This window comes from Liquorilactobacillus aquaticus DSM 21051 (genome assembly GCF_001436755.1).
GTDB classification, from domain to species: Bacteria; Bacillota; Bacilli; order Lactobacillales; family Lactobacillaceae; genus Liquorilactobacillus; species Liquorilactobacillus aquaticus.
This window is the reverse complement of sequence record NZ_AYZD01000025.1, coordinates 57,672-100,796: the sequence shown is the minus strand read 5'-3', so window position 1 is coordinate 100,796 and position 43,125 is coordinate 57,672. Positions and strand designations below refer to the sequence as shown.

The following is a 43,125-nucleotide window of genomic DNA, read 5'->3' as shown; positions in this document are numbered from 1 at the left end:
AGCAAGCCCTTATAGGGCTGAAAAAAAGCCACCAGCTATGCTGGTGGATGGTTACTGAAGAAAATTTTTGATTGGGAATTTTTAAAAATCGATTATTGCTGAATATAGGTTGTTTGTGAGCAAATTCAGACTATTTATATTTAATTTGTTTAAATAAAGAAAAAATGTGCAAAAAAGCGCGACTTTAAGCATATTTTTTTTGTATAGTAAATATGAATGAAATAATTTATTTAGTTAAGAATAAAAATGCAAGAAACAGCATTTTACCGTATAGATATATGGTAAAATCGATTTTACAGTATTTTCAATTGATAATTAAGCATATGTGGGTTTTTATAATTGGAAAGGGTCAAATTATGTTCAAAATAAATATTATTGGTTATAATATTTTTTCACCAGGTGGAACAACACGCAGCAATTTGAATTTGATTGCAGAATTTAATGCTCAGAATTATGTAGTTGTTTATTACAATTACACTGATTTTGATAGATTTGATTTGCGCAGGCTACATAAGCATGAAAAAGCTACTGCTAATGTCCAAATAAAGAAGATAGGGGAGTTGTATAGGCAAACTACTGAAAAAAATGTTGAGAAGGAATATTTTTTCATTACACGGGAGGATCTTTTTCCGTTGGCCGCGGTGATACGAAAATATAATTTGAAAGCGCTAATTATCGGTGAGGTGCATACTCCTTTGGGACTTTTGAACGAGCATTTTGCTAGTGTCGACCTGAGCCCGTTCACTTGTCTTCGTGTAGCAACACCGGCTATCAAAAAAAGTTTTGTTCAAAAATATCATTTTAATCGTATTTATATACAGACAGTGAGTTTAGCTCACCTGCAGTTATGTGATCCTGCTCAAGTACAGCGGAACAAAACCAGCAATTTATTAGTTTACGCGCGGTTTGATGAAAGTGCTAAGGATATAACTTATGCAATCAAGCTGACAGCATATATCATTAATAAGTTAAAGAAGGGTAATATCAGGTTGTACATAAACGGTTATGGACCGGATAAAGCTCGATACGAGAGAATGATTGCACATAATCATCTTAAAAATGCAGTCTTTATCAATAAAAAAATACCTAGTGATTATATTGCATTATCGACTTCGCATGTTGAGACATTAGGATATGCGATCGCCGAGTCTTTGGCACAAGGCCATCGTGTAATAGCTTATGTTGGAGATGACCATGTTACGTACGAGAATTTCAGCGAGGTTCCACTTATCAATTGGTTGTATAAAAAAGATGTAGCTGCTGATGCACAGCAGGTTTTAAAAGCTATTTCTGAGAGTATGGATAAAGAAGAACTTGTCAAGAGTATGAATATATTGAAAGAAATGAAGTTCGGATATGTCCAGAAAATGTTTAAAAATGTTTCATTGTTCGCGGGCAACGGAAGCTTAGCTGATGAAAAGCTTGAAAACATTGAAAGTGAAACAAAACAGCAGATTGAAAAGGTGTTAGGAGCTTCACATGCACCGTGGTACCTTAAAATGTATCGTCATTCAAGGCGTGTTCCAGGCTTGAGAAAGCTATTACAGCAACCTAAGCTATGTGAATGGCTGAAGTCATTGAGAAAAAGCAAAAAAATAGAATGAAGGACTTGAAAGTCATATCCTACTTTCTCATTAATGAACTCAGCTGTTTAAATTATCATGAAAAAATCCGATAGTAGTAACTATGTGGTTTTAGAAACGGTTAACGCTAGTTGAGTGGTTATTTTATAAATATAATCTGCTATGATTGATTAGAAAAAAATGGTACTATTTAATTTAAAGAGTTTCCAAACTTCTAAACAATTTGATAAAATGAAATTGCCATAGTTAAAAAAATTTTCATGCATTAAATTAACTATTTTCTTTAGGATTGCTGAATTAGTGGCTCCAACCAGAAAAAAAGTGAAGTGATTGGCGTAAGAACTAATTCCAGAAAAAGTTGAAACGACATTATTACTGCGCTTTTTGATGTACTGTTATTTATTGGACATGTGTTTAATTAATTAAAAAGGAGTTTATGGGATGAAAACTGGGGAATTAATAAAGGATATTCGAACAGCGAAGGGGATAAAAGCAAAGACTGTTTATGACAATTTACTGTCACGATCAATGTACTATAAATATGAAAGCGGACTCGTTGAAACAACCGCCGATACTTTTTTACATATATTGGACAGATTGAACGTTGAGTCTGATGAATTCGCGGTTTTATTTAAGAAGATCATGCAAAGACAGGTGCACTATCATTACGGTGAATATCGCGACGATTTGCTAAGATCGTTTCGAGATGGGAACTTTACTGAAATACGAGCTTTGGAGAAAAAACTTGAACGCGGGTATGAAGAAACACATTTGCTGCGTTTCTATAACCTTCAGCTGATCGCAAGGGCTATGAAGAAAAAGTTAGGTCGAGCAAATGAAAGTACTTTAGCTGAGCGCAAAGAAATTGCGCATTACCTTTTACGGAGTAAACATTGGGGACACTATGAATATAAGCTCTTGTCTGATGCAATGTTTATGTTTGACAGTTCCTCGGCTGAAAAACTTTTGCAGAACCACGAATGGTTAGAAGAAGATGATGAACAGGATCTGTGTTTAGAAAATCTGAAGATCAAAACTTTGTGTGGAACTATTTTGCTATTCATGAAATCTGATAAGAAAGAGCATACAGCATACTATTATAATTTGTTATCTAAGATAAATGTAGATTCCAACAATATCTATGCCCAGAGCAATAAACGATTTTTTAATGGACTTAAAACAATATATGATGGAGATTATGAGCAGGGAATTAGGCTTATTTCTGAAATATTTTCTCTATATCAAAAGGTTGGTTTGGATGATCTATATCGGGAACATGTTGCCATCTTACAGGAATTGTTGAGTACACAGCTGCAAAAGAAGGGAACACGCCGTCGGCGAAAAGCTTAACCAGCAGATTATTCTATGTTTATTAAACTTGAAAAATTTTTGGTTACAGTATAGAATAAAAAGATATGTGGATGACGAAAGGAGGAGCAGTGATGTCACAAAATACTCATGTTGGGGTTGCCAATGATCGTCGCCCTGTAAATCAAAAAAATATTAAGAAACGTCGTGCTCAACATCAAGCTGTTTTAGCTTTCTTGAAGAGTCGTGAAGAATTAGAAAAAGCAGCTAAATAATTGGTGCAGCCGTTTTGGATGCATTGGCCGGCATGAAACGTCCCCAGCGTTTTGTGGTGGTCTTTTTTAATGGAATATATGTTTGTAAGAAATTGAAAAATATTTATAAGAGAAATTTTTTTAGGCGGGATATGATATAATCAGTCAATAAGAGGATGGGGAAAAAATGAGCATTTTAGAAGTTGATGGTATTTCGCATACATTTGCAGACAAGCAATTGTATCAAGATGCCAGTTTTAGACTAAATAAAGAAGATCATATGGGTATTATTGGTCAAAATGGTGCGGGTAAAAGTACGTTGATCAAAATTATTACTGGTCAGCAGTTGCCAGATGAAGGAAATATTAAGTGGCAAAATGGATGCAGAATCGGTTATTTAGATCAATATGCACAGGGCGCACATGACTTAACAGTTTTTGAGTTTTTAAAAACGGCGTTTGCAAATTTATACCGGATTAGCAAAGAACAAACAAAATGTTATGAACAGTATGCGGAAACAATGGATGAAAAATTAATGGAAAAAGCTGGGCGCTATCAAGAACAGTTGGAAGCCAATGACTTTTATGAAATCCAAACACATATTGAGCAGGTTATGGCAGGTTTGGGGATTGATGCGATTGGCAAAGATCATAAAGTCAGCGAATGCAGCGGAGGCCAACGCTCGAAAATAATCTTAGCGAAGCTTCTTTTGGAAAAACCGGATGTCTTGTTGCTAGACGAACCAACAAACTATCTGGACACTGACCATATTGAATGGCTCATTAACTATCTGAATAGTTTTACCGGGTGTTTTATGGTGGTGTCACATGATTTCGACTTTTTGGAGAGGGTCACGAATACAATAATTGATATTGCTTTCGGCAAGATCACCAAATACACTGGTAGTTTTAAATCTGCAATTAAGCAAAAGGAAGTAAAAAAAGAAGTTCAGCTGAAAGCATACGAAAAACAGCGTCAGCAAATTGAAAAAGATGAAGCATACATTCGAAAAAACAAGGCTGGGACTCGTTCAACGATGGCAAAATCAAGGCAAAAAAGGCTAGATAAAATGGAACGGATTGATCCGCCTAGTGATGCACTCCAAGCACATTTTAACTTTCCGTATGAAGAATTACTATCAGCAGCAACATTAACTGTTGATAATCTTTCTGTTGGATATGAGGCACCTTTGTTAGAGCCCGTAACATTTTCTTTGAGCCACGGCGAAAAGGTTGTTTTGAAGGGCTTTAATGGTGTGGGAAAATCGACCTTAATCAAGTCAATTTTGGGCTTGATCCCAACCTTTGGAGGAACAGCTAAATTTGTCGATGCAGTGAAGGTTAATTATTTTACACAGGATTTGGAATGGGAAGGTAATATGAAAACACCTTTGCAAATTGTGCAGGATATTTATCCAAGACTTGAACCCAAAACAATTCGGCAACGGCTGGCACGCGCTGGGCTTAATGCAGCTAATGCTATGAAACCAATCAAGTTATTGAGTGGTGGCGAACAAACGAAGGTCAAGATTTGTATTCTTGAACTTAAGCCTAGCAATTTCTTGATTATGGATGAACCTACTAATCATTTAGACGATGAAACGAAAGAGGCTTTAAAAGAAGCTTTGATTGCTTTCCCGGGGAATGTGCTATTAGTTACGCATGAGGCATCTTTTTATGATGGCTGGATCGATAAGATCTTCGATGTTGAGAGTGTCAGATTAAGTAAGGGTTAGAGAGGTATACTGATGAATAAGAAAAAAATTTTGGCTTGGCTGGTTGCAATTATACTTGTTTGTTTTGCAGGCTGGAGTATTGTTCATGTTAAACAAGCTGAAAAAAAGAATAGCATCAAGTTAGAAAAGGCTGCTAAGAAAAAAGCGGAATTAAAGAAAAAAGGAATCAAAAATTTAAATCTGCGCAGACCCATCAGTTGGCGCAAATCATCTGAAAAAGTTGATTATCCAAATTTGGATTTAGTGGAAAATTTTTGGATTGAGGTTTCAACCAAAAAGCAAAGAGTATATTTAAAATCTGATAAAAAAACGATTTATACAATGTACGCATCAATAAGTTTACCGCGAAAAAGTTCTAAAGATATTAAAGCTTTGCCTAAGGGGACTTTTTACATTCAAGATCAACGGGGAAAGTTTTTCTATAATCCAGTGAGTGGTGAAGGTGCGAAGTACTGGGTTTCTTGGAAGGGCAAGGGGGCACACATGTTCCATTCAGTTCCAACAGATGAAAATAAGAATTATCGGCGTGATGAGGCCGAGAAGCTTGGTAAAACGGGACAAGATGTTAATACACATGGTAACATCCGTTTATCAGTGGCGGATGCAAAATGGATGTCGGAGCAAGTGCCAAAAGGAACAAAGGTGATTATTAGGTAGAAAAAGTATTTTTGATTAAGTAAATATGACAGGTGAGTAATCAAGAAATAATAAACACGAATTATTTGTATTATGATCTGCATTGTTGGGCAACTAACTAAGTTCTGCGGGTGATAATCAAGAATTCGTGTTTTTTACTATAGCTAAATAAAAAATGCGGTTTTCTGATGTAAACAAGTAGTTTTTTTTGAGCAGATGATTATCGTACACAACCTTTTTTGCGCTATCCTTGAATTAGAAGCTCCTTTCTTAAGAAGCTATTTTCTAGAGGAAGTGTTGTAGATGTCAAAAATTAAGGGTTCCGATTTGTTAGTTGATGTGTTGGCTGATTGGGGAGTTAAGAATGTCTACGGGTTACCTGGAGATTCAATTGACACAACGGTCGATGCTTTGAGAAGACAGCAAGACAGGATCAAGTTTATCCAGGTCAGACATGAAGAGGTCGCTGCGTTGGCAGCAGCTGCAGAAGCTAAATATACTGATAAAATAGGGGTATGCTTGTCGATTGGTGGTCCAGGAGCGATCCATCTTTTGAATGGTTTGTATGACGCTAAAATGGATCATGTCCCTGTTCTAGCTTTGTTAGGCCAAGTAACTTCCAAGTCGTTGAATGAAGGCTATTTTCAAGAAGTTAATACATCCAAGCTGTTTGATGATGTGGCTGTTTTTAATAGAAATATTTCATCTGTAGATAACTTGCCAGATATTGTCGACCAAGCAATTAGAAGTGCGTATGAAAACAAGGGCGTTGCTGTTTTGACTATTCCGGATGATATTCCTGAACAACAACTAAAAGAGGCATATAAATCATCGGCTCGTGCTTTTTCCCTAAGTACCCCAGAAGTTGATAAAATGCAAGTCAAACGTGCGGCAAACCTTATTAGTGGAGCTAAAAAGCCAATTGTGCTTCTTGGAATGGGCGCTAAGAAGGCGGGCGCGGATATCAAACAATTTGTTGAAGAAAATCAGATTCCTTTTGTTGCAACTTTGCCAGCGAAGGGCATTATTAATGATGCACACCCTAATTCACTAGGGAACGTGGGCAAATTAGGGACTAAGCCAGCTTATGAAGCAATGCGAAACACGGATCTGTTGATTCTGTTGGGAACCAACTATCCGTACCGTCCTTATCTGCCCAAGAAAGGACAAGCTAAATGTATACAGGTTGATTTAAAGGCTGAGAATCTCGGAAAACGATATGGTGTTGATGTCGCTATTCAAGGCGATACAGCAAAAATTGTGAAGGAACTAAATAGACGAGGAAGAATTCGTCAAGATGCAGCTTTTTTAAATGCTTGCCAGAAGAATATGAAAAATTGGAATAATTGGATGCAATCTAAACGACAATTAGACACTGCACCACTAGCCCCAGAAGCAATGGCAGCATATATTGATGAAACTGCACCAAATGATTTGGTGTATTCGATCGATGTGGGGACATCGACTTCATGGGCTGCCCGATTTCTGCATGTTAGGGAGTCACAAAAATTTGCGATTTCTGCTTGGTTAGGAACAATGGGGTGTGGATTGCCAGGCGCAATTGCAGCTCAAGTTGCATATCCAAAATGCAGAGTCTTGACAATAAATGGTGACGGTGCTTTTTCAATGGTTATGCAGGACTTTGTGACGGCTGTGAAATATAAACTGCCACTTATCTGCGTGGTTATCAATAACCAAAAGCTTGCCTTTATTGAATACGAGCAGCAATCAGCAGGACAATTGAATTATCAGATTGATTTGGCTGATATGGATTTCGCGAAATTTGCGGAGGCATGTGGCGGTATTGGCATAACAGTTAAGAGTAACACAGAGTTTAAAAAAGCTCTTGATCGCGCTTATAAGGTTAAGGATAAACCAATTCTTATCAATGCTTACGTTGCTGATAATGCTCCTCTTCCTGGAAAGATCGTAATGGATGAAGCAAAAGGATACCTGAAGTTTGGGCAGGCATATTTGGAAAATTACTGGAAAATACCTGAATTACCGCCATTAAAAGATATTATGCGTCAATTTTTTTAGTTAAGTCAGCGGTTGGATTATGTCAAAGGTTTAAAAAGGTGGCAGGAATGCTACCTTTTTTTGTATATTTTACGGATTCACGGATAAGTTTTTTATTGATATAGATTATTGAAAATGACAAAAATAGAGGTGAGCAATTTGAAAGTAGTGGTCATAGGAGGATCAGGTTTTGTTGGACAAGGCATTTTAAAGTATTTGGCAAACGATTCTGACTTCAACTTAACCAGTATTTCACGCTCGGGACAACCACGGGTAAACCAAGCCTGGATTCATGAAGTTAAATGGATTTGCTCAGATGTGAATGAGGATAAAAACTGGAAAGAAGTAGTTGAAAACGCTGATTGGGTGATAGATCTGATCGGTGTTCTATTTGAAAAAAATTACCATGAGTATCAGCAAAAAAGTGTGAAACCAGCAAAAAGATTGATCAAGCACCTACATTATAAAGCTAAAAGCACCAGATTTTTGTTTGTTTCAGCCAAAAAAGCTCCCTTTTTTCTTAAAAATTATATGCGGGCAAAAAAAGAAGTCGAAAGGGAAATAATGCAGAAATTATCTGGCAGAGGGTATATAGTATATCCAGGGATGATTTATGCGAAGGAACGCAAAATGGTTTGCTTGACGGCTAATTTGCTTAACTGCGCAATGAGGATGCCTGTTCTAAAAAGAATGCTGGCTGTGTACAAGCCAATCAAACGGATAAATTTCAGTTATGAGATCAAGCGGATTCTGCTGGGGTATAACAGTTATTTGCTTTGAAGATCTAACGTAAATGCGCAGACAGTGATAAGCTATTAATTACTTGAGGTGAGAGGAAAATGGAAAAAGCATGCACAACAATTCTGGTCGGTAAAAAGGCGAGTGTCGATGGTTCAACGATGATTGCGAGAAATGATGATACATTTTTGCCGCTCACTCCTCAGCGCTTTATTATGCGCCCAGCTGGAGGAAAAAGTGGAGAGAAATTGATTTCTAATCAAAACGGATTTACCGCAGAATTACCGCCAAAAAGTCTTCGTTATACAGCAACACCCAACGCAGATGCCGGACATGAAGGTGTTTTTGATGAAAGCTCGATCAATGAAAAAAATGTTGCAATGTCGGCAACAGAAAGTGTATATGGAAATGAAAGAGCGTTAGCTTATGATCCATGGGTACCAAACGGCCTAGCTGAAGATTCACTTCAGACAATGGTGGCTCCTTATATTGAATCTGCGCGTGATGGAGTACAGTATCTAGGAAAATTGATTGCACAGTATGGGTCACCTGAAGGAAACGGTGTCCTCTTCTCTGATAAGAACGAAGTCTGGTATATGGAAATTGTTACGGGGCATCATTGGGCAGCAACGCGTATCCCAGATGATGCATACGCAGTTGCTGCTAACCAAGTTGCACAGCAACAAATAGATTTTAATGATCAAGATAACTACTTATGGTCGGAAGGGATTCAAGCGTTTGTCAGTCAGCACCGCCTTAATCCTGATAAGAAGGGATGGAATTTCAGGCATATCTTTGGGACTGATACTGAGAAAGATCGGCATTACAATACACCACGGGTTTGGTTTGGACAACGTTATTTAAACCCAAGTACCGAGCAGGATCCAATGTCCAGTGATCTGCCTTTTATTTGTCGTGCAGAACGGCTAATCGCAGTCAAAGATCTGGAATATATTTTAAGCTCGCACTATAATGAGACGAAGTACGACCCATTAGGACACGGGAGTGAAGCTGATAAATTAAAGTTTAGACCAATTTCGCTTAACAGAACACAAAACTCGCATGTTTTGCAGATCAGAAACAATGTTTCCTCGGAACATGCGGCTTTAATGTGGATTTGTTTTGGGATACCGTCTTTTACACCATATGTGCCTTTTTACACGAATGCTAATGATACTGATCCTAGCTGGAGTGAGACCTCGCTTGAATATAATATTCAAAATGCATATTGGATGTATCGAACATTGTCAATGCTGGTGGAATCTCATCATGCAGAGTTCATCCAAGACGATTTGGACTACCTCAAGGAATGTCGCGAGTTACAGTTGCGGTTGCTTGAGAAGATAGATACTGCTGCTTCAAATAAAAAAGGCCGAGCCCTGACAGAGTTTTTAACTCAGCAAAACTATCAAATCTCAGCAGCAATGCGTACAAAAACTATGAAAATGATCGGTCGTTTTGTCACAAAGGGTTTGACATTGTCTAAACTAACTTTTAATATGGACAAGAATCTTTGATATGGTAAAAACAATTTAATTTTGGAGTTGGTGTGATGAAGATTAAGGTTGAGGCTTTTGTAAACAAAATTGAGAATGATGATTTTCAATCAGCAGCTTTTGAAGCTTTACCAGTAAAAAAGAATGTTGACATGGAAAGACTTGAGCACCTTTTTGAGCAGTTTCGCAGTTTCCTGGAGCAGGAGAAGCTGACAAGAGTCAGTCAGCCGCTGCTTTTTGAAGATGAATCCGTTACAGTCTCATTAGAGAGTGGGATCATTAATCTTCCATTTGCGAACAGCAACAGGGTTGATAATTTTTTTGAGAAAAGTGAAGATGTCGATGTAATTGTCAATTTAATCGTGGAAGCTGCAGATGTTAATGCTTCGGGATTAAGGATTGATTCTTTTGGGACTGTGAAGGATTATCTTACAGATTATCAAAAGGTTAATCAAGCATTGACTGCTGGAGTTAATGAACAGTTAGGGCTGCTTGCAAAAAACAAAAACGCTGAAAATGAAAAAGAGAGCTGAGTTTGGTGTAAGCATGATTTCTTTGCAACAAAGTTGCTTTGCTTAAAAAATAACTGTTTTGCAGGGCTTCAGCTTTTCTTTGGTAAGTAAATAAATTTATTTGCTTAATATAACAAAGATAATTTGTTGACAAATAATGAAAATAAAATTAAAATTAACGAGAACTTAATAATTAAAGATAATTTGATGAACGTTGAAGAGAAGAGTAGCTTTTCTGAGTATATTTAAGAGAACCCCGTTAGGTGAGAAGGGGGATAAAAAGGAAAAGCGAAGATGAGCTTGGAGTTTGATTGATGGTCGCAAGGCTGTTGATCCGTTGGTTACGGTACAACCATCGGCTTTTAAAAATAGCTGTTGAGATCGTTAGCGTGAGCTAACGATAAAACAAGGTGGTACCGCGAGACTCTCGTCCTTAATTAAATTAATGGATGAGAGTTTTTTTTATTTAAAAAATAAGGTGGGGATCATGTGATCGAATTTAAAAATGTTTCAAAGATATATCAGACGAAGTCGGGAACAGTCCCGGCAGTTCAAAATGTTTCTTTGAAGATCAATACAGATGAAGTTTTTGGAATTATTGGTTTCTCCGGGGCTGGGAAAAGCACATTGGTTAGAATGATGAACGGCTTAGAGACGCCAACTAGTGGCGAGCTCAGTATTAATGGCAAACGGAACGATAATTTGTCAAAGAAGCAATTACGTGAACAGCGCCGGAAAATAGGTATGATTTTTCAGCACTTTAATCTATTATGGTCGCGGACCGTTTTAGAGAATATTATGTTCCCTCTAGAGTTGACTGGCATGAGTAAGAGTGAACGGGTGAAAAAGGCCACGCATTTAGCGGAACTTGTTGGTTTAGGAGAACGAATCAATGCCTATCCTTCACAATTATCCGGCGGCCAGAAACAACGAGTAGGAATAGCACGTGCTTTGGCAAATGACCCAGCAATATTAATTTCTGACGAAGCAACAAGCGCCCTGGATCCACAAACGACGGATGAAGTGCTGGATTTGCTGGCACGAATAAAAAGCAAACTTAAACTAACAATTGTCATTATAACGCATGAGATGCATGTTATCCGGAGGCTAGCGGACAGAGTTGCAGTAATGGAGAATGGGCATGTGATTGAAGAGGGAACGGTGGCCAAGGTCTTTACACGGCCGGAACAGGAATTGACACGCAAATTTGTGAACACTGAGACAGATACAGGTCCAGACGAGGACGTTAAACCTGTTATTAGTGAACTTCTGCAGAAATATCCAGAAGGACAGCTGCTGCAATTAAAGTTTCATGGAGATCAAGTTAAAATGCCGATTGTTTCAGAAATGCTTCACCAATTCCCTGACTTGCAGCTAAGTATTTTGCAGGGATCAGTTCGACAGTTACAGGATGGTTCCGGTTCGATCGGCAGTCTCTTTGTCCAACTCGTAGGTAATGAAAAAGACATCAAGGGTGCGCTCGAATTTCTTAGAACTATGAGAGTTGAAACGGAGGTGTATAAGCATGAATAATCAGGGGTTAAGCACTTATTTCAAGTTCAGCAGTGTTAATTGGAACAATATGTGGGGAGCAACCTGGGAAACTCTGTGGATGACGGTGGTTTCAGTTGTTTTAGTTGCTATTTTTGGTATTTTGCTAGGACTGCTTTTGTATGAAACAACTGGAAGCAATAATATTGTTATCCGAGGTTTAAATACGCTTGTGGCATTGTTTGTGAATGTCTTTCGCTCAATTCCATTTATCATTTTGATAGTACTTTTACTTCCAGTAACTCAGACATTAGTGGGAACGCAGATCGGTCCCAAGGCGGCATTACCATCGCTCATATTCTCTGCAGCACCTTTCTATGCGCGGTTAGTTGAACTGGCTTTTCATGAAGTTGATGGCGGAGTCGTTGAAGCGGCAGAGTCAATGGGTGCGAATAAGTGGCAGCTTATTTACAAAGTGTTGATTCCTGAGAGTATGCCAGCGTTGACTTCTGGAATTACTGTGACAGCAATCTCATTGATTGGCTACACCGCAATGGCTGGAGCGATTGGGGCTGGCGGACTGGGGCAGTTAGCTTATACTGATGGTTTCCAAGCTTATAACAATGCTATTACCTTTACTGCGACAATTATTATTGTTGTGATCGTTTTTATTTTCCAATTTTTAGGGGACTTTGCAGTTCGTCATTTAGATAAACGCTGAGTAAAAAATCGATAAAAAATATAGGAGTGATTTTAGATGAAAAAGAAATTAGCAGGTTTGCTTGCAGTAGCTGCATCAGCTTTATTGCTAGTTGGATGCGGCAAAGCATCTTCGTCGGAGAAGAATACAACGATTACAGTTGGGGCTTCCTCGGTTCCACACGCCGAAATTTTGAAACATGTCCAGCCACAACTGAAAAAAGAAGGTGTTAATCTTAAAATAAAGGTTTTCCAAGATTATATTATGCCTAATAAAGCGTTGGCAAACAAAGAACTGGATGCTAACTATTTCCAGCATATTCCCTTCTTAGATAATTGGAATAATAAAAATAATGGCAGCTTGGTTTCAGCTGGGGCAGTTCATTTGGAACCGATCGGAGTTTATTCAAAAAAAGTTAAGAATTTGAAGGATTTAAAAGATGGAGCAACTGTGTTAGTTAGCAGTAATGTGGCTGACTATGGCCGTGTTTTGACGATTTTTAAAGATGCAGGTTTGATTACCTTGAAGAAGGGTACTAAAATTACGTCGGCAACTTTTGATGATATCAAAACTAATAAAAAACATTTGAATTTCAAACATACTTATGAGGCTAAACTCATGACACAGTTTTATAAAAATGGTGAAGGTGATGCGGTTGTTATCAATGCTAATTACGCTGTTCAAGCCGGCTTAAATCCATCTAAGGATGCGATTGAACTTGAAAAATCTTCATCGCCATATGCAAATATTATAGCTGTTAGAAAAGGTGATAAGAACAAGCCTGCTATTAAGAAGTTAATGAAAGCCTTGCAGTCCAAGTCAACTCAGAAATGGATCAAGGACAAATATAAGGGTGGAGTACTGCCAGTTAAACAAACAGATTAATATTTGTAATACTATCCGAAATAGATAGTATCAAAGTTAGCTTGTGGGACTGATTGAAATCAGTTCTGCAAGCTGCTTTTTTTCCTTTTTAGATTCTTTAGCAGCTATTTGGTTATCTTATTATAGAAGAATATTGGTTTAATATGTATTTTTCGGTGCTCCGGGCAAATGGCTTATTATGGGGATGAACAAGCAGGAGACAGCTTTTCAGTTTCGAAATTAATGCGGTAAAAACAATAAAAATCTTTACCAATATCGATTAACATTTAGAAAGGAAAAAATGATATGATGTATTCATAGAGTAGACGATAAAGAGAAATGGGGAATGGTTTTTGACAAATGATCAGTTAGCAATCAATTTGGTCATAATGTTAATTGTTTTTTATTTTGCGGCTTTTTTTGTAGCTGCAGAGTTTGCATTGGTTCAAACACGTAAAAGTGCCCTGGAGAGTGCACTTGATTCTGATCAAGGGAACAAGCGAAAATTACGGACCGCGCTTAAAATGGTTCAGGAACTGAACGAATACTTGTCAACTACACAAGTTGGTGTGACTCTTTCAGGTATTATTTTGGGTTGGATCGGGGAAGGGACAATTGAACTGCTGATTGTTGATGTTTTAAAATTCACGCCAATCAGGACAAGTGCCCTACACGCAGTTGGAGCTGTCTTAGGTGTTCTGCTGCTGACATATTTAGAGGTTGTTTTGACTGAGATCGTTCCCAAAAATTTGAGTATTGATATGCCGATGAAGATGTTAATGCTGGTAGTCACTCCACTGCATTATTGTCATATCCTCTTCTTCCCTTTTGTAAGGTTACTGAATATTTCGGCTATGGGGATTATTCGGCTTTTCGGGCTGCCGCCGGCGGATGAGAGTAACGATGTCTTGACCCAAGCTGAGATTCTACGTTTGTCGCGAAATGCAGTTACAGGCGGCAATCTAGACAAGAATGATCTTCTTTACATGCAGCGGGCATTTGATTTCAACGATAAAGTTGCCAAAGATATTATGGTCGATCGAACAAGTCTTGAGGTTGTTGACATAACGGATTCAGTGAAGACGGTTATTAATTACTATCTTAGAGAAGGTTTCAGCCGTTTTCCTGTGGTAGCGAATAACGATAAAGACAAGATTTTGGGATATGTCTATATTTATGATTTGATTCGGCAAGCACGTGTTGATGATACGATCCTAGTCAGTAAATTGTTAAGAACGATCATTACGGTTCCAGAGGTAACGCCGATTCAAGGACTGCTGCAGCAGATGATCAAGAAGCAGACACCAATAGTTGTTATTTTGGACGAGTATGGCGGTACGAGTGGAATTGTTACCGATAAGGATATCTACGAAGAATTGTTCGGAGTTGTAAAAGATGAGATAGACGATGTTTCTAGTGAGTATATCGTTAAAACAGGTACCAATGCATACCGAGTATCAGGAAAAACAACATTATATGATTTTGAACGATTCTTTAGGGTCAAAAAAAGAAGCTTTGATGAATCAGAGAGTGTCACAATAGCCGGGTATTTATTGGAAAATTACAAAGTTAAACGTGGAGATGTCATTACGATTGGTCAGTTTGACTTAAAGATTGCTGAATTCAATCGCAATTATATCGAGTGGCTTGAGGTAACACGACACAGTGAAAAAGATCAGGATGAACAAAATGAAGTGCAAAGCGAACAATAAAATGTTTTAAGGTATACAGGCTAAGTAATGTACTGTATGATGAATGGCATTAATATAAAAATTGTCGATAATGGAGGAAACGAAGAATGGTTGAGAAACGACACCTCAAATCAGCGAGGATCGTTGTCAAAGTTGGGACAAGTACACTCACACACGCAAATGGTAAATTGAATTTAAAAGCAATTGACCAGTTATGCTACACCTTAAGCGGGCTGGTTAATGAAGGAAAACAAGTAGTACTTGTGTCTTCAGGAGCAATCGGTGTGGGGCTGGGGTTGTTAGGGATAGATGAGCGGCCGAGTTCAATTCCTCAGCAGCAAGCGATTGCAGCTGTAGGGCAAACACAACTGATGACAGTGTATCAGCAGCGCTTCGCTATCTATGGTCAAAAGATTGGACAGATCTTGTTGACACATGATGTAGTTGATTATCCGATAAGTCATCAAAATGTCTTGAACACCTTTGAGAACTTGCTGCAGCTTAATGTTATACCTATTGTCAACGAGAATGATACCGTTGCGGTTGACGAATTGGACCATCATACGAAATTCGGTGATAATGATCAATTGTCCGCTATTGTAGCAACTACGATAGATGCGGACTTGCTGATTATGTTGTCAGATATTGACGGGTTCTTTGATAAAAATCCGCGTAAATATGCTGACGCAGTTTTGCTACCTAGAATTGGTCACATTGATGAACAGACCTTCGAAGGTGCCGGCGGACAGGGAACTAAGTTAGGAACTGGCGGAATGACGACTAAGCTGAAAGCTGCACAAAAAATGTTGAACGCTGATAAATCAATGATTTTGGCGAATGGCGAAAATCCTTCAATCATCTTCAAATTACTTCAAGGAGAGCCAATAGGGACTTTATTCCAAGCGTAAAAATAAATTTCTCAAAGGGGCGGAAACTATGATAACTGATATAGTTGAATTAGGCAAACGGGCTCGAAAAGCGGCTTACCAGATAGGTCAATTGGAGACAGAGCGAAAAAATGGCATACTAAAAGCGATGGCTGAAGCGATTGTTCAAAACTCCTCTGAAATTTTGAAAGCCAATCAGAAAGATTTACAGGGTGCGGAAGGGCTAATGAGTAATTTCGTTGATAGGTTAACCTTGACAGAAGAACGGATTAAAGCGATGGCTGAAGGCTTGAAGCAAGTTGCACAGTTGCAGGATCCAATAGGGAATGTTGATAAGGCTTGGGTCAATGCGGCTGGGTTGAGAATAGCGAAAAGGCGTGTGCCTTTGGGCGTTATCGGGATCATTTATGAAGCGCGTCCTAATGTGACTGTTGATGCAGCAGCCTTGTGTTTTAAATCAGGGAATGCTGTTATTTTACGCGGTGGCAAAGAGGCTTTACGATCTAATTTAAAACTGGCTGAAATTCTGCGTGGTGTTTTGAAAAAAAACAAGGTTGATTTGAACGCGATTCAAATTATTGAAGATACGTCACACGAAGTAGCTGCACATTTCATGGAATTGACAGATTATTTAGATGTATTGATTCCAAGAGGAAGTGCACGGCTTATTAAGGCGGTTGTCAACAGTGCTAAAGTTCCTGTGATTGAGACAGGTGCAGGAAATTGTCATGTATATGTCGATGCCGACAGTGACAAGAAAATGGCTGCAGATATTGTGGTCAATGCTAAATGTCAGCGACCAGCTGTCTGCAATTCAATGGAAAAATTACTGCTTCATAAAGAGATAGCTGCTGAATATCTGCCATATATTGCTGAAAAGCTTAAAGCGTATCATGTGGAGTTAAGGGGGGACGATAAGGCACGGCAGATACTGGGAGCTGAGGTAAAGCTGGCAACTGAGGAAGATTGGTATACTGAATACAATGATTATATTCTTGCAATTAAAGTTGTTGATTCAATTGATGAGGCAATAGCACATATCAATAAATATAATACAAAACATTCTGAAACAATCATAACAAATAATTATCAAAGAAGTCAGCAATTCCTTGATCAAATTGATGCAGCGGCTGTTTATGTTAATGCTTCGACACGTTTCACTGATGGTTTTGAATATGGATTTGGAGCTGAGATAGGTATTTCAACACAGAAATTGCATGCGCGTGGACCGATGGGGCTTGAAGAATTGACTACTACAAAGTATGTCGTTCGTGGTCAGGGACAAATTAGAAAGTAGGAGTTCTCACTATACTTTTTAAAAATTACAGAAACCGCAAAGATAATGAATAAAGTAATAGTATTCCGGAAAAGAGTTTATTATAATGGTTAGGAAGACATTCTAAATTGGAGGCAGTTATGAGCGAAAAACAAGCAGAAGAATCCTTGAAATTGTTTGCGTTGAATTCTAATCAAGAATTGGCAGGAAAAGTTGCACAAGAACTTGGGGTACCTTTGAGTAAAGCATCAGTTAATCATTTTAGCGATGGAGAGATTCAAATCAGCATTAATGAAAGCATCCGTGGTGATGATGTTTTTGTTATCCAGTCAATCTCTGATCCAGTGAATGAGAACTTTATGGAGTTAATGATTATGATTGATGCTTTGCGCCGTTCAAGCGCAGGTACAATAAACTTGGTGATTCCGTACTATGGGTACGCACGTGCTGATAGAAAAGCGCGCCCACGTGAACCTATTACAGCAAAACTAATTGCTAATTTTCTGGAACTTGTAGGAGCAGATCGAGTTGTTACGATGGACCTCCATGCTGGACAATTACAAGGATTTTTCAATATTCCAGTCGATCATTTGCTTGCTATTTTTGTTCAGGCTGAATACTTTGTTAAAAAAGGTATTACTAATGATGTGGTTGTGGTTGCACCCGATCATAACGGGGTAAAAATTGCGCGTAATTTAGCAACCCTTTTGAAGGCTCCGCTGGCAATTGTTGATAAAAGAGAAGGCAATATGAGCAGCAAGAATGAAGACTTAACAATTATTGGTGACGTTAAAGGGAGACGTTGTATTGTCTTTGATGACTTGATTGATACTGGGGAAAAAATGATTGGTGCTATCCGTTCTCTGAAAAATGCAGGAGCAACTGATGTTTATGCTTGTGCGACGCATCCAATTTTCTCCAAGGGAGCTGTTGAAAGACTGCAAAACTCTGATTACACAGAAATCGTCGTAACGGATACGATCGAGGTACCTGATACTAAAAAGGTTTCTAAACTGAAAGTTTTATCTGTTGCGCCAACTTTTGCGAAGGCCATTGATTTAATTTTTCACAATCGTTCAGTTGACTCGCTGTTTAATAAAAAGCATACTGTCTAATCGTGTGTTGAAACATTGTTTTAATTAAAAGTAATAATTGTGATATTCACAGAAAATATAAATAAGAGGCTGAGTCGAAACTAACGTTTTGGCTCAGCCTTTTGCGTTAACTTTGTGAGACACGAATTGACGTTTTAGCAGTTGAATTCTTCTACTTAGTCGTGAATGCTCATCATCAAGGTCAAACTATGTTCATAAATAGCAGTTAATGGTTAAAAACTAATAATGACTACTGGTGTGCATCAATTTCTGAATAGTGCTGTTTCAGAGCAGAGAATTTGAATTAAAGATGTGGATTGTTGATAATATAAGATGATTTATAAGAGAAAGAGGGCATTAAACATGTTAGATTATCAACAGCAAGACAGTTGGGAGTTTGCTCCTTCTTTGTTGCAGTCACCAATCGCCATTAAGACGAACCAAGTAGAACAAAAAGCAGTTGAACGGACACCGTTGGCTTTTTTGACAGATTATGTTTTCGATAGTGTAATTTGCAAGGGTAACAATTTGCAATTTAATGGTAGTGGGAAGATGCAGCTAAATAAGCGTGTTTTTGAATTCCAGCAGTTACATTTTCATATACCAGCGGAGCATATTCTGGACGATAGAACGTATCCAATGGAATGGCATTTTGTTCATCAGAATGTCATTGGGCAAACGGTAGTTGTGGCATTTTTTGTCGAAATAGGAAGGAATAATGCGTTGCTGCAGCCTTTTTATGCAATTAATAAAATGAAGGAAAATCAGCAGCAAAAGTTTGATTATCGGCTGCCTATGACTAAGCTGCTTAAAGGTAAGAAACAAAATGCCTATAATTATCTAGGCTCTCTTACAACACCGCCATTAAGCCGCGGTGTTGAATGGTGGGTCTTTCAAGAGCCATTAATTATTTCAGAGGATCAATTAAATGTGTTGCAGATCAGTTTCAGTGGAAATGCACGTGAAAAGCAAAAAATTGCTGGCCGAAAAATTGTTTTTTATAACACTGATTTTTGACTAATAGTTCGTCTAGCTGTGTGATAATATGGAAGTGTGATAGCTTAAAAGAATTGAAAGTTAAAATAATAAGTTTTAGGAGAGAAGGACACAATGGAGAAAGATATTACGATGAGCGATCTGGCTTCTTTTCGGACAGACTTGAATAAGACTCCTTCAGCAATGTAATTGCACGAGCGGTTCAGAAAAATGGTGTCAATGCTGTAAGTGAAAACTATGCCGCAAAACGTGATCTTAATAGAGCTTTTTCGCTCGATCTCGAGACAGGTAAAGTAACTAATCAGAAGCGAAGCGGCCGTTGTTGGTTGTTTTCAGCACTTAATACAATGCGACATGATTTTGCCAAGAAATATAATGTGAAAGATTTTCAGTTTTCACAGAACTACAATTCTTTTTATGATCGTCTTGAGAAAGCAAATAAATTCTACGAAACAGTAATTGAAACGGCTGTATTGCCTTTTTCAGACCGGCATGTTGCAGAACTTTTTTCAATGCCAGATGGTGATGGGGGTCAATGGGCTAATGCTGCGGCTTTGATTGATAAATATGGTGTCGTACCGCGTTCAATTATGCCTGAGACGTACAATAGCGAAAAAACGGATGAGATCAGTGAAATTTTGACTTTAAAGTTGCGCAAAGACGGACTGGCTTTACGCAACTTGACCAATAATGGGATATCTAAAGCAGAAGTGAACAAAGTTAAGAAAGAATATCTTAATCAAGTTTATCGGATGCTGGTGTATGTCTTTGGTGAACCCCCAGTTAACTTTGACTTCGAGTACCGGGATGATAAGAAAAAATATCATTTTGATCGTAATCTGACACCCAAGAGTTTCTATGAAAAGTATATTCCACGTCAGTGGGAAGATTATGTTTGTTTAACAAATGCTCCAGATCATGAGCTGGAGCAGGTCTATGGCTTGGAAAGCCAGGACTATATCTTCAATGGTCAGAAGATCAAATTTGTGAATACAGATATTCAAGTTTTGAAGGATGCAGCAATTGCCCAAATGAAAAACGGCGAGACTGTATGGTTCGGGAATGATGTTTCAAAGGATGAGAATCGACAACAAGGGGAATTAGCCCTGTAGCTTGAGTATTAAAAATTCAATCTGTCTGTTACGCGCACCGAAAACGTCACTCATTAATTTGGGTGGCGTTCTTTGGTCTAGTTGCTACATGGAAAAAGGCTGAGACCTTGTTTTATTATTGAATAATAACGAGGAAATTTTTTTGAGATACATTGTGGAAACGCAACTTATATTCAAAGAAAAGATTTTTATACAGCACGGCTATATTCTTTAACATCCATAATGGCGTATTTGCTTAATATTGACTTTTAAATGGTAGAATAATAAAGAGGAAAAAAACGCAAGGAGGAAATGATATGAGTTTAGGATTCATCTTGGGTAAGGCTTCGCGGGATCATCAGAAAAAAATGGTGGAAGAAATTGCGCTATTAAAGAAAAAGGATCCGCAAGGTCAATTTTTTTATCTGGTCCCAAATCATATTAAATTTGCGTCAGAAATAAGAGCACTAAAAATGCTACGGTCTATGGAACAACCTGGAGAGCCACTTTTTGCAGAAACAAATGTCCAGGTTTTTTCATTTACACGATTGGCTTGGTTTTTTCTTAAAAATACGGCCTTTTATCAGATACCGCGCTTATCCAAAGCGGGATTGAATATGGTCGTTCAAAACATACTGAGGATGCACCAAGATGAATTAACAGTCTTTAAGGGAGAGCAGACTCAACTTGGGTTTGTCAGCCAATTAGTCAGTCAACTAACAGAATTGCGGAACGGATGTGTTTCAAGCACGGATCTAACGGAGATTGCGACTTCATTGAAGAAACGCGGCGATACGATGGTTGATTTACAAGCTAAAATCCATGATCTTCAAATTATTTATCAGGCATTTGAGCAAGCAACATTGGGCAAGTACAACGAAAGTGCAGATCTTTTAGATGAGATGAGTCGCTACCTGGCAAAGCAAGACTTGGAACACAGCTATTTTTTCATTGCTGGCTTTTCGCAGCTGACCGCGGGTGAGCGAAGACTGGTAGAAACACTTATTCAGCATGCCCGGCACGTGCGGATCGCGCTAGTTTTGGATAAGCCATACAGCAATAGAAAACCGGAGATTCATGATCTTTTTTATAAATCAGGGAAATTATATTTTGAATTGTATCAAAGGGCGAGAGAAACTAAAGTACCAATCTTGCTGGATCAATATGCAGAAAAAACAAGAATTCAGAACAAAAGTTTGCTGGCCTTAGAAGACTATTGGATTGAAACGACCAAAATGACACCGATGAAGGAAATGTGCATCCCAGATAAAGATGCTCTGCAAATCTTTCAAGCCTCGAATCGATTTGTTGAGGTTAGAGAAGTGGCGACACGAATCAGACAGTTAGTTGTACAGGGATACCATTATCGTGACTTTTTAATAATGACGCGGCATCTTGATCTTTATCAGAATGTTTTACAGCCGGTTTTTGAACAGTTCAATATTCCTATATTTGTTGATCTGCAAAAGAAAATGACTGATCATCCGCTTGTCGAACTGATCAACGCTTTATTTGCGGTTAAAAAACGTTATTATCGCTATGACGATATTATGAGATTATTGAAAACTGAACTACTGATTCCACAACTGAATGGGCGTTCAATGGAGGTAGGGGCATTTAGAGAATGTCTTGATTTAACAGAAAATATGATCCTTAAATACGGATTTGAAGGGAAGAAATGGCTTCAAAAAGAAGATTGGACCTACTATCGATTTACAGATACGGATACAGGGACTCAAACAGATGCGGAACAAGCAAAAACGCGCAAAGTAAATCTAATTCGGCATTTTGTAAAAGAGCAAATTGCTCCATTCTTTAAAAAAATTGATAAAGCAAAAAATGGTCTTGAAGCAGCGACGCTGTTATGTAATTTTCTGATTGCTCAAAACGTCCCGCAGCGTTTGCTGGGATGGCGCGATGCAGAACTAGCAAAAGGTAATATTGAAGCAGCTGCGCGCCCGGAACAAACCTGGGAAACTTTTTGTCAGCTTCTTGACGAATATGTACTGACGCTGGGTGAATTTGAATTTAATAGTGAGAATTTTTTGGAGCTTTTGCAGAGTGGGTTTGAAGGCTCGGAATATAGTCAGGTACCTTCGACCCTTGATCAGGTAATTATCTCAGAATCTGGGATGGTTCAAATGAATGAGCGCAAGATAACCTTCATGATTGGTTCAACGGATACAGTTATGCCAGATAGCATTACACAAAATAGTTTGCTGTCGGATGCAGATCGCTTGAAGATGGAGCCTCTTTTGCAAGAAGGACAATATATAGCTGAAACGGCAGATCATCAGATGGCGGCGGAAATATATCTCAATTATCTGGCCTTTATGAGCAGCAGTGAGCGTTTGTACCTCTCATACCCTTGCAGCAGCGATGATCAAATTGGTATTAAACCCTCAAGATACTTGGAACATATCCAGCAGCATTTTTCTTTAAAAATTAAAAAAGTTACCGCAGAACCAATCCTTTCAGATGAACCTAGAAAAAGTGTAGATAATTTTGTGGGGACTATGCGGACAACTTTGACGCAGCTTTTAAATATTAGTAGGCAGTCACATTCAAAACGAGTCACATTACCGGTATTTTGGCATTATATCTATCAGTTGCTTCAACAAAACACCTCAATCAGACCGCTCATGCGAAAATTATTTGAGAGTCTTGATTACAAAAATATTCCAGAAAAGTTGCGGCCAGAGATCATTGATCAGCTATATGGTGAAACAATCAATACCTCAGTCTCCAAGATGGAAGAATTTTACGCAAATCAATATGCATACTTTTTGAAGTATGGTCTGCGTTTGCAAGAACGTGATGTTTTTGAACTATCGGCTGCTAATACTGGAGAATTCTTTCACCTAGCACTGGATTCACTGATGAAGGCAATCGCACAGACAGGCAAAACTATTGCTGAAACATCGCAAGATGAAATCAATCAGTTACTGCAGAAAATATTGCTGCAGATCAGAGCATTGCCACAGTTTCAGATTTTAAGCAGTTCTAACAGGATGAATTATCTTAGCCGCCAATTGCTCGCAACTGTGCGGCAAATCGGTTGGTCAATCCGTCAGCAAGCGCAGCGAACAGCGATGCGGCCATTAAAGACTGAAGTTTTATTCGGGCATGTTGGTTCACAAGACGGTCTGCGACCATTAACCTTTGAGCTTCCTTATGGCAAAAAAGTTAATGTGCGAGGTAAAATTGACCGAATCGACCATATGGATGTTGCTGGAAAAGATTATTTAGGGATTGTTGACTATAAATCGAGTTCGCATGTTTTTGACTTTAGAGATGCTTATTATGGCCTTGCTTTACAGATGCTGACTTATTTGAACGCGGTAATGAAGAATTTAGATTTGCTTGCAACGGGAACCAAGCCGGATGAGGTAAAGCCTGCTGGAGCATTGTACATGCATTTATACAATCCTAAACTGAAACTTAAAGAAGTGGCGAAAAAGACACTGGATGAGGTTTTACTAAAGAAAAACAAGTATGATGGAATTTTGGTTGCTGATCCAATGATGCTTGAACAGCTGGATCACAGGCTTAATGAGGAGGGAAATGGCGAATCGACAGTTTATCCTTTTAGACGGAATAAGGATGGTTCATTCAAGGCAAGGAAACATCAATTAGTAACTTACGAAGAATTATTGCTGCTTCTAGAGCATAATGAAGAATTGATCCGTCAAGCAGCGACACAGATTTTTGCAGGTGAGAACGCGTTAAATCCGGCACTTTGGCCGAATGGTCGTTCTGCTTTGCAATACTCGCCATTTAAATCTATTTTTCAATTTGATGCACTTCTTCCAGAAAATAATTATCATCGCTTAGAAGGATTGTCACCTCTTGATATATTGTCAACTTTAAAAAGGCAGAAAGGAATTAAAGCGAGTGATGAAAAAGATTGAATATACGCTAGCGCAACAAAAGGCGATTACTGAAACAGGCAAGGATATCTTGGTCTCGGCATCTGCTGGTTCTGGGAAAACAAGAGTGCTGGTCGAGCGGGTCATTGAGCACTTGCATCAGGGAATTGGAATCGATGAGTTATTAGTCGTAACCTTCACAGAGGCGGCAGCTAGAGAAATGCGTGAACGTATTCAAACTGCTCTGCGTTCTGAAATCAATCAAGCAGATAAAAAAAGAAAAAAGTGGTATCTTGAACAGCTTACCAAGCTAGGAACAGCCAATATAAGCACTTTACATGCGTTCTGTTTGAGGGTTATTGAACGCTATTATTACGTGATTAAGCTTGACCCGTTATTTCGCTTGTTAACAGACGATACTGAACGTGAACTGTTGCTTGAAGATGTGTGGGCTGAATTGCGCGAACGCCTTTATGGAGAAGAAGATTCTGTTTTTGAAGAACTGACACAGAATTTTTCTAATGATCGCAGTGATGATGGCTTGACTGAGCTCGTGCTCAGAACTTTTGACTTTGCCAATGCCAAGCCAAATCCGCGGAATTGGCTGCAACATTTAACAGATGAATATTCTATTCAAGATAATGCTTTAAGCAAGAGCAGAGTTTATCTTGAAAAAGTATTGCCACTGGCTGGTGCACAGTTGAAACAAGCAGCTAACGAGTTGAAGATGGCGCAGCAGATTTCTGAAAGAGAAGGATTGGACAAGTTTACGATCGCGCTGCAAAAAGATCAAGTAAGTATTGAGCTGATTTTGAAAGCATTAAATCAAGAAGAAAACTGGAATACGATCAAGGAAATGGTGCAGTCTTTCAAACTGGAACGTGCTCCGCGGCTCGGCAAACTCGACGAGGTTCAAAAAAAAGCTAAGGAAGAAATTATGCATTTGCGTGATTTAGCAAAAAAAGCTCTGACAGAGCTTGCAGAGCGGTATTTCCCATTAAACGAGGAAGAGACATGCGTAGCTTTGAACCGCTCAGCTGCTTTGATACAAAAACTAAGCCAAGTTGTGACCGAGTTTATGGACGAATTCACTGCTGAAAAAAGGCAAAAGCACGTTCTTGATTTTAATGACCTCGAACATTTAACCTTGAAGATTCTAACACAAGATACGAGCGAATCGAGGCAGGCACTGAGCAATTTAAAGAACAAGTATCGTGAAATTTTGGTCGATGAATATCAAGATACAAACCAATTGCAGGAAACGATTTTGACAACAATTGCCAAAAAAGAGCCGGGTAATATGTTTATGGTTGGGGATGTCAAACAATCAATTTATGGTTTCAGGTTGGCGGATCCAACTTTATTTTTAAAAAAGTATCGTGCATACGCGGAAAACAGTACCCAAGGGCAACGGATTATTTTAGCTGAGAATTTTCGCTCGATGAGCAGTATAACTGATTTTACAAACTTAATTTTCATGCAGCTAATGAACAGAGAAGTTGGTGAAATGGATTATGATCAAAATGCTAAATTGGTTTTTGGAGCAAAATATTATCCAAAGCAAACACCTAAAACGGAAATACTGCTGTATGAGACAGAAGAAAAAAGTTCGGTTGATCAGAGCGATGATACGGAACCCTTCAATGAAAATTTTGAAGTAGATACTGCGGCGCAGGGACAGGTTATCATGACCGGACAAAAGATCCGGTCTTTGGTTGAACACGAAGTGCCGATTTTTGATCGAAAAAACAATACTGAACGTACGATTCAATATCGAGATATTGTTCTTTTGGTACCAACCCGGAACAACAATCTGCTCATTACTGAGGAGTTTAGGAAGTTAGGAATACCTGTTTTTGTAAATGATGCACAGAATTATTTTCAAACAATTGAGATTCAGATCATGCAGTCTTTCTTGAAAATCATTGATAATCCGTACCAAGACATTCCGTTGGTAAGTGTGCTTCGATCACCACTTGTGGGTTTAAAGGAAAATCAATTGGCTTTTCTGCGAATTAACGATCGAACAGGTGATTATTATCAAGCTGTTTTGGAATTCTATCGTAATTTTGTACCTCAAAAAGCAAGCAATTTTGCTTTGAAGTTATACGATCAAATAGCACAGTTTTTAGATCAGTTAGAGCGTTTCAGGACCCTTGCACGTCAGAATGAGTTAGCGGCACTCATTTGGAAAATATATGATGAAACCGGATTTTTAGATTATGTTGGCGGGATGCCTGGGGGTTCGCAAAGACAAGCTAATCTACATGCTTTGTATGAACGTGCGAGTGTTTATGAAAAGACGAGTTTTAAAGGATTGTTCCAATTTCTGCGTTTCATCGACAAGATGCAGCAGAAAAATCGCGATCTAACAGAAGCCAATGCGCAGACAACCGAAGATGCGGTCCAAGTGATGACGATCCATGGGAGCAAAGGGTTAGAATTTCCCGTTGTTTTTTTAATGGATGCTGCGCATCGTTTTAATGAACGTTCTTTGATACGCGACTATATCTTGGATGAAGATGAAGGAGTTGGAATTACGTGGACAAATCCGCAAACTCGAGTCAAGATAGAGACATTGCCTAAAATCATTGCCCGCGATAACGGACAGAAGAAAATGGCTGCTGAACAGATGCGGCTTCTGTATGTTGCATTGACTCGAGCGGAACAACGGCTGTATATTATTGGGGTTTGTTCAAGTCAGCAAACTGTACTCGAAAGCTGGAAACGAGCATTTCAAAGCAAGGACATAGTTCTGAACAACCGGTTGCGACAGGAAACTAAGAATTTCATGGATTGGATAGGTATGTGTCTTGTTCGTCGACAAGATTTCAAAGCGGCATTTAGTCTTGATGAGGGTCAAAGAATACAGCTGCTGGAAGAAAATGCAGCTAAGTTCGGTGTTTCTTTTATTGATCGTCATGATTTAGAAGATGCTGCTCCGACTTTACAAGAAGGAGGTACTGACTGGTTAAAGAGTTTGTCTACTGTTCCTGTTGTCGAAGATGGTGAGACTGAAAAAGAAATTGAGCGAACGAAGCAGATATTGGAATATCAGTATCCGGCGTTGTCGTTGACACGTACGACAGCCTACCAGTCAGTTTCGGAGATTAAAAGGTTATTTAATGATCCTGATCAGGAACGCATGGAATTTTTAGAACCAAATTTTGAGATCAAAACGCGAACACAGGCAAAACGGTATGTTAAAAATGATATTACTCTACCCGATTTTATTGAGCGTAAGCAACAAATCACCAATGCAGAGATTGGAACGGCAACACATTTGGTGTTGCAGGAACTGCCTTTAACGCAGTCACCGACAATGTCCAGCCTGCAGGAACTGATTGCTTCATTGACGGAACAAGGAATATTGACACAAGAGCTGGCGGATGCGGTCGATAAAAGTAAAATATTGCTCTTTTTTAAGAGTGAACTGGGACAAAGGCTTTTAGCTGATCCAGACCATGTTAAACGTGAAGTTCCTTTTTCGCTTTTACTGCCAGCAAAACGGTTATTTACAGACATTGAAGATAAAGAGCAGGACGTACTAGTTCACGGAATTATAGATGGTTATATTGTCAGTGAAGGCAATATTGAGTTGTTTGATTATAAAACTGATTATTTGGTACAAGGTGATGAACAGGCAAAACAAAAAATAATCGAACGCTATAAAGGTCAGCTAAATTTATATGCTACGGCCTTAGGAAACATTTTGAGACAGAAAGTTGCGCACAAGTACCTGTATCTTTTGGAGACGAATGAACAGATTGAAATCTAGCCCGCTCTGGGTGTGGCTGAGCACAGCTGCAAATGTACTCTTATTACATCGCGCAGATACAAATGAAATGGTAAAATATTGAAAAATCTCGTGTGATAGAGTTTGAATTGAAAGTTGCTGTGCAGGTTGAATAAATAATTGGGGACAGGAACGAATGGTTTGTAGTATTCTAGTATAAAAAGGGGTGGATAACAATGTTTCCAGAACGTTTAAAGGCTTTGCGCAAGGGGCGTGATTTGACCTTGGCAGAATTAGCTGTGGAATTGAACAAGATGAATGAAGACAATTTGACTGAGCGGCTTAATTCAGGCCCGCAGATTGGAAGCTGGGAAAGAGGAATCAATACTCCTTCTTATCTTGAAGTACTTAAATTAGCACGCTTTTTTGGCGTTACACTCGATTTCTTAGTTGGAAATAGTTATGGTGTGCGGGATTTGTCGGATCTTTTTGCTATGAATACTGAATTATCGATGGAAGGCCATATTCTGAATGGTCAAGAACGCGAAATAATTTATGGGCTCATCAAGAGTTATTTACGAGGCAAGTATCCATTGGAAACCCAGGATAATGATGACAGTGATGGTGAAGTAACTTTACCTCTTCATTAAATGAGCACGCTAAGACCGGAGAAAGAGAAGGAACTTTTTTTGAAAAAATTCTGGAAAAATGTGGGATTGATATTGATAGGCGCTTTTATCTATTCATTTGCGGTTAACAGTTTGTTAATGGCGAATCACTTAGGTGAAGGCGGGGTAACAGGGCTGATGACGATTTTATATTACTGGTTAAATGTCTCACCAGCACTGACGAATATAATCTGCAATGGGGTATTACTGCTTGTTGGCTGGAAACTGCTCGATAAGCGGACTATCGCCTACACAGTTGTTGCGGTGACAGGTATTTCGGCCTTTTTAAAAATGACGGCAACCTGGGGTTTAAAACTGGAGGAACCAATAGTTGGGGCGCTTTTCGGCGGTATGCTGATGGGAATTGCCCTTGGCTTTATCATGTATGGCGAAGGAACGATTGCAGGTAGTACTATTCTAGCCAAAATAATCAATCGGTATCTTGGAATCAAGACTGGGACAGCAATGCTGTTCTTCGACTTGATCGTTGCAGTACCCTCATTTCTTCTGATAGGAATTGAGAACATGCTGCTAACTATCATCGAACTTTATGTATCGGCTGCTGTTTTGAATCAATTGCTGGCAATTTTTGGTAAGCGCAAGGCACTGACTATTATTTCCAAAAAGCATGAACTGATTGCTAAAAAAATTGCAGAAATTACCCAAAAAGGTGTGACTTTGATTCCAGGTCAGGGAGTAGTCAGCGGAGATCCTCAGATGATGGTTTATTGTATTTGCGAGCAAAAACAGCTTGTAAAAATTATGGCGGCAGTTCGAGCTGTTGATGAGCATGCTTTTGTAGTAATGGAGGAGGTCCATAGTGTGTATGGAAAGGACAGTTTGCGAATTTTGTGAGGGCAAGATATTAAGTTGTTTTATCTATGATACGGCTATGGTAGAATAAATTGAAATAATCAAAATGAAATGGAAGGAGCTACTTTTTTGAGTGTTATTTCGAAGTTATATGGACCCTTCTTTGATGTAGAGAATTGGAAAAGTGTGGTTGAATCCGGTAGTGATTGGATGATCATTCTTTCTTTGGTTTTGATCGAATGCCTGCTCTCGGTTGATAATGCAATTGTATTAGCAGCACAGACACAGACGTTGCCTACAAAAAAAGAGCAGGAGAAGTCCTTGTTTTATGGTTTGTGGGGGGCATATCTTTTTCGCTTCTTAATTATCGGGATAGGAACATATTTAATTAATTTTTGGGAGATCAAGGTCCTTGGGGCTGGATATCTGTTATACTTATCGATCAATCATTTTTATCGGATTTTTCATCCGGTGCCTATGAAAGAAGGAAAAACTAAAAAGAGATTACTCCCACTGTTCTGGTCGGTTGTTATCTCAATTGAAATGATGGATATTGTTTTTTCAATCGATTCAGTTCTGGCGTCGTTGGCAATTTCCAGCAATCCTGTAATTGTTCTGATAGGTGGAATGATTGGTATAATATGTATGCGTGGGATCGCTGAGTTCATCATTAAATTAATGGAGCTTGTTCCAGAGCTGGAAGTTATGGCTTATGGGTTAATTGCGTTGATCGCAGTTAAGTTGTTTTTGTCGATTCCAGCGATTGATATTGAAATTCCAGCCGCACTTTTTGCCATTATTGTTTTTCTCTCAATTCTTGTAACGATCATTGTAAATCGGATTCGGCATTAGCTCTTTTTTCGTGCTTGAAATAGGAAACTAATGATAAAGTAGGCTAAGATATATGTATAAAATGATAACGTGTGATCTAGATGAAACGTTGCTGACTGATAGCAAGAAGATCACCGACGAAAATATTAGAGCGATCCAAGCTGCAGTGGCTAAGGGCGTTTATTTTGTACCCAACACTGGGCGCAATTACCTGACGGTCCAGGACAATCTACGTGAGCTTGGATTGTTTCAGAAGAAAAATGAATACGTTATCTCTTTTAACGGAGGTGCGATAGTTGAAAATAAAAACAACCGTTTTTTGAAAGTCAATGCAATGTCATTTGAAACAATTGAGCAGCTTTTTAAGCTGGGTGTCGAGCATAATTTTTGCATTCATGTTTATTCGCTGCATCAGTTATATATTTGGAATATGAATCAGAGTGAGATCAACTATTTAACTGGTCGAATCAACGGTTGGGTCGATTTGAAAGAAGATAATATCGATGAATTGCAGGGAGAAGAGCTGGTTAAAATACTTTTTTATGTTCCAGCGGCCAAGGAAAGGCTTGCTCTCAGAGAATTTGTGACCCAAGAGTTAAATAAAAATTTGAATATTACATTTTCTTCGGATCGATACATTGAATTTAATGATCCTACCGCTGATAAAGGGAGTGCAACCATTCAATTAGGCCAGCAATTAGGCATAAATCCTGAGGAAATTATTGCTATTGGGGACAATAGTAATGATTTACCGATGATTCAAAAGACCGGCATGGGTGTTTGTGTTAGTAATGGCAAAGATTTTGTTAAGGAGCAAGCTGATTATATTACAAAAAAGGACAATAATCACAGTGCGGTTGCAGAGGTCATTAAAAAATTTATTTTGTAACAGGGCCCTTGGACTCAGAAAAAAGTCTACGATGGCTAGCTTGTTGAGAAGAGTGTCTTCAAGACTCTTTGAATGTACTGCTAATATGATGAAAGGACTGAGAAGATGTTTATTCCAGATGAAAAAAGATATAATGTTTTACCTTACAGAAGAGTCGGAACAACAGGATTACGCCTGCCGGTAATTTCACTAGGCTTATGGAAACGCTTCGATAGTGCAGCTCCATATTATGACAGAAAGCAGATTGTTTTAAACGCTTTTAATAAGGGAATTTTTAGCTTTGACTGTGCAGATCATTATGGATATCCTGAAATCGGAACATCAGAGAAATTATTGGGTGATATACTACAGGGAGAATTAAAACCGCATCGTGGCGAGCTGGTTGTTACAACTAAGGTAGGATATCGAACAATCCCGGGACCTTATGGACATTTCCTATCACGCAAAACGATTCTGCAATCGATTGATCAGAGTTTAAAAAGGCTAGGAACGGATTATGTTGATATTTATTATGCCCATCGGTTTGATCCGCATACAGACCTAGAAGAAACAGCGCTGGCTTTAAATGATGTTGTCCGGCAAGGAAAAGCACTGTATATTGGTATTTCTAACTTTGATGTGCAGCAAACAAAGGCAATTACGCGGCTTTTTAAAAAGATGGGTACGCCTTTCACGGTTAATCAGGTGTCATATAACATCCTAAACAGGGATGCAGAAACGAGCGGATTGCTTGATGTAATGGAGCATGAAGGAAAGAGCATTGTAGCTTATGGGCCGCTTGCAGAAGGCCTTTTGAGCGAACGGTATCTGGATGGCATTCCTGATTCCTATAAGATTCATCACACAAGTCAAGCAGTTTTTGATGAAGGAAAAGACAGAGTTCTCCAAAGAATACGTGGGTTAAATGAGATCGCAAAAGAGCGAAACCAGACACTTTCACAGTTAGCGCTGGCTTGGCTGCTGCGGAATGAAGTAGTTGCGAGTGTTATTATTGGCACAGCAAATCTCCAACATTTAAACGATAACTTGGAAACAATCAACCATTTAGATTTCTCTGAAGATGAACTTGAGCGTATCAACACTGTTTTAGAAAAATAGCCCTGCAAAAGCAAAAACGGGCAGTTGATGAGACTAAGTGATTCTGGGTGTTAGCAATATGAAGCTGCGGCAATGATATTTGGCCACAGCTTTATTTTTTTGATTTTTCTAAGTAAACATAAAAAATTTTTTGTTAAATTTACAAAAGTGCAGTCAAATGCTAGAATACAAAGGATGGTTTTGTGATGAATGGTTTGGAGGATTGTTATGAAAAGTGAGCCTAGATTGTGCATAGTGATACCTTGCTTCAATGAGCAAGAGGTATTGCCGGTCACTGCGCCTAAGTTTTTAGATAAGATATTAGCATTGTCCGAAAAGAGGATGATTGCTCCCGATAGCAAAGTTTTATTTGTAGATGATGGGAGTAAGGACGGAACATGGTCATTGATCAAGCAGCTTGCTGAAGAGGATGAACATTTCAGCGGTATTAGGCAAAGCAGAAATCGTGGACATCAAAATGCGGTTTTGGCTGGCTTGATGGAGTCAATTGGTAAATATGACATTACCATTTCAATTGATTGCGATGGACAAGATGATATCAATGCAATGGATAACATGGTTGAAGAATATGCCAAAGGTAACGAAGTGGTATATGGCGTCCGCAGTTCGAGAAAAACAGATACTTTCTTTAAACGCTTTACGGCGGAGTCATATTATAAATTTTTGAACATGATGGGGGCGGAGGTTGTCTATAATCATGCCGATTACCGCCTGATTTCAGAACGCGTTCTGCGCGAATTGGCTAGGTTTAAAGAGGTTAATTTATTTTTGCGGGGAATGATCCCGCTGGTAGGTTTTAAAAGCACCTCCGTTTATTATAAGCGGCATGAGCGTTTGGCGGGAAAGAGTCATTATCCTTTGAGTAAAATGCTTGCCCTTGCATTTAACGGAATAACAAGTTTAAGCATTAAACCTATTCGAGTTATTACAGCTCTGGGAAGTTCTGTATCGCTGCTTAGTTTTGCTATTTTGATCTGGGTAATTATCCGTTTTTTGATGGGTGAAACTGTTAGCGGCTGGGCTAGTACCTGTGCGCTCTTAACCTTTATCGGTGGTATCCAATTAATTTGTTTGGGGATTATCGGCGAATATATCGGCAAAATATATTTAGAAACAAAAGCTCGTCCACGTTACATTATCAGTGAAAGGACAACTAAGAATGATGCTAGATAGACTAAAAAAATTTTTTGATATTACAATGCTCAAATTCATAGTGGTTGGTATCGCGAACACAATTTTCGGAATGGCAATCATGTTTTTGTTTTACAATCTTTTTCATTTTAACTACTGGATTTCTTCAGCTTCTAATTATATTTTTGGAAGTATTTTAAGCTATTTCTTGAATAAATACTTTACTTTTCAGAATAAATCAAAAGACAAGCGGATAATTGTGCGTTTTGTGATAAATATAACCATTTGTTATCTAGTGGCATACGGAGTTGCACAGCCTGTCATAAAGGTTCTCTTCAGCAGCTTTCCGCAGGGAACACAAGATAATATTGCGATGCTGGCAGGAACAATTCTGTTTGTGGGTCTAAATTACCTAGGACAAAGATTTTGGGCTTTTAAAAAAGAGTAGGTTTAATAAATTAAAAAGAACTTGGCCTAAGTTTTATACCTTTGGCGTTAATGAACCAGGATCCATTTTTTTTGAGAAAACAGTAGTCTGCAGGAGTGTCACTTTTGAGGATAGACACACTCAATAAATCTGATAACTGCTTTTCTCAATTATCTATCTTTGGTATAATCAGCTTGATCTACAAATAACGTATACCAGTGCGAGAGCGTAATTGCTTCGAGTACTATCTTTTGTCTGTAGTGGTGGTTCGCGAAAATCCCACCAAAATAAAAAACTAGAAAGAGGTCTTTGAATTGGAGAATACCCATGAAAGAACGGTTGGACTCCTTAAAAGTGGATTGATTGCAGCGTTGTATGTTGTGATCACAGTGGCATTGATACCGTGGAGCTTTGGACCAGTCCAATTACGATTGGCAGAAATGCTCAATAATCTTGCAGTTTTTAACAAACGTTATATTTGGGCGTTGACGTTGGGCTGTTTGATTGCAAATCTGTGGTCGAGTTTAGGGGTCGTTGATGTTGTATTTGGTTCCTTAGGCACATTGATGATGACCGGAGTCAGTTACTTGTTAAGCCGTTACACTGACTCTGTGCCGCGTAAGCTGGTAATCAGTGTAATCTCTTGCACGGTATTGACTTGGAGTGTAGCGCTTGAACTTTTCTTCGTTAGTCATGTGCCTTTCTGGGCGACATACTTATCCGTGGCGATTGGTGAACTTATCTCAATGGTTATCGGCGCAGTAGTGTTTTGGTTGATTAGCCTGCGGATTGATTTAACCAAGTAAGTGAGATAAAAATTTTCAGAATAGCGAAAAAAATTAACTATAGATATGAAAATCTGTTTTTTATGTAGTTAGATTGCTTAAGAAAAAGCGGATTACTAAAGTACATTAACATGAAGATCGCATGAAATTACAATAGGGCTAGTCCAAATTAACGTTTGGTTTAGCCCTATTATTTTATCTTTGTGTTGTACGAAATAACATGTTTACGATGGTTTAGTGTATTTCCAATGCTATTTTATGTGAATTTTATTTGTAGCTTGAAATTTCAATTAAATTTTTATCGTAGTCATTAATATAGATCGAAGTCATTTCACCTTCCGAACCAATTCTTTTAAGTGGGCCTTTGAGGATGGGGATATAGTAGCTGATCAAGTGGTTAGTGATCTGATCCATTGAATCACCTGCTATAATACATAAATTAGCTGAACCAACAGTGGGATCAGCAGGGCCTAGGGAGTATTCCTCATTGACAAGACGAAATTCAATCAATTGATGCCCACAGCGAACACAGTTTTCCATGTCTGTTTCCTTATCCTTAATAATTGGCATATCGAAGACTTCATGATAGAATCGAATGGCTCGCGGGAGGTCCGCAACGGTTAAAACGATATGATCAATTCGTTTGATATTCATTAACAATCGGCTCCTTTGTAATTTAAAATCAACGTGATAAGTAAGTAACAAAAACAGGGCAGAATAATAATCATTCTGCCCTGTTTTATTGCGCAATAATTACTCCTTGAATGTATTATTTTCAACATCTTGTAAGAATTTTTTTAAATGAGCGAAATAAACGGGAGCATTATCGATCATATGATGATGTCCGCCATTTGGAGTTGTTTCTAATCGAGCATGTGGAATTACGCTTGCCATCCTTCGTGCAGTGGCGAGTGGCATCGTTTCATGCTCGCCGTAAGTGATCAATGTTGGAACATTGATTTTATGAATATCTTGCCGTCGATCCCAACCTTGCATTTTGCCGGTAACAACAAACTCATTATCACCTTGGAAATAGTTATAGACAGGTGTAGCCATGGTATCCGTCAAATGTGAAATTGCGGGCGGTTGTTTACGATCCACATAACCGCGATTTAAAGCATCAATCAACTCCTGATAGCGATCATTAGCATAATCATTTTCAGCTTCGCATTTTTTCATGAATTTTAGTTCATCATCTGAGAACTCTTTTTCACGAATAGCATTGATATTTGCGACATATTCTTCAATGTTGTCTGTCATACTTGAGATAATAATCCCCTTAAGGTGGTCAGGATATTTAAGCGCATATTCTTGTGTCAGAATACCGCCCCATGACTGCCCAATAAGATAGAAATTATCCAAGCCGAGTTTTTGACGAACTTCCTCAACTTCATCAATGAAATAGTCCATATTTAAAAACTTATCAATGTTTTCTTGTTTTGTGAAATCGGGCTGGTCTGAATACCAAGATCCAAGCTGATCATACATTGATACTTGAACACCGAGGTCGGAAAGTTTTTCTGCAAAGTTTTCATAATATTCATGGTTTCCTCCAGGACCGCCATGCAGGCAAAGCAGCTGAATATTGCCTTTGCCTTCGGTATGCGTCCATAAGTGGTAACCGTTGTCTAAGGTCAGGATAGTTGTACCTTGTTTCATCATCAAACACCTAGTTTCTTTAAAGATAATTTTATGATAGCACTTTAAGTTCACTTAGCGAAATAAATTGGAAAAGATTAACGAAAAGTAATTCTGTTACATTGAGCTTATTTTCAAGCAGCTGGCGGCTAACTTAATTGAATAAGCCAGATCTTCGTTTCCCCGAACCGTCATTCCCATGTCTGTTGCATAGATGATGAGTCCTAATTGGTGGTTTTTAGGCAAACGATAAAAAGTTGGTTGTAATTTGGCACTGACAGTGTAGAAGGAATTAGGCTGCAGTTCGTCATTTTGCCAATTAGAATGCCGATTTTGAAGATTGATGTGACCCTTGGAGATCATTTTCCAAGGAGTTTCTTCTGCTAATGAAAATTCGACAAGATCATCTTCACGCCATTGGAAGCCGCAAGCTATTCCTTTACGCTCAAGTACAGTTGGAGAAGTGCCCAACCGACATGCGTTGCCATAGTCGACCAGCATAAAGCTCAGCATCCCATGGCTTTTGTTAGTGGCTACCTGCATTGTCACTTCTGGTTCTCCTTGAATTATTTTATCCTCTGCCATAGCAGCCGTTCTGAATAATAAGCGGTTATGTTTTAAAGGTGAGTGGTCGGGAGTCAGCAGATCCTTTGTCCAAGTCGCTAGGTGTTTTTGATAGTAGTCAAAATCAGCAGCTGGTAATTTATCTTGAAAATTGGCAGCTCCTTCTGCAGGCCCAAGTTTGGATGAAACCAGTTCGTGCGGGCGCAAACAGTATTTTTCTATAGTATGTTGGGAGGCTGTCCAATCAGCAAAACTGTTCCATGTTTCAGCTTGGACATTATCTTGGACCAAGACATCAGGCAGTATTTCGGCAGCATGATTTTCAACGTTATACAGTTTAAATGAAAGCCAGAGATTCATCATGTCATTAAAATCAAGCGAACGCATATTGTTGATGTAAATATGCTGACCTTGATGAAGGATAAGCTTGCGCGTAACCGGAACTTGTTTTAAAGCTTGCCAAAGGTTGAAAACATTGCGCGGCTTAACGTTCCAGTCGTTGAGTCCATGAACCATAATGATGTCGGCCTTGACTTGAGATATTTTTTTTAAATAATTGCGGGCATCCCAAAAAGTATTGTAGTCGCCGGTTGAACGATCTTGTCCATTGGTTATGGCCGCTAATTGCTTTTTGAATACTTTTTTAACTTTTAGGTAATCCGCAGGCTGTTTTTTACGGCTGAAACATTCCATAGCCAAGACATCAGCGTCTTCACCGGGGAATCCACCGGGAGCAACAACAAGACCGCCATCGCGATAATAGTCATACCAGCTGGAAATAGCAGCTTCTGAAATTATGGTTTTTAATCCGCTGACCCCTATTGTTGCAGCGGCAGTTGCTAGTGTTCCAAGATATGATCTGCCGGTCATTGCAATGTTTTTATTGCACCACCAAGCGGATATAGCTGTTCCGTCACTTTTGTTAGTGAAAGCAGTCCGGGTACCGTTTAACCACTCAATTACAGCAACAGCAGCTTTTGTCTCAGTAGGAGAACCGCATGTTCTGATCCCATCTGAATCCATTGTACCGATCCCGGCTGCATAGACTGCTGCAAAACCGCGTGCAAGCAGATAGTCATTAAGGGTATAGGAGAATTCACGTCCAAATGTTTCTTCAGTCTTTCTAGTTTTGCGTATAATACGGCGTGGAGCAGGAGGAATCTCTTCCTGGGCTTGGTATTCAATATCGGCATAACTTACGTCGTTTGGTTTTTTATGTGTTAATGGTGTATTCATACTATGCATCATTTCCTTACCCTCAGCATCATTAGTACCTTGGTTATAAGGACTTGCAGTATAAACGACGGGGACTTGCAGGCCGGAAACAGTCTCCTCGGGTCTAATAACTTCTACTTTCAAGAGATCACGCTGACCATCTTGGTCGGTATCCAAGTCTGATTCAACATAGACTACTTCACGAATTAGTTTTTTTGTGTTGAAGATGGGCTGCGCCTTTCCATTAAAAAAAAGCGGCCCCGAAACAGTTCCCCAAAATGGTTTGAAGTAGCCAAGTGAGGCTAACTTATCTAACAAAGTCTGTCCACTTGTTGTATATGAACAGAGAAGATCATACCAAGCACTCAGAACTTCTTCTTTTGAGGAGAGTTGTTCTTGATAAGGGAGGTTGATTTTTTTCATAGCTGCGAGCGGATTAGAGAGGGAAAAGTCTTTTTCAGGTTCAAAGCCTAATAGCTGCAGACCGACATTATAGAAAGATTGGACAGTTACACTCGCTTTTTCAACATAAACAGGCAGTGAATGTGTCTCATCGGCTAAAAGTCCCTCTGCTTTTTGCTTTCGAACGGCAGCTGAACGAGCTTGCGGGAAAGCTTTTTCTACTAATCGTAACCATAGTTCGGCTGGTGTCTCAGTTTCAAATAATATAGGATCAATGTAATGGATACGCTCTAGTTCAGTGAGCTTATCTTTTAAAGAAGTTTTAATATGTGCAAATTGATTGTAACGCATAAGCTGATATCCTCCAGATGTTATCTTTAGTTCTTAATTATACCGTAAAAAAGATTCCTTGAATAAAAAGAGTGCAAATCCAAAGAGAAGAAAAAGAAAGAAGTGCTGCATATTTTTAGGAATTCCCTAATAATTACGCAACACTTCGAAAAAATTTTTTATTTGCTTTTAATCGAGTTTGGTTATTTGACTATGTTTGATACCGTACGTGAAGTAAATGATCATTCCAATTATGAACCAGATGATTGAGGCAATCCATGTTTCTTTGGATAGTTGAGTTAACATTAGAATGCAAAGGAGTGTGGAAACGATCGGTAAAAACGGATAGAAGGGAACTTTGAAACCGTCATTTGGAATATCTTTACGTTTGCGTAAGGGAATAATTCCAATTGAAACAAAGGTAAAGGCAATCAATGTCCCAATATTGACTAGATTGGTCAGCTGAGTCAGTGAAACAAAACCTCCCATAAAACTGATAATAATTGTTACGAACAGCATACTTTTATTAGGAGTGTGGTGCTTTGAACTTACTTCACCGAGAAATTTAGGCAACAAGCCATCGCGCCCAATTGAATAGATCAAGCGTGAGCTGCTGTAAATCATAGTGACCATCATGGTGAACATCCCCGCTAAGGCGCCAATTGAAATGATCCCGGCCACCCAATTTAGATGAACGAGCTGCAGGGCATATGAAACGGGATTAGCCACATCTAATTTTGTATAAGAAGTCATACCAGTCAATACAACTGAAACCAAAATGTACAACACCGTACATATTAGCAGTGTCCCAATTATTCCGATTGGCATGTTTTTCCGTGGATTCTTAACTTCGGCAGCTGTTGCAGAAACAACATCAAATCCTAGATAAGCAAAAAAGACTAAGGAAGCGCCCTTTAAGACACCATGGTAACCAAATGGATAAAACGGATGCCAGTTGGCTGGTTTAACATAAAACATACCGACAAGCAGGAAAAGAAAAATAATAGCTATTTTTACAACGACAATAATATTGTTAATACGAATGGAAGTCTTAACACCCTTTGAAAGAATGAATGAAATAAACAAGACAATTAAAATAGCTACAATGTTAACGTATGTTCCGTGAGCTGGATCGAAATTGCCGCTAATAGCTTTAGGTATCTGGAAACCAAAACCAGCTATAAAAGAATTGAAATAGGCTGACCAGCCAGTTGAAACAGCTGCAACGGCTAGCATATATTCAAGGATCAGAGCCCAACCCAGGAACCAACCAACGATTTCACCAAAAACGATATTACCGAATGAATATGCGCTCCCAGCAATTGGAAGTGCTGATGAGAACTCTGCATAACACATGGCAGCAGTCGAACAAATAATGGCAGCTACCACAAATGACAAGATAATACTTGGACCGCTGTGCAGAGCAGCTACTGTTCCTGGAAGTATAAAAATACCGGTACCTATAACAGCTCCGATACCTAATGCGATTAAATCACCGGCACTTAATGTCTTGGCAAGACGGCCATCTTTATCAAGATACCGTGAAAGATTTTCTTTTTTGAAAATTCTTTGTTTCAAATTCAATGAATAATCCCTCCATTTCTTTACAAAAAAAATAGAACATACAGTCATGATGATATACAATATGAGAGCATGATGTCAATTATATTTGAAAAACAATATTTTTTTAAGAAGGAAGAAACGTTCTTTTTCAAGGGAAAATTAGTTTTGGTTCAGAAGATACAGATTAGAAAGATAGGATTGAATGAAGGACCTAAATTATTTTATTCTGAGAGAAATTGACTATTAAGTTTGAAAGATTTACATTCATAGTCAAAGTCTTGTTTTAAAATTATAATAGTATAATAGAAAAGATGTTTTGAGGGCAATTATCGAATCGTAGGTGTGATTATTTTTTTGGTATGTTCGGTTCACTTTGTTGTGATAAGTAAAATTAATTTTGGGAATGTTATATAGAGTAATATCAATTAAGCTGCCAGAAACTATGATAGAAGAACAATTTTAGCGAACTTTTCGCAGGTTGATCCATAGTTTCAAAGAAATATATGCGGCAGTCAGGGGGGACTATGAAACATCTGCTAGTTATTTGCGGCGCTTCTGGAGTCGGTAAAACGACGATTCAAGATTATTTGGTGGATAAATATGGATTTGAGCGTGTCATTACGCATACGACTCGTCCCCAAAGGGAACACGAAGTTGATGGTTGTGATTATTATTTTGAAACAAAAAACTCTTTTTTCAAGAATAACTATTTTGAATATGTGGAGTATGATCATTGTTACTATGGTTCCTCGCGTGAAGGATTGGAGCAAGCTTGGTTGAAAAGTGATTGGGCAGTCATTGTTTTGGATACTGAAGGTGCTGCCACATATTATGAAAAACTAAAGGAAAAGCTAATTTGCTGGTACATCTATGTTCCTGATAGTGCCGTTCTGTTAAAAAGATTGGAAAGAAGAGACACTGGCTATGATGCAGCCACAAAGCGTTTATCCAGTAAAGAAGCCAAAAGAGACATGAATGTTCCCCCAAAAATTGAGCATTTTTGTACTCGTATGCGTAATGATAATTGGGAAGAAACAGAAGAAAACATTAAGAAAAACTTGATAAAAGCAGGCTGCTGCAATTGATTTTTATTATTTAAGAGCTGTGATATACTATTCTTAATAGTAATAATTATTATTTACGGGGGTGTGCGTTTTTTTATGATAGAGGTCGCAGTAAAGTTGCTACAGAAAAACAATTATAAAATTACTAAACAACGTTTGAGTCTCTTGGAATATTTAAGTCATTTCCAGGAACAATATATTAATGTTGTGGCAGTTGACAAATACATGCACAGTATTTACCCGGGCATGAGCCATAATACAATTTACAGAAATATAAAGGAATTCGAGGAAGTTGGAATCATTGAGCAGCGAACAAGGGATGGTAACGCGAGTGTTAAGTACCAATGTGATTTCATACATCAGCACCATCATCACTTTATTTGCAAACAATGCGGCAAGGTGCAAGAAGTTGAAATGTGCCCGCTGGATTATTTTGAAGAACAGCTTCCCGGGTGCCGAATTGACGAGCATCACTTTGAATTGTATGGTTTGTGTGCTGATTGTATAAAATTAAGCAAAGATCGGCCTAAGTAGTATCTTTTAAAGCTTAGTTTTGGTTTAATAATATTAAGTTTCAGGATAAGAAATGGAGAGATTAAGAATGGCTTATCGAACACCGCCTTTCATTACACCATTTGCTATTATGTCGGTCGTACTTGCTTTGGGTGCGACCAATGTGGCTGTGAATAAGGCAACAAATACTTCCGAGGGTAAACCGGTAACACAAACAGTTGAAAATTCTAGTTCGGTTTCAAGTGCGTCAGGTGGGTCTTCTAAAGCCACCGATTCTAGTGATAAAAAGAGTAGCTCAGAATCTGACAGTGATGAAACAACTTCAAGATCTAGCAGTGAGGATAGTTCTACTTCATCTGAGGAACAACAAGGTAGTGATAGCAGCAGTGAAGATACGGATCAAAGTTCAGCTGAATCAGCATCTTCCTCAAATACTGGTAGTAGTAGTGCATCAAGTGAAGAGAATGATGCTGATGAGGATGATAGTAGCAGCTCAACCCAATCTAGTTCTCAATCTACGAGCAGACAAACTGAAAGTTCATCTTCAAGTACACAAACTCAAAACAACCAGAATACTCAAAACAATAATGCTACAGGAGAATAGGAGGGAAATGACTTGTTCAGTATTATAGGATTAATCAACAGTTATTTGGGCTATATCAATATCAACGTCAAGCTAAAGAATCGTGTGTATACAATCCTAGGAACAGTTGGTAATTTCTATCTGCTGTATGTAGCATACCGTTTCCTAGCAAATGGCTTTTTAGCAAGAGGCTTGTTGTTTATTTTAGCTTTTTTTGGTATCAGTTATTTTGCTTATTTGAATATTTTGTATTTTTTCACATCCAAAAAGTCGCGTTTTGATTTTTCACCTTGGATCGAAAAAAAATTAGGGATGAAGCCTAAAGATGATTTGATGGATAAGAAGGCAAGCCCACAAAATGGGTTCGTGCAAACTAATGGCCTCTTCAAGGGTGAAACCATTTTACCGGCAAAGCTTAAAAGAAATCCTACAGAGATTCAGGCTTTGAACGAGATTGTTGGTCAATTGGCAGCTGAAGGGTACCTTAGGCTTGATTATGGTGGACATAGCGATAATGAAATATTTAAAATTGCCCATGCAAAGAAAGAAAATGTCTATGCTTTAAATGAACCAGTCGCACTTCCTTATTTTGAGTTGGTGCATGAAAATGGTCATTTGAACTTGTATGGTGGTAT

Annotated in this window: 36 protein-coding genes and 1 other annotated feature (1 of these 37 cut by a window edge); of the genes, 32 read left to right on the top strand and 4 right to left on the bottom strand. The window is 38.6% G+C overall.

Annotated elements, in window-relative coordinates; all coding sequences use genetic code 11:
- Nucleotides 1-356 precede the first annotated feature (356 nt).
- The 28 genes from FC19_RS08775 to FC19_RS08645 all read left to right on the top strand — a co-directional run bounded on the left by FC19_RS08775 (nt 357) and on the right by FC19_RS08645 (nt 34,639).
- Nucleotides 357-1,604, top strand: coding sequence for a glycosyltransferase (locus FC19_RS08775; RefSeq protein ID WP_057876595.1), 1,248 nt, complete (start codon nt 357-359; stop codon nt 1,602-1,604).
- Nucleotides 1,605-2,024: 420 nt separating this feature from the next.
- Nucleotides 2,025-2,933 carry a helix-turn-helix domain-containing protein gene (locus FC19_RS08770; protein WP_057876594.1) on the top strand — a complete coding sequence of 303 codons (909 nt, stop codon included), beginning with the start codon at nt 2,025-2,027 and terminating at the stop codon, nt 2,931-2,933.
- A gap of 92 nt (nt 2,934-3,025) precedes the next feature.
- Nucleotides 3,026-3,166: a hypothetical protein gene (locus tag FC19_RS11635; protein WP_164477449.1), complete on the top strand. Its 141-nt coding sequence runs from the start codon at nt 3,026-3,028 to the stop codon at nt 3,164-3,166.
- Between the two features lie 166 nt (nt 3,167-3,332).
- Nucleotides 3,333-4,880, top strand: a complete 1,548-nt coding sequence (locus tag FC19_RS08765) for an ABC-F family ATP-binding cassette domain-containing protein (protein ID WP_057876593.1) — start codon at nt 3,333-3,335, stop codon at nt 4,878-4,880.
- Nucleotides 4,881-4,892: 12 nt separating this feature from the next.
- Nucleotides 4,893-5,537, top strand: coding sequence for a L,D-transpeptidase (locus tag FC19_RS08760; RefSeq protein ID WP_057876592.1), 645 nt, complete (start codon nt 4,893-4,895; stop codon nt 5,535-5,537).
- A 282-nt stretch (nt 5,538-5,819) separates the two neighbouring features.
- Entirely contained in the window at nt 5,820-7,556 is a 1,737-nt protein-coding gene (locus tag FC19_RS08755) for a pyruvate oxidase (protein WP_057876591.1), read from the top strand.
- A 114-nt stretch (nt 7,557-7,670) separates the two neighbouring features.
- Nucleotides 7,671-8,315 (top strand): NAD(P)H-binding protein, encoded by a 645-nt coding sequence (locus FC19_RS08750; protein WP_083488413.1) that lies wholly within the window; start codon nt 7,671-7,673, stop codon nt 8,313-8,315.
- 59 nt (nt 8,316-8,374) lie between these two features.
- Complete coding sequence (locus tag FC19_RS08745; protein ID WP_057876589.1) at nt 8,375-9,790, top strand: C69 family dipeptidase; 1,416 nt, start codon at nt 8,375-8,377, stop codon at nt 9,788-9,790.
- Nucleotides 9,791-9,825: 35 nt separating this feature from the next.
- The gene (locus FC19_RS08740; protein WP_057876588.1) at nt 9,826-10,302 is read left to right on the top strand and encodes a hypothetical protein; all 477 of its coding nucleotides are present in this window, start codon (nt 9,826-9,828) and stop codon (nt 10,300-10,302) included.
- Nucleotides 10,303-10,486: 184 nt separating this feature from the next.
- Nucleotides 10,487-10,719, top strand: a binding site (T-box leader).
- A 51-nt stretch (nt 10,720-10,770) separates the two neighbouring features.
- Entirely contained in the window at nt 10,771-11,814 is a 1,044-nt protein-coding gene (locus FC19_RS08735; protein WP_057876587.1) for a methionine ABC transporter ATP-binding protein, read from the top strand.
- Entirely contained in the window at nt 11,807-12,493 is a 687-nt protein-coding gene (locus FC19_RS08730) for a methionine ABC transporter permease (protein WP_057876586.1), read from the top strand. The genes FC19_RS08735 and FC19_RS08730 overlap by 8 nt, the downstream gene beginning before the upstream one ends.
- A 36-nt stretch (nt 12,494-12,529) precedes the next feature.
- Nucleotides 12,530-13,357: a MetQ/NlpA family ABC transporter substrate-binding protein gene (locus FC19_RS08725; protein ID WP_057876585.1), complete on the top strand. Its 828-nt coding sequence runs from the start codon at nt 12,530-12,532 to the stop codon at nt 13,355-13,357.
- A gap of 332 nt (nt 13,358-13,689) precedes the next feature.
- Nucleotides 13,690-15,048 (top strand): hemolysin family protein, encoded by a 1,359-nt coding sequence (locus FC19_RS08720; RefSeq protein WP_057876584.1) that lies wholly within the window; start codon nt 13,690-13,692, stop codon nt 15,046-15,048.
- Between the two features lie 86 nt (nt 15,049-15,134).
- Entirely contained in the window at nt 15,135-15,935 is an 801-nt protein-coding gene (gene proB, locus FC19_RS08715) for a glutamate 5-kinase (protein ID WP_057876583.1), read from the top strand.
- Nucleotides 15,936-15,963: 28 nt separating this feature from the next.
- Nucleotides 15,964-17,211: a glutamate-5-semialdehyde dehydrogenase gene (locus FC19_RS08710; RefSeq protein WP_057876582.1), complete on the top strand. Its 1,248-nt coding sequence runs from the start codon at nt 15,964-15,966 to the stop codon at nt 17,209-17,211.
- Nucleotides 17,212-17,330: 119 nt separating this feature from the next.
- Nucleotides 17,331-18,305 carry a ribose-phosphate diphosphokinase gene (locus tag FC19_RS08705; protein ID WP_057876581.1) on the top strand — a complete coding sequence of 325 codons (975 nt, stop codon included), beginning with the start codon at nt 17,331-17,333 and terminating at the stop codon, nt 18,303-18,305.
- A 342-nt stretch (nt 18,306-18,647) separates the two neighbouring features.
- Nucleotides 18,648-19,301: a carbonic anhydrase family protein gene (locus tag FC19_RS08700; RefSeq protein ID WP_057876580.1), complete on the top strand. Its 654-nt coding sequence runs from the start codon at nt 18,648-18,650 to the stop codon at nt 19,299-19,301.
- Between the two features lie 167 nt (nt 19,302-19,468).
- Entirely contained in the window at nt 19,469-20,392 is a 924-nt protein-coding gene (locus tag FC19_RS08695; RefSeq protein WP_235809358.1) for a C1 family peptidase, read from the top strand.
- A gap of 296 nt (nt 20,393-20,688) precedes the next feature.
- Entirely contained in the window at nt 20,689-24,282 is a 3,594-nt protein-coding gene (locus FC19_RS08690) for a PD-(D/E)XK nuclease family protein (protein ID WP_057876578.1), read from the top strand.
- Entirely contained in the window at nt 24,266-28,018 is a 3,753-nt protein-coding gene (gene addA, locus FC19_RS08685; RefSeq protein ID WP_420805503.1) for a helicase-exonuclease AddAB subunit AddA, read from the top strand. The genes FC19_RS08690 and addA overlap by 17 nt, the downstream gene beginning before the upstream one ends.
- Before the next feature lie 194 nt (nt 28,019-28,212).
- Complete coding sequence (locus tag FC19_RS08680) at nt 28,213-28,626, top strand: helix-turn-helix domain-containing protein (protein ID WP_057876576.1); 414 nt, start codon at nt 28,213-28,215, stop codon at nt 28,624-28,626.
- A 39-nt stretch (nt 28,627-28,665) separates the two neighbouring features.
- Entirely contained in the window at nt 28,666-29,499 is an 834-nt protein-coding gene (locus FC19_RS08675) for a YitT family protein (protein ID WP_235809357.1), read from the top strand.
- Between the two features lie 69 nt (nt 29,500-29,568).
- Nucleotides 29,569-30,309 carry a TerC family protein gene (locus tag FC19_RS08670; protein WP_420805502.1) on the top strand — a complete coding sequence of 247 codons (741 nt, stop codon included), beginning with the start codon at nt 29,569-29,571 and terminating at the stop codon, nt 30,307-30,309.
- A 52-nt stretch (nt 30,310-30,361) separates the two neighbouring features.
- A complete protein-coding gene (locus tag FC19_RS08665; RefSeq protein ID WP_057876573.1) occupies nt 30,362-31,177 on the top strand; it encodes a Cof-type HAD-IIB family hydrolase in 816 nt (271 codons plus the stop codon).
- 105 nt (nt 31,178-31,282) lie between these two features.
- Nucleotides 31,283-32,275 (top strand): aldo/keto reductase, encoded by a 993-nt coding sequence (locus FC19_RS08660; RefSeq protein WP_057876572.1) that lies wholly within the window; start codon nt 31,283-31,285, stop codon nt 32,273-32,275.
- Between the two features lie 207 nt (nt 32,276-32,482).
- Entirely contained in the window at nt 32,483-33,448 is a 966-nt protein-coding gene (locus FC19_RS08655; RefSeq protein ID WP_057876571.1) for a glycosyltransferase family 2 protein, read from the top strand.
- Nucleotides 33,435-33,854, top strand: a complete 420-nt coding sequence (locus FC19_RS08650; protein ID WP_235809356.1) for a GtrA family protein — start codon at nt 33,435-33,437, stop codon at nt 33,852-33,854. Before FC19_RS08655 ends, FC19_RS08650 begins: the two co-directional genes overlap by 14 nt.
- A gap of 293 nt (nt 33,855-34,147) precedes the next feature.
- Nucleotides 34,148-34,639 (top strand): QueT transporter family protein, encoded by a 492-nt coding sequence (locus FC19_RS08645; protein WP_057876570.1) that lies wholly within the window; start codon nt 34,148-34,150, stop codon nt 34,637-34,639.
- A gap of 246 nt (nt 34,640-34,885) precedes the next feature.
- Here the strand turns inward: FC19_RS08645 and FC19_RS08640 are convergent, their stop codons facing one another.
- The 4 genes from FC19_RS08640 to FC19_RS08625 form a co-directional block, all read right to left on the bottom strand.
- Complete coding sequence (locus tag FC19_RS08640) at nt 34,886-35,272, bottom strand: VOC family protein (protein WP_057876569.1); 387 nt, start codon at nt 35,270-35,272, stop codon at nt 34,886-34,888.
- Between the two features lie 99 nt (nt 35,273-35,371).
- On the bottom strand, nt 35,372-36,277 hold the full coding sequence (locus tag FC19_RS08635; protein WP_057876568.1) for a proline-specific peptidase family protein: 906 nt from the start codon (nt 36,275-36,277) through the stop codon (nt 35,372-35,374).
- A gap of 96 nt (nt 36,278-36,373) precedes the next feature.
- Entirely contained in the window at nt 36,374-38,788 is a 2,415-nt protein-coding gene (locus FC19_RS08630; protein ID WP_057876567.1) for a Xaa-Pro dipeptidyl-peptidase, read from the bottom strand.
- A 168-nt stretch (nt 38,789-38,956) separates the two neighbouring features.
- Nucleotides 38,957-40,351: an APC family permease gene (locus FC19_RS08625; RefSeq protein WP_057876566.1), complete on the bottom strand. Its 1,395-nt coding sequence runs from the start codon at nt 40,349-40,351 to the stop codon at nt 38,957-38,959.
- Nucleotides 40,352-40,854: 503 nt separating this feature from the next.
- Between FC19_RS08625 and FC19_RS08620 the strand changes: the two genes are divergently transcribed.
- The 4 genes from FC19_RS08620 to FC19_RS08605 all read left to right on the top strand — a co-directional run.
- Nucleotides 40,855-41,415 (top strand): guanylate kinase, encoded by a 561-nt coding sequence (locus FC19_RS08620; RefSeq protein ID WP_057876565.1) that lies wholly within the window; start codon nt 40,855-40,857, stop codon nt 41,413-41,415.
- Between the two features lie 75 nt (nt 41,416-41,490).
- Nucleotides 41,491-41,928, top strand: coding sequence for a Fur family transcriptional regulator (locus FC19_RS08615; RefSeq protein ID WP_057876564.1), 438 nt, complete (start codon nt 41,491-41,493; stop codon nt 41,926-41,928).
- A 52-nt stretch (nt 41,929-41,980) separates the two neighbouring features.
- Nucleotides 41,981-42,511, top strand: a complete 531-nt coding sequence (locus FC19_RS08610) for a hypothetical protein (RefSeq protein WP_235809355.1) — start codon at nt 41,981-41,983, stop codon at nt 42,509-42,511.
- A 12-nt stretch (nt 42,512-42,523) separates the two neighbouring features.
- Nucleotides 42,524-43,125, top strand: partial view of a DUF6681 family protein gene (locus tag FC19_RS08605; RefSeq protein ID WP_057876562.1) — the 5' portion only. The gene runs 220 nt beyond the window's last position; the window shows 602 of its 822 coding nt (coding positions 1-602); its start codon is at nt 42,524-42,526; its stop codon lies off the right edge, out of view.

Excerpts from the sequence above, each read along its gene's own strand:
- FC19_RS08660 (WP_057876572.1), top strand. The coding sequence starts at position 31,283 with ATGTTTATTCCAGATGAAAAAAGATATAATGTTTTACCTTACAGAAGA.
- FC19_RS08650 (WP_235809356.1), top strand. The coding sequence starts at position 33,435 with ATGATGCTAGATAGACTAAAAAAATTTTTTGATATTACAATGCTCAAA.
- FC19_RS08630 (WP_057876567.1), bottom strand. The coding sequence starts at position 38,788 with ATGCGTTACAATCAATTTGCACATATTAAAACTTCTTTAAAAGATAAG.
- FC19_RS08705 (WP_057876581.1), top strand. The coding sequence starts at position 17,331 with ATGAGCGAAAAACAAGCAGAAGAATCCTTGAAATTGTTTGCGTTGAAT.
- FC19_RS08620 (WP_057876565.1), top strand. The coding sequence starts at position 40,855 with ATGAAACATCTGCTAGTTATTTGCGGCGCTTCTGGAGTCGGTAAAACG.
- FC19_RS08740 (WP_057876588.1), top strand. The coding sequence starts at position 9,826 with ATGAAGATTAAGGTTGAGGCTTTTGTAAACAAAATTGAGAATGATGAT.
- FC19_RS08655 (WP_057876571.1), top strand. The coding sequence starts at position 32,483 with ATGAAAAGTGAGCCTAGATTGTGCATAGTGATACCTTGCTTCAATGAG.
- FC19_RS08710 (WP_057876582.1), top strand. The coding sequence starts at position 15,964 with ATGATAACTGATATAGTTGAATTAGGCAAACGGGCTCGAAAAGCGGCT.
- proB (WP_057876583.1), top strand. The coding sequence starts at position 15,135 with ATGGTTGAGAAACGACACCTCAAATCAGCGAGGATCGTTGTCAAAGTT.
- FC19_RS08750 (WP_083488413.1), top strand. The coding sequence starts at position 7,671 with ATGACAAAAATAGAGGTGAGCAATTTGAAAGTAGTGGTCATAGGAGGA.
- FC19_RS08760 (WP_057876592.1), top strand. The coding sequence starts at position 4,893 with ATGAATAAGAAAAAAATTTTGGCTTGGCTGGTTGCAATTATACTTGTT.
- FC19_RS08730 (WP_057876586.1), top strand. The coding sequence starts at position 11,807 with ATGAATAATCAGGGGTTAAGCACTTATTTCAAGTTCAGCAGTGTTAAT.
- FC19_RS08770 (WP_057876594.1), top strand. The coding sequence starts at position 2,025 with ATGAAAACTGGGGAATTAATAAAGGATATTCGAACAGCGAAGGGGATA.
- FC19_RS08765 (WP_057876593.1), top strand. The coding sequence starts at position 3,333 with ATGAGCATTTTAGAAGTTGATGGTATTTCGCATACATTTGCAGACAAG.
- FC19_RS08775 (WP_057876595.1), top strand. The coding sequence starts at position 357 with ATGTTCAAAATAAATATTATTGGTTATAATATTTTTTCACCAGGTGGA.
- FC19_RS08755 (WP_057876591.1), top strand. The coding sequence starts at position 5,820 with ATGTCAAAAATTAAGGGTTCCGATTTGTTAGTTGATGTGTTGGCTGAT.
- FC19_RS08725 (WP_057876585.1), top strand. The coding sequence starts at position 12,530 with ATGAAAAAGAAATTAGCAGGTTTGCTTGCAGTAGCTGCATCAGCTTTA.
- FC19_RS08690 (WP_057876578.1), top strand. The coding sequence starts at position 20,689 with ATGAGTTTAGGATTCATCTTGGGTAAGGCTTCGCGGGATCATCAGAAA.
- FC19_RS08680 (WP_057876576.1), top strand. The coding sequence starts at position 28,213 with ATGTTTCCAGAACGTTTAAAGGCTTTGCGCAAGGGGCGTGATTTGACC.
- FC19_RS08635 (WP_057876568.1), bottom strand. The coding sequence starts at position 36,277 with ATGAAACAAGGTACAACTATCCTGACCTTAGACAACGGTTACCACTTA.
- FC19_RS08665 (WP_057876573.1), top strand. The coding sequence starts at position 30,362 with ATGTATAAAATGATAACGTGTGATCTAGATGAAACGTTGCTGACTGAT.
- FC19_RS11635 (WP_164477449.1), top strand. The coding sequence starts at position 3,026 with ATGTCACAAAATACTCATGTTGGGGTTGCCAATGATCGTCGCCCTGTA.
- FC19_RS08640 (WP_057876569.1), bottom strand. The coding sequence starts at position 35,272 with ATGAATATCAAACGAATTGATCATATCGTTTTAACCGTTGCGGACCTC.
- FC19_RS08745 (WP_057876589.1), top strand. The coding sequence starts at position 8,375 with ATGGAAAAAGCATGCACAACAATTCTGGTCGGTAAAAAGGCGAGTGTC.
- FC19_RS08610 (WP_235809355.1), top strand. The coding sequence starts at position 41,981 with ATGGAGAGATTAAGAATGGCTTATCGAACACCGCCTTTCATTACACCA.
- FC19_RS08670 (WP_420805502.1), top strand. The coding sequence starts at position 29,569 with ATGGAAGGAGCTACTTTTTTGAGTGTTATTTCGAAGTTATATGGACCC.
- FC19_RS08615 (WP_057876564.1), top strand. The coding sequence starts at position 41,491 with ATGATAGAGGTCGCAGTAAAGTTGCTACAGAAAAACAATTATAAAATT.
- FC19_RS08700 (WP_057876580.1), top strand. The coding sequence starts at position 18,648 with ATGTTAGATTATCAACAGCAAGACAGTTGGGAGTTTGCTCCTTCTTTG.